The sequence below is a fragment of the Micromonospora sp. D93 genome (genome assembly GCF_018070365.1).
GTDB classification, from domain to species: Bacteria; Actinomycetota; Actinomycetes; order Mycobacteriales; family Micromonosporaceae; genus Micromonospora; species Micromonospora ureilytica.
On sequence record NZ_JAGPXW010000017.1, the window covers coordinates 57,672 to 113,477 of the forward strand.

General features: G+C 69.8%; 55 protein-coding genes and 1 pseudogene (2 of these 56 running past the window's edge). 29 read left to right on the top strand and 27 right to left on the bottom strand.

All coding sequences use genetic code 11. The annotated features are described in order from the left end of the window. A protein-coding gene (locus KBX71_RS19800) for a S8 family peptidase (RefSeq protein WP_247683778.1) crosses the window boundary here: on the top strand, window positions 1-995 show its 3' portion. The gene continues 2,347 nt to the left of window position 1, outside the view; the window shows 995 of its 3,342 coding nt (coding positions 2,348-3,342); the start codon falls outside the window, past its left edge; it ends in the stop codon at window positions 993-995. A 124-nt stretch (window positions 996-1,119) separates the two neighbouring features. Continuing rightward, entirely contained in the window at window positions 1,120-1,767 is a 648-nt protein-coding gene (locus KBX71_RS19805; protein WP_210819493.1) for a DUF998 domain-containing protein, read from the top strand. Between the two features lie 3 nt (window positions 1,768-1,770). Here the strand turns inward: KBX71_RS19805 and KBX71_RS19810 are convergent, their stop codons facing one another. From KBX71_RS19810 to KBX71_RS19820, 3 genes are all read right to left on the bottom strand, one after another. Continuing rightward, window positions 1,771-2,253 carry a DUF2231 domain-containing protein gene (locus tag KBX71_RS19810; RefSeq protein WP_210819494.1) on the bottom strand — a complete coding sequence of 161 codons (483 nt, stop codon included), beginning with the start codon at window positions 2,251-2,253 and terminating at the stop codon, window positions 1,771-1,773. A gap of 96 nt (window positions 2,254-2,349) precedes the next feature. Further along, window positions 2,350-3,390 carry an SEC-C domain-containing protein gene (locus tag KBX71_RS19815; protein ID WP_210819495.1) on the bottom strand — a complete coding sequence of 347 codons (1,041 nt, stop codon included), beginning with the start codon at window positions 3,388-3,390 and terminating at the stop codon, window positions 2,350-2,352. 92 nt (window positions 3,391-3,482) lie between these two features. Further along, a complete protein-coding gene (locus KBX71_RS19820; protein WP_210819496.1) occupies window positions 3,483-3,812 on the bottom strand; it encodes a hypothetical protein in 330 nt (109 codons plus the stop codon). Here KBX71_RS19820 and KBX71_RS19825 point away from each other — a divergent pair. After that, the gene (locus KBX71_RS19825) at window positions 3,799-4,146 is read left to right on the top strand and encodes a helix-turn-helix transcriptional regulator (protein ID WP_247683779.1); all 348 of its coding nucleotides are present in this window, start codon (window positions 3,799-3,801) and stop codon (window positions 4,144-4,146) included. The two genes, KBX71_RS19820 and KBX71_RS19825, sit on opposite strands and share 14 nt — an antisense overlap. Window positions 4,147-4,149: 3 nt before the next feature. Here KBX71_RS19825 and KBX71_RS19830 read toward each other — a convergent pair whose 3' ends face one another. Then, window positions 4,150-5,142: a YafY family protein gene (locus KBX71_RS19830; protein WP_210819497.1), complete on the bottom strand. Its 993-nt coding sequence runs from the start codon at window positions 5,140-5,142 to the stop codon at window positions 4,150-4,152. A gap of 104 nt (window positions 5,143-5,246) precedes the next feature. On the opposite strand from KBX71_RS19830, the gene KBX71_RS19835 reads away from it, so the two are divergent. Further along, window positions 5,247-5,720: a VOC family protein gene (locus KBX71_RS19835; RefSeq protein WP_210819498.1), complete on the top strand. Its 474-nt coding sequence runs from the start codon at window positions 5,247-5,249 to the stop codon at window positions 5,718-5,720. A 20-nt stretch (window positions 5,721-5,740) separates the two neighbouring features. On the opposite strand, the gene KBX71_RS19840 is transcribed toward KBX71_RS19835, so the two are convergent. The 6 genes from KBX71_RS19840 to KBX71_RS19865 form a co-directional block, all read right to left on the bottom strand. Beyond that, window positions 5,741-6,577 carry an aldo/keto reductase gene (locus KBX71_RS19840; RefSeq protein WP_210819499.1) on the bottom strand — a complete coding sequence of 279 codons (837 nt, stop codon included), beginning with the start codon at window positions 6,575-6,577 and terminating at the stop codon, window positions 5,741-5,743. A 73-nt stretch (window positions 6,578-6,650) separates the two neighbouring features. Further along, window positions 6,651-8,543: a DUF2075 domain-containing protein gene (locus KBX71_RS19845; RefSeq protein WP_247683780.1), complete on the bottom strand. Its 1,893-nt coding sequence runs from the start codon at window positions 8,541-8,543 to the stop codon at window positions 6,651-6,653. A gap of 154 nt (window positions 8,544-8,697) precedes the next feature. Further along, window positions 8,698-9,033, bottom strand: a complete 336-nt coding sequence (locus KBX71_RS19850) for a nucleotide pyrophosphohydrolase (RefSeq protein ID WP_210819501.1) — start codon at window positions 9,031-9,033, stop codon at window positions 8,698-8,700. A gap of 192 nt (window positions 9,034-9,225) precedes the next feature. After that, a complete protein-coding gene (locus KBX71_RS19855; RefSeq protein ID WP_210819502.1) occupies window positions 9,226-9,729 on the bottom strand; it encodes a hypothetical protein in 504 nt (167 codons plus the stop codon). A gap of 273 nt (window positions 9,730-10,002) precedes the next feature. Then, window positions 10,003-10,206: a DUF397 domain-containing protein gene (locus KBX71_RS19860; RefSeq protein ID WP_210819503.1), complete on the bottom strand. Its 204-nt coding sequence runs from the start codon at window positions 10,204-10,206 to the stop codon at window positions 10,003-10,005. Next, the gene (locus KBX71_RS19865) at window positions 10,199-11,086 is read right to left on the bottom strand and encodes a helix-turn-helix transcriptional regulator (protein ID WP_210819504.1); all 888 of its coding nucleotides are present in this window, start codon (window positions 11,084-11,086) and stop codon (window positions 10,199-10,201) included. The genes KBX71_RS19860 and KBX71_RS19865 overlap by 8 nt, the downstream gene beginning before the upstream one ends. Window positions 11,087-11,317: 231 nt before the next feature. On the opposite strand from KBX71_RS19865, the gene KBX71_RS19870 reads away from it, so the two are divergent. Both KBX71_RS19870 and KBX71_RS19875 read left to right on the top strand, forming a co-directional pair. Further along, window positions 11,318-11,620, top strand: coding sequence for a DivIVA domain-containing protein (locus KBX71_RS19870; protein WP_210819505.1), 303 nt, complete (start codon window positions 11,318-11,320; stop codon window positions 11,618-11,620). Next, complete coding sequence (locus KBX71_RS19875) at window positions 11,617-11,868, top strand: hypothetical protein (protein WP_210819506.1); 252 nt, start codon at window positions 11,617-11,619, stop codon at window positions 11,866-11,868. The genes KBX71_RS19870 and KBX71_RS19875 overlap by 4 nt, the downstream gene beginning before the upstream one ends. A gap of 53 nt (window positions 11,869-11,921) precedes the next feature. On the opposite strand, the gene KBX71_RS19880 is transcribed toward KBX71_RS19875, so the two are convergent. The 4 genes from KBX71_RS19880 to KBX71_RS19895 are packed head-to-tail and all read right to left on the bottom strand — an operon-like array spanning window position 11,922 to window position 14,222. Next, window positions 11,922-12,146: a hypothetical protein gene (locus KBX71_RS19880; RefSeq protein WP_247683781.1), complete on the bottom strand. Its 225-nt coding sequence runs from the start codon at window positions 12,144-12,146 to the stop codon at window positions 11,922-11,924. 9 nt (window positions 12,147-12,155) lie between these two features. Next, window positions 12,156-13,439, bottom strand: a complete 1,284-nt coding sequence (locus KBX71_RS19885; protein ID WP_210819508.1) for a WXG100 family type VII secretion target — start codon at window positions 13,437-13,439, stop codon at window positions 12,156-12,158. After that, the gene (locus KBX71_RS19890) at window positions 13,436-13,756 is read right to left on the bottom strand and encodes a type VII secretion target (protein WP_210819509.1); all 321 of its coding nucleotides are present in this window, start codon (window positions 13,754-13,756) and stop codon (window positions 13,436-13,438) included. Before KBX71_RS19890 ends, KBX71_RS19885 begins: the two co-directional genes overlap by 4 nt. Further along, window positions 13,743-14,222, bottom strand: a complete 480-nt coding sequence (locus tag KBX71_RS19895; protein ID WP_247683782.1) for a YbaB/EbfC family DNA-binding protein — start codon at window positions 14,220-14,222, stop codon at window positions 13,743-13,745. Before KBX71_RS19895 ends, KBX71_RS19890 begins: the two co-directional genes overlap by 14 nt. 513 nt (window positions 14,223-14,735) lie before the next feature. On the opposite strand from KBX71_RS19895, the gene KBX71_RS19900 reads away from it, so the two are divergent. The 10 genes from KBX71_RS19900 (at window position 14,736) to KBX71_RS19945 (ending at window position 30,747) form a co-directional block, all read left to right on the top strand. Next, window positions 14,736-15,353, top strand: coding sequence for a tripartite tricarboxylate transporter permease (locus tag KBX71_RS19900; RefSeq protein ID WP_307847194.1), 618 nt, complete (start codon window positions 14,736-14,738; stop codon window positions 15,351-15,353). A 43-nt stretch (window positions 15,354-15,396) separates the two neighbouring features. Then, on the top strand, window positions 15,397-17,331 hold the full coding sequence (locus KBX71_RS19905; protein WP_210819510.1) for a Na+/H+ antiporter NhaA: 1,935 nt from the start codon (window positions 15,397-15,399) through the stop codon (window positions 17,329-17,331). A 623-nt stretch (window positions 17,332-17,954) separates the two neighbouring features. Beyond that, window positions 17,955-22,001: a discoidin domain-containing protein gene (locus KBX71_RS19910; protein ID WP_210819511.1), complete on the top strand. Its 4,047-nt coding sequence runs from the start codon at window positions 17,955-17,957 to the stop codon at window positions 21,999-22,001. Between the two features lie 113 nt (window positions 22,002-22,114). Next, window positions 22,115-23,302: an MFS transporter gene (locus tag KBX71_RS19915; RefSeq protein WP_210819512.1), complete on the top strand. Its 1,188-nt coding sequence runs from the start codon at window positions 22,115-22,117 to the stop codon at window positions 23,300-23,302. A 117-nt stretch (window positions 23,303-23,419) separates the two neighbouring features. Further along, window positions 23,420-25,093 carry an ABC transporter substrate-binding protein gene (locus KBX71_RS19920; protein ID WP_210819513.1) on the top strand — a complete coding sequence of 558 codons (1,674 nt, stop codon included), beginning with the start codon at window positions 23,420-23,422 and terminating at the stop codon, window positions 25,091-25,093. A 6-nt stretch (window positions 25,094-25,099) separates the two neighbouring features. Continuing rightward, window positions 25,100-26,056, top strand: a complete 957-nt coding sequence (locus KBX71_RS19925) for an ABC transporter permease (RefSeq protein ID WP_210819514.1) — start codon at window positions 25,100-25,102, stop codon at window positions 26,054-26,056. Further along, the gene (locus KBX71_RS19930) at window positions 26,053-26,940 is read left to right on the top strand and encodes an ABC transporter permease (protein WP_247683785.1); all 888 of its coding nucleotides are present in this window, start codon (window positions 26,053-26,055) and stop codon (window positions 26,938-26,940) included. Before KBX71_RS19925 ends, KBX71_RS19930 begins: the two co-directional genes overlap by 4 nt. Further along, window positions 26,937-27,962, top strand: a complete 1,026-nt coding sequence (locus tag KBX71_RS19935; protein ID WP_210819515.1) for an ABC transporter ATP-binding protein — start codon at window positions 26,937-26,939, stop codon at window positions 27,960-27,962. Before KBX71_RS19930 ends, KBX71_RS19935 begins: the two co-directional genes overlap by 4 nt. Then, entirely contained in the window at window positions 27,959-28,960 is a 1,002-nt protein-coding gene (locus tag KBX71_RS19940) for an ABC transporter ATP-binding protein (RefSeq protein ID WP_112678145.1), read from the top strand. The genes KBX71_RS19935 and KBX71_RS19940 overlap by 4 nt, the downstream gene beginning before the upstream one ends. Then, window positions 28,957-30,747, top strand: coding sequence for a gamma-glutamyltransferase family protein (locus tag KBX71_RS19945; RefSeq protein WP_210819516.1), 1,791 nt, complete (start codon window positions 28,957-28,959; stop codon window positions 30,745-30,747). Before KBX71_RS19940 ends, KBX71_RS19945 begins: the two co-directional genes overlap by 4 nt. A gap of 23 nt (window positions 30,748-30,770) precedes the next feature. On the opposite strand, the gene KBX71_RS34610 is transcribed toward KBX71_RS19945, so the two are convergent. Further along, the gene (locus tag KBX71_RS34610; RefSeq protein ID WP_210819517.1) at window positions 30,771-31,451 is read right to left on the bottom strand and encodes a GntR family transcriptional regulator; all 681 of its coding nucleotides are present in this window, start codon (window positions 31,449-31,451) and stop codon (window positions 30,771-30,773) included. A 70-nt stretch (window positions 31,452-31,521) separates the two neighbouring features. On the opposite strand from KBX71_RS34610, the gene KBX71_RS19955 reads away from it, so the two are divergent. Continuing rightward, window positions 31,522-32,238 carry a YoaK family protein gene (locus KBX71_RS19955; RefSeq protein ID WP_210819518.1) on the top strand — a complete coding sequence of 239 codons (717 nt, stop codon included), beginning with the start codon at window positions 31,522-31,524 and terminating at the stop codon, window positions 32,236-32,238. A gap of 3 nt (window positions 32,239-32,241) precedes the next feature. Here the strand turns inward: KBX71_RS19955 and KBX71_RS19960 are convergent, their stop codons facing one another. The 4 genes from KBX71_RS19960 to KBX71_RS19975 are packed head-to-tail and all read right to left on the bottom strand — an operon-like array spanning window position 32,242 to window position 35,484. Next, window positions 32,242-32,868, bottom strand: a complete 627-nt coding sequence (locus tag KBX71_RS19960) for a response regulator transcription factor (protein WP_210819519.1) — start codon at window positions 32,866-32,868, stop codon at window positions 32,242-32,244. Further along, window positions 32,865-34,103: a sensor histidine kinase gene (locus KBX71_RS19965; protein ID WP_210819520.1), complete on the bottom strand. Its 1,239-nt coding sequence runs from the start codon at window positions 34,101-34,103 to the stop codon at window positions 32,865-32,867. The genes KBX71_RS19960 and KBX71_RS19965 overlap by 4 nt, the downstream gene beginning before the upstream one ends. Window positions 34,104-34,108: 5 nt before the next feature. Further along, on the bottom strand, window positions 34,109-34,561 hold the full coding sequence (locus tag KBX71_RS19970; protein WP_210819521.1) for an ABA4-like family protein: 453 nt from the start codon (window positions 34,559-34,561) through the stop codon (window positions 34,109-34,111). Next, window positions 34,558-35,484 (bottom strand): hypothetical protein, encoded by a 927-nt coding sequence (locus KBX71_RS19975; protein ID WP_210819522.1) that lies wholly within the window; start codon window positions 35,482-35,484, stop codon window positions 34,558-34,560. Before KBX71_RS19975 ends, KBX71_RS19970 begins: the two co-directional genes overlap by 4 nt. A 167-nt stretch (window positions 35,485-35,651) precedes the next feature. Here KBX71_RS19975 and KBX71_RS19980 point away from each other — a divergent pair, with 167 nt between their 5' ends. After that, window positions 35,652-36,401 carry a glyoxalase gene (locus KBX71_RS19980; RefSeq protein WP_210819523.1) on the top strand — a complete coding sequence of 250 codons (750 nt, stop codon included), beginning with the start codon at window positions 35,652-35,654 and terminating at the stop codon, window positions 36,399-36,401. A gap of 174 nt (window positions 36,402-36,575) precedes the next feature. Next, window positions 36,576-37,748, top strand: a complete 1,173-nt coding sequence (locus tag KBX71_RS19985) for a beta-propeller fold lactonase family protein (RefSeq protein WP_210819524.1) — start codon at window positions 36,576-36,578, stop codon at window positions 37,746-37,748. A gap of 69 nt (window positions 37,749-37,817) precedes the next feature. Here KBX71_RS19985 and KBX71_RS19990 read toward each other — a convergent pair whose 3' ends face one another. Further along, window positions 37,818-38,684, bottom strand: coding sequence for an aldo/keto reductase (locus KBX71_RS19990; RefSeq protein ID WP_247683787.1), 867 nt, complete (start codon window positions 38,682-38,684; stop codon window positions 37,818-37,820). Between the two features lie 211 nt (window positions 38,685-38,895). After that, window positions 38,896-39,198, bottom strand: a complete 303-nt coding sequence (locus tag KBX71_RS19995; protein WP_124820462.1) for a helix-turn-helix domain-containing protein — start codon at window positions 39,196-39,198, stop codon at window positions 38,896-38,898. A gap of 65 nt (window positions 39,199-39,263) precedes the next feature. On the opposite strand from KBX71_RS19995, the gene map reads away from it, so the two are divergent. From map to KBX71_RS20015, 3 genes and pseudogenes are all read left to right on the top strand, one after another. Next, window positions 39,264-40,037: a type I methionyl aminopeptidase gene (map, locus tag KBX71_RS20000; protein ID WP_210819525.1), complete on the top strand. Its 774-nt coding sequence runs from the start codon at window positions 39,264-39,266 to the stop codon at window positions 40,035-40,037. 146 nt (window positions 40,038-40,183) lie between these two features. Then, window positions 40,184-42,846: pseudogene (locus KBX71_RS34845) on the top strand (CDP-alcohol phosphatidyltransferase family protein). Window positions 42,847-42,882: 36 nt separating this feature from the next. Continuing rightward, complete coding sequence (locus KBX71_RS20015; RefSeq protein ID WP_210819528.1) at window positions 42,883-43,683, top strand: FkbM family methyltransferase; 801 nt, start codon at window positions 42,883-42,885, stop codon at window positions 43,681-43,683. A 12-nt stretch (window positions 43,684-43,695) separates the two neighbouring features. Here the strand turns inward: KBX71_RS20015 and KBX71_RS20020 are convergent, their stop codons facing one another. After that, window positions 43,696-44,124 (bottom strand): NUDIX domain-containing protein, encoded by a 429-nt coding sequence (locus tag KBX71_RS20020; protein WP_305798235.1) that lies wholly within the window; start codon window positions 44,122-44,124, stop codon window positions 43,696-43,698. A 47-nt stretch (window positions 44,125-44,171) separates the two neighbouring features. Here KBX71_RS20020 and KBX71_RS20025 point away from each other — a divergent pair, with 47 nt between their 5' ends. Beyond that, the gene (locus KBX71_RS20025; RefSeq protein WP_210819529.1) at window positions 44,172-44,591 is read left to right on the top strand and encodes an ASCH domain-containing protein; all 420 of its coding nucleotides are present in this window, start codon (window positions 44,172-44,174) and stop codon (window positions 44,589-44,591) included. Between the two features lie 92 nt (window positions 44,592-44,683). Here KBX71_RS20025 and KBX71_RS20030 read toward each other — a convergent pair whose 3' ends face one another. Continuing rightward, window positions 44,684-45,118, bottom strand: a complete 435-nt coding sequence (locus KBX71_RS20030; protein WP_210819530.1) for a hypothetical protein — start codon at window positions 45,116-45,118, stop codon at window positions 44,684-44,686. Window positions 45,119-45,173: 55 nt separating this feature from the next. Here KBX71_RS20030 and KBX71_RS20035 point away from each other — a divergent pair, with 55 nt between their 5' ends. Then, window positions 45,174-45,764, top strand: coding sequence for a hypothetical protein (locus tag KBX71_RS20035; RefSeq protein ID WP_210819531.1), 591 nt, complete (start codon window positions 45,174-45,176; stop codon window positions 45,762-45,764). A gap of 43 nt (window positions 45,765-45,807) precedes the next feature. Here KBX71_RS20035 and KBX71_RS20040 read toward each other — a convergent pair whose 3' ends face one another. After that, window positions 45,808-46,041, bottom strand: a complete 234-nt coding sequence (locus KBX71_RS20040; RefSeq protein ID WP_210819532.1) for a GntR family transcriptional regulator — start codon at window positions 46,039-46,041, stop codon at window positions 45,808-45,810. A 243-nt stretch (window positions 46,042-46,284) separates the two neighbouring features. Between KBX71_RS20040 and KBX71_RS20045 the strand changes: the two genes are divergently transcribed. Further along, entirely contained in the window at window positions 46,285-46,488 is a 204-nt protein-coding gene (locus KBX71_RS20045) for a hypothetical protein (protein WP_124817065.1), read from the top strand. A 67-nt stretch (window positions 46,489-46,555) separates the two neighbouring features. Here KBX71_RS20045 and KBX71_RS20050 read toward each other — a convergent pair whose 3' ends face one another. Next, window positions 46,556-47,260, bottom strand: coding sequence for a permease-like cell division protein FtsX (locus tag KBX71_RS20050; protein WP_210819533.1), 705 nt, complete (start codon window positions 47,258-47,260; stop codon window positions 46,556-46,558). Window positions 47,261-47,391: 131 nt separating this feature from the next. Between KBX71_RS20050 and KBX71_RS20055 the strand changes: the two genes are divergently transcribed. From KBX71_RS20055 to nrfD, 4 genes are all read left to right on the top strand, one after another. Beyond that, entirely contained in the window at window positions 47,392-48,189 is a 798-nt protein-coding gene (locus KBX71_RS20055) for a PrsW family intramembrane metalloprotease (protein WP_210819534.1), read from the top strand. Between the two features lie 144 nt (window positions 48,190-48,333). Beyond that, on the top strand, window positions 48,334-51,609 hold the full coding sequence (fdh, locus tag KBX71_RS20065) for a formate dehydrogenase (RefSeq protein ID WP_256442092.1): 3,276 nt from the start codon (window positions 48,334-48,336) through the stop codon (window positions 51,607-51,609). 3 nt (window positions 51,610-51,612) lie between these two features. Further along, window positions 51,613-52,656, top strand: a complete 1,044-nt coding sequence (locus tag KBX71_RS20070; RefSeq protein ID WP_210819537.1) for a 4Fe-4S dicluster domain-containing protein — start codon at window positions 51,613-51,615, stop codon at window positions 52,654-52,656. Further along, window positions 52,653-53,618: an NrfD/PsrC family molybdoenzyme membrane anchor subunit gene (nrfD, locus tag KBX71_RS20075; protein ID WP_210819538.1), complete on the top strand. Its 966-nt coding sequence runs from the start codon at window positions 52,653-52,655 to the stop codon at window positions 53,616-53,618. The genes KBX71_RS20070 and nrfD overlap by 4 nt, the downstream gene beginning before the upstream one ends. 75 nt (window positions 53,619-53,693) lie before the next feature. On the opposite strand, the gene KBX71_RS20080 is transcribed toward nrfD, so the two are convergent. Then, entirely contained in the window at window positions 53,694-55,253 is a 1,560-nt protein-coding gene (locus KBX71_RS20080; RefSeq protein WP_210819572.1) for an OFA family MFS transporter, read from the bottom strand. A 239-nt stretch (window positions 55,254-55,492) separates the two neighbouring features. Further along, window positions 55,493-55,806: the 3' portion of a VOC family protein gene (locus KBX71_RS20085; protein WP_210819539.1), read on the bottom strand. It continues 193 nt past the right edge of the window; only the last 314 of its 507 coding nucleotides appear in the window; its start codon lies beyond the right edge, outside the window; its stop codon occupies window positions 55,493-55,495.

A 55,806-nucleotide genomic window follows, 5' to 3' on the forward strand; every position in this document is an offset into this window, starting at 1 on the left:
TGCACGAGTACGCGGGTGGCGTACCGGCCGACCCCGCCTTCCGGGTGAACAAGACCGAGCAGGCGAAGCTGGCCCGGATCGACGAGCGGTTCCACCAGACGGACTCGCCGGAGATGTTCACCCAGCTGATCCGTACCGGCATGACCCGCGACGGGGTGTGGGTGACCCAGACCCACGAGGGGAACCTGCCGCCGTACCGGACCGACTACCTCTCGCCCGACATCCTCTGGGCCGACCAGGGCGGCTACGGCGGGCTGGCCGCGGACGAGGCACCCCGCAGCTACCGGCCGGGTAGCCGGCAGACCAAGATCTGGGCGCGTCAGCCCCTGCACTCCGACTGGTACGACGACCCGGCCGGTGCCGACTGGAGCTGCGCCACCGCGCCGGCACGGACCCGGGGCAACCTGCACCTCGACCTGGTGTCGCTGACCGACCAGCACCAGCGGGCCGACTGCCTGCAGGGCGAGGCGATCGGCGTGAAGCGCAAGCTGTCGCTGTACCGCAACGGCAAGCTGGTCGACGAGCGGTCCGGCCCGTTCGGCGACTTCACCGTCCCGCAGTCGATGGCCGACTACCGGGTGACCCTCGACGTCGACACGAGCCTGATCCTGCCGATCTCCACCACTGTCAACACCTCGTGGACGTTCCGGTCCGCTGGCCCCGACGGGACCGGGAGCGTGCCGTTGCCGCTGCTCGCGGTCGACTACGCCCTGCCGATGGACCACCACAACCACCCGGTCGACGGCACCGCCGAGCTGGCCGTCCGGCAGGCGCACGGTGTGAAGACGCAGAAGGTGACGTCGTTCCAGGTCTGGACCTCGACGGACGACGGTGCCACCTGGACGTCGGCCCGGGTCACCGGCAACGGAGACAGCTACCGGGTCGCGCTGCCGAAGGCCGCCTCCGGGCAGGCCGTCTCGCTGCGGGTGAAGGCCGCCGCCAGCGGCGGTAGCGGAATCGACCAGACCATCATCCGGGCGTACCACGCCGGCTGACCGTCGACACTGTGGTGCGGCCCGGCTCCGGCCGGGTCGCACCACCTTTTTGTCGCGGTGTCGATCCGGGCCCGTCTCGTTCGTCGTGACGGTGAACCTGACGCCGACACCGAGAGGCACGTCCATGACGTCCGTCGTCGAGACTCCGCTGCGCCGAACCCGTTTCCTGCTGGGCTGCGGCACGGTCGCCGGCCTTCTCTTCCCCGTCCTGTCGTTCGGGCAGGCGTTCACCCGACCCGGATTCGAGTTGCGCCGGCACGCGCTCAGCTCACTCACCCTCGGTGACCTCGGCTGGTTGCAGGTGATCGCGTTCGCGGGCACCGGCGTGCTGGCCGTCGCCTTCGCGGTGGGCCTGTGGCAGGCGCTGCGACCGGGACGGGCCGGCACTGTGGTGCCGGTGCTGGTCGGCGTGTACGGGGTGGCGATGGTCGGCGGCGGAATCTTCGTGCCCGACCCGGCGCTCGGCTGGCCACCCGGCGCCCCGGCGGGGCTTCCCGAGCAGGCCAGCACCGGCAGCGTCCTGCACACGGTGTGCGGCGCCGCGGCGTTCCTGTCACTGATCGCGGCCGGCCTGCTGCTCGCTCGACGGTTCGCCGGCCAGGGGGACCGCAACTGGGCGCTCTACAGCGCCGCCAGCGGTGCCGTCGCGTTCGTGCTCACCGCCCTGCCGTGGAGCGAGGGGAGTGCGAGCATCCGCTTCGCCGTCGGAGCGGTGCTCATCTCGGGGTGGCTCGTCGCGCTCTCCTGGCGGGCGCGCGACGAGGTGGCCTGACCGTCACTGGCCCTCCCAGACCGCCTTCGCCCCGGAGTCGCCGGTGCGGTACACGTAATACACGGTGACGGCGGCGGCCACCAGCGACAACACCTGCAACGCCGGGGTCAGCAGTCGGGGGCGCGCACCCTCGGCCGGTCGCGGCGGGACGAGCCGGACCAGTGCCAGGGCCACAGCCCCCAACCCGATGCTGGCCCAGAACGTGATGTCGCCGAACTCCTGGTGCGCCTCCAGCGTCGGGAGGAACTCGGGGGTGACCCGATTGGCGGCGCGCATCCGCTCGAGGAAGGCGTCGCCGGAGAGCTTCGTCAGCAGGGCGGCGACCGGCGTGCCCACGGCGAGCAACCCCAGCACCCACCGGGTGTGCGGCCGGATCAGCGGGACGAAGGCGTAACCGACAGTCAGCAGGGCCAGTAACGGCACGAACACGACCGCGGCGTGCAGCAGCAGAGGGTGGGCCGGGATGCCCATGAACTCCTCGAACATCGGCGTCTCCTCCGGTGACATCGCCCTGGACGTTGATCGTCCGCAGAGCGACGTTATCGGTACCGCGCCGGCATGTCATCCCCGTCGATCGCCCGACTACCGGGAGCGCGGCAGGCAGTCCTTCTTGTACTTGAGGCCCGAACCGCACCAGCAGGCGTCGTTGCGCTCCGGCGGCCAGGCGATCCGTGCGCTGGGCCGCGCCGACACCTCGGCCGCGTAGCCCGCCCGCACCGACGCGTCGGCCGGATCGCCGCCACGTCGACCGGCGAACGCGGTCAACCCGGCGACTGTCGCGCCGAACACGCCCAACCCGGCCTGACCGGCCTCCCTGAGCCGAACCAACTCCGTCTCCAACCGGCCCCGGTGCGCGTCCCAGTCCGGCCCGTACACCTCGCCGAGGGCGGGATGCTCGGCGAGCAGGCGATCGAACTCGGCCCGCGGCCAGAAGAGCAGATCCGACTCGGAGTCCCTACGCTCCCCGGCCCGACGCACGAGCTGGGTTTCGAGCCGGTCCGCCAGGTCGTCCTGCCGGTCATGCGGCAGGTTCAGATTCCGGCGTACCCGATGCCGCTGTTGCAACAGGAAGAAGGCGACACCTGGAGCGTCCGGCGGACCGAGGTCGACCACCGGGTCGATCGCGGTGCTGGCCGGTCCGGACGCCGCGGTCGCGCGGTCGCCGAGCACTGTGTCGACCGCCTCGCTCAGCCACGTCTCGGCGATCGCCGAACGCCCACCGGCGTCCAGCGCCGCACTGACGTAGGCGGGGGCGTCGGGCTGCACGAGCAGCAACTGGCGCAACGCGGTCAACTCCGCCATCGCCTCGTCGTCGCGACCGCCGGCCCGGAACAGGGCGCGGGCCCGCAGCGCGCGGGCGAACCCGGCCCGAGGGTCATCTCCGGACGGGTACGCCGCCAGGGCCTGCTCCGCGTACCGCAGCGCCGCCTCGGGCCTGGCCCGGATCTCCGCGATCTCGGCGGCCAGTGTGAGCGCGTCGCCAGCGTCGTCCGGGTCCTCCAGCCGGCCCTGCTCGGCGGCCCCCGCGAGATCGGCGGCGACGCCGAGCGGATCGGCCATCCCGAGCGCCGAGCGGCGAAGTTCGGCGAGGTCAGCCTTGGTGAGTGTCTCTCTCGTCGGCACGATCTCACGGTACGTCGGGGTACTCGCGGTATGCGGGCAGATCACCTGTTACGCCGCTCTCATACCGGCTCTCATGCCGCCCGCCGTGCCGACTACGACCAGGCGCCGGCCGCCGCAGCCTGGGCGGCGTAGGTGTCGAAGTCGAGCGGGTCCCGTCCGAGAACCCGCCGTACCCCGTCGGCCGGTTCGGCGAGATGGCCCGCCCGCATCCCGGCGAACAGGGCGTTCAACGCCGTGGCCGTCTCCGCCGGATAACCCTCGGCGAGCAGTTCGGCGTGGTACTGCTCCGGGGTGAGCTCCACGTAGCGGATCGAACGGCCGCTCACCCGGGCGATCGTCGCCACCGCCGCGGCGAAGGTGAGCGCACGAGGACCGGACAGGTCGTACACCTGTTCGTGGTACCGCGCGTTGAGCGACGACACTGTTGGTCCGGTGCTGCGCGCCATGCACGACGCGCCCGGCCGGCAGTGGACCCTGGCCAGCCTCGCCGCGCGGGCCGGGGTCTCCCGGTCCACACTGGCCAAACGGTTCACCGCGTTGGTGGGCGAACCCCCGCTCACCTACCTGACCGACTGGCGCATGACAGTGGCCGCCGACATGCTTGCCGAGTCGACAGCGACGGTCGCCGCCGTGGCGCGTCAACTGGGGTACGCGGACGCGTTCGGCTTCAGCGCGGCCTTCAAACGCGTGCACGGCATGAGCCCGAGCGGACATCGACGACTCACCCGTGCCGTTTTTCGGCCCGGCGTGGGTTGACGCTCACGGCATCCGCCCGCGCGGACCTCCCGTTCCCGGCGCAGCCACGGCGCGGGTGATGCGGTCGCCGAGCCGACGCAGATGGTCGACCAACTCCACTGGCTCGTGGACGGTGAAGTCGCACCCGAGCAGTGTGAGCCGGAAGGCGAGCCAGTCGACTGTGTCTTCCGGGCTGTGCCATCGGCACGACACGTCGTCGAGCGGCTCGAACTCGCCGGCGTGGTCGCCCAGCCGGGCAGCCGCCTGCTCGGCCGGCACCGCGAGCGTCGCCACCGCCCGGAACACCGGTGCCAGGCTGTAGAGCTGGTCGGTCACGAACGCGGACGCGTCGTCGGTCGGTAGCTCGCGGGGCGCCACCCGTACCCCGGTTGTGGTCGCCTGTTCGACGCGGTCGACGCGGAAAGTGCGCCAGTCCTCGCGCTCGTTGTCATAGCAGACGACGTACCAACGACGGCCCACCACGACGAGCCGGTGCGGTTCGACGAGCCGCTCGCTGATGCCGCCGTCGCCGTCGCGATAACCGAAGCGGACCCGCTCGTGTGCCGAGGCTGCTGCCGCGAGGACGATGAGCTGCGTCGGATCGACAAGCGACACCGCCGCCGCGGTAGACGACACGGTGGCCGCGGTGAGGGCGCTGACGTGGCGGCGTAGCCGCGGCGGCAGCACCTGCTGGAGTTTGGCGAGGGCCCGCACCGACGCCTCGGCGATGCCGGCGACCGGCTGCCGGGCCGCGGTGTGCAGGCCGACAGCGATCACCACCGCCTCCTCGTCATCGAGCAGCAGCGGAGGCATCGCCTTACCCGCGACCAGCCGGTAGCCGCCCAGTGCGCCCAGGCTGGCCTGGACCGGGTAGCCGAGCTCACGCAGTCGGTCGATGTCGCGGCGCACGGTCCGCGGGGTCACCGCGAGACGCTCGGCGAGTTCGCTGCCGGGCCATTCGCGGGGCGTCTGCAGAAGGGAGAGCAGTCGTAACAGGCGGGCCGGTGTGTCGCGCATGCTCCCATGATGGGTCCAGATCTAGGACAGTTACCAGCCTAGATCGCGTCTAACGTCGCCCATCTGAGTGCGCGGACGCCGCACCGGAATGAGGAGACGAACCGATGAAGGTTGTTCCCGACGGCTACCACACCGTGACCCCCTGGATCATCTCGCCGGGGAGGACAGGCGCACTCATCGACTTCATCGTCGGCGTCTTCGACGCCACCGAACTGGCCCGCATGGAGGTGGACGGCGTGATCGGCCACGCCGAGGTTCGTATCGGGGACTCGGTCGTGATGATGTTCGACAAGCCCCAGTGGCCGGCCACGCCCGCCTTCCTGCGTCTCTACGTCGCCGACGACGCCGAGGTGCTCCGCCGGGCCGTCGAACGCGGGGCGAGCGTCGTCACCGAGCCGACCGAGCTCTTCTGGGGCGACCGGGTCAGCCGTTTCCGCGACCCGCTCGGCAACCTGTGGTGGATCCACCAACGCGTGGCCGAGCCCACCGAGGAGGAGATGGGTCGACGGCTCAACGACCCCGAATTCACCAAGGCAATGGAGTACGTCCAGGGTGCCGACTTCTCTCCCCACAGCTGACCGTCAGCGGGGTGGGTTCGTCAGAACTCCTCGTACACCGCCGGGTCCTGGTCGGAGAGCCGCCCGTCCGGGCGGCCCAGCGCGGTGATGGCCTCGACCTGCGCGTCGGTGAGCTTGATACCGAAGACGTCCAGGTTCTCGACCTGCCGCTGCGGGGAGGCGGCCTTGGGCAGCGGAATCACCTGACGGGCCACGTGCCAGGCGAGGATCGTCTGCGCCGGGCTGACGCCGTGCGCGGTCGCGATTTCCACGACGACGGGATGCTGCTGCAGGTCGTTGCCGTGCCCGAGCGGGCTCCACCCCTGCACCAGGATGCCGTTCTCCCGGTGGTAGTCGAGCGCCTCCTGCTGCGGAAAGTACGGGTGCACCTCGATCTGGTTGACCACCGGGGCGACCCCGGTCTCGGCCACCAGCCGCTCGATGTGCTCGGGCAGGAAATTGGAGAGCCCGATGTGCCGGACGAGCCCACGCTCACGCGCCTCGATCAGCGCCCGCCACGCCTGCACGTACAGATCGACCTTCGGGTTCGGCCAATGGATGAGGTACAGGTCGACCCGGTCGAGGCCGGTGCGGAAGACACTCTCCTCGATGGTGGTCAGCGCCTCGTCGTAGCTGTGGTGCCGCCCCGGCAGCTTCGAGGTGACGACCAGCTCGTCCCGCACGTCACCGGCCGAACGGGCGGCCCGGCCGACAGCGCCCTCGTTCTCGTAGTTCACCGCGGAGTCGATCAACCGGTAGCCCGCCCGGATCGCCTGACCGATCGCGTCGACACCCGCCGAGCCGTTCAGCCGGTACGTGCCGAGCCCGATCGCCGGCAGGGTGGTGCCGTCGGCTGCCGTGAGATGGGGAATCGTCATGGTTGATCTGCCTTTCGTCGACCGTGACTGGACCCTACCCGCACGGATTGGGCTGCTGAGACCAACCGGTCGATCAGCTCAGGTCGGCGTCCGTTGGCGCCTCGTAGACCGTCTCGACCGACCGGATCACCTTGACCATCGAGGCGAGGTACTCCCGTGTCTCGGCATCCGTGGAATAGACGATCGTGCCCTTCAGCCCGCGGGTCAGCAGGACCTTGTAGGTGTTGCGGATCAGTAGATCCGATTCGGCGTCGCTGACCGCCTTGCGGCTGCGGAACGCCGGGTCCTTCGACTTCTCGCGCCGCGTCACCAGCCGGCCGTCCCGAGCGACCAGGTCCGGCCCGACGATGACGCCCGACCAGTCGTACTCGAAGCCCTGCGCCGTGTAGACGCAGCCCACCTGACCGAAACCGTTCGGGTCGGTGGCCCAGAACGCGCTGCCTGGCGCCTCGCCGACGCTGCGGTCACTCTTGACGTTCCAGGGTCGCGACCACAGGTCGACCTGCACGTCCGGCACCAAACTGTCATCCGGACGTGGATCGCTCCACGGCCAGCAGTACCCAGCGGACATTCTGGCGGTCACACCGGGCGCCTGCTTGCTGGCGAGGAAGGCTTCCATCTCCTCTGGCGACTCGGCGAGACGTAGGTCGACCTTCCCGTCGCCGGTCCAGACCGAGGGCTCGCCGCCATCGAGACCGAGCAGGTCAACGACCCACCCCTCGTACGTCTCGCTGCCACCGCACCGGAACTGGCCGTGCAATGACACGACCTCGACGTCGAGCTTGAGCTTCTTCGCGTACGACGAGATGACCTCGACGTTGCCCAACTCGCCCGGCTTCACCACCTGATGCTCGTCGAGCAGGAAGACAGGCACCCGGGCCGCGGCGATGAGTTCGTCAATCTGCGAACGAGCCTCCTCCCGCCGAGCTTTCGGCGTGAAGCGGTTGACGGACGTCTCCCGGATGCGGTGCGCCTCGTCGCAGATCAGGACGTCCAGACCGTTGCGTTCAGCTGACATGAAGCTGTTGAAGTAGCCAAACAGATTCTTCAGCCGCGTCGAGCCCTTTCCGGCGTACCGGCGCAAGGTCTGGGTAAACGACCGCGAGCCCGTGGCGTGCATGACGGAACGGTTCTGGCGCGCCAACTCGCCGAGCACCGACAGGGCGATCACGCTCTTGCCGCTGCCCGGTCCGCCCGAGACGACCACGACCGACTTACGGTCCGCCGACCGCGCCTTCTCCACGGCATGCAACACCAACTCGTACGCCACACGCTGCTCATCCAGCAGCGTGAAGCGCGACCGATCCTTCAGTTCCTGGGCGGCGTACCGCAGCAGGTGCCGGCTCGGCCGAACCGAACTGGTGAGGAAACGGTCAGCCGCGCCAGCGCCGGAGGCCGGGGCGAGGTGGGTACGGAGATAATCGAGGAACTGGCCCCGCCGTTGCTTGGTGAAGATCCGGCTCTGCTCGGTCGCCTGCCGATCGAACAGATCACGGATGTCGCGGTCGGTCGCGTTGTGCAGGTACGCGGCCCCACGGACCGGGTTCCGTTGCTCGGCGAGGATGCCGAGAAAATCCGTCAGGTACTCGCAGTAAAGTTCGACCTGGAAGCCGGGGTGGAGCCGTGGGCCATGCGCATGCTCCACTGCCACGAGGGTCTCAGAACCCTCGTGGGACTCGGCGTAGGACCACTGCTTCAATTCGACGACGACGTAGGAGTCGTCGGACGTCCGGGGGTCCACACCGGCAAGCACCACGTCAACCCGCTTGCTGGTCAGCGGCAACTGATACTCGACCAGCATCTCCACCTGGCCGAGGCCCGCGTCGGCGAGATCCTGCCCCAGCACCGCGAGGCTGTGCGACCAGGAACGACGTTCTGCCGGACTCACGTTGCGACCGATCTGCTCCACGATCCGGTCTGGGAGCATGCCCGTGGCACTTAGGCGCAGCAGACCATCGGCAGACATGCGGAACGCTGACAACACTTGCCCCCGGGCAGCACGAAGTGATCGTGCGCATGGGGGGCGTGTCCGGCAGCCGCCGAAAGCCCGTCGTGACGCGCTTCTACGTGATGGACTGTAGCGAAGAGATCAACTGAGCGCCATGTTGCCCTGCCCGTGGCTACCGTTTCGCCGCCGACCCGCGAGCCTGCTCGACGGGGTAGCGGCGAGCCGAATCCACAAGCTTGGTCCGAGCCGCCTCTACCAGGTCGATGCCGAGTACGTCGGCGAGCCGAGTCAGATAGATCATGACGTCGCCGATCTCGGCCCTCACCCGGCTACCCGCGTCCGGGTCAGCCATGACCGCCGCGGACTGCTCCGGCGTGAGCCACTGGAACTCGGCAATCAGCTCACCGACTTCGCCAGCGAGCGCCATGGCCAGATTCTTGGGCGTGTGGAACTGCTGCCAGTCCCGTTCTTCAGCGAATCCTCGTACGCGGGCCGTCAGGTCGTCCATGGCATGGAGCATCGCAGACCCGCGTACCAGCATCCACGACCCGGGTGCTGACGCATCGCACGAGATCGGCACTCGGATTGCTCGATGAATCTTAGAGTGTCGACTTCGCGCGAATGCGTCAGCTGGACGTGAGGTAGGCCGAGATGATGAGAAAACCGTCGTATCGAAGGAATTGCTAGGTGCGGCCCCTGATCACAGCGAGACGATGACCGGTTGGATCTGGACGTTCTTGGTCAGCTGCTGTGGCGAGGGGATGGGTGTGCTGATATTGACAGAAGTGTTGTAGCCGTAGATGACGACCCCGTCGAGGTGGTTCGCGCCCGGCCAGTTCGACTCCAGGCGGACCGCCATCTGAGTAGGGAAGTTGGTCACCTCTTCGGCGCACGACCGGATCAGGACGACGCTCGGGGTGGCGGTCAGGTGAGTGGCCAGCATTCTGGCCAGCTTCTTGTAGGTCCAGCCCCAGTCCTTGGCGCCGGCCTCGGCGTCACCGATCTCCTCGTCGTTGCCGTGCGCACGGATGCACAGCGGCTCGTCCGCCTGGACCCCGGCCAGGTAGGTTGCCAACTGTCGATCCGCCTCGGCCTGCGTGAGCCCGGCGTCGATGGGCAGGAGGGCACCCCAGGCAGCCGCTCCCGAATCGGGCCCTGCAGATTGGCCTCGGGTATTCGGATCCTGCGTCGCCACGATGAACATGACATTCTCCTTCGGGGTAGCCGCGTGTTTCAGAAGAACCGCCGAACGCAGATTAGCGCGATCGTCGAAGAATGGCCCTGTCAGCTATCCGGCTCAAATGGATTCTGTCGTTGGTCAGACAACTGTTGACCGCTGCCAATAAGGCGGGCTTGGTTGACGTCAGTCATCGACGTGCAACTCCCGGACGCGCAATTGGCATGCGGTCGATGCCGGCTGACGCCGCGCCGACCGCATGGGTCGGGCCGCCGTACTCGTGCCGAGGCGAAGCCGACCTCAGCTGACCCGTCCTCCACGTTTGGCAGCCGCGACGAAGTCGGTCCAGGCCTGGGTGGTGAAGGTGAGAAGCGGTCCCGTGGAATCCTTCGAGTCGCGGACGGCGACGACCTCGGCGAGGTTCGTGGCGACCTCGACGCAGTTGCCGCCGTTGTCGCCGCTGCGGGTGCCCTTGCGCCAAGCGGCGCCGGTCAGATCAGTCATGCCGCATCTCCCCGGTGATCCTCTTGATCATGTCTCTTGATTCTGCCGCGCCAAGCGCGAGGGCCGCCAGTCCTCTCCAGGTGTCCTCGTAGGCCATCAGCTCATCCGGCTTGTCCAGGTAGAGCGCCCCGGTCAGCGACTCGCTGTAAACCACCGAGGGCTCCGGCGCGGTCCGGCCCCCGTTGGTTGTCGGGAAGTCGAGGATCACAAACGAGCCGGCGACCGCTCCAGGATGCGGCCCGGCAGCGAGCGGCACCACCTGCACTGAAACGTTTGGCTGCTCGGAGACTTCGAGCAGATGTTTGAGCTGGTCGGACATTACGCCGTGGCTGCCGACCACTCGGCGGAGTGCCGCCTCCGAGAGCACTGCGTCCAAGCGCGGGGGCTTTGGCAGGCGACGTCTAAGCAATGTCTGCCGTTGTAGCCGCACCTCGACTGCTTGCTCACGCTCCTCGGGGCTCAGCCGACTCCCAGGCTGAAAGAGTCCACGGGCGTAGGAGCGCGTCTGTAGCAACCCGGGAATCAGCGTCTCGCCGTACTCCCGCAGTCGAGCCGCGGCGGATTCCAGGCCCACGTACAGCTCGAACCAGCTCGGGACCGCATCCCCGTACGCGTGCCACCAGCCTTTGGACTTCGTCTCCACGGCCAGCCCGCGCATCGCCTCGGTCATCTCGGGTGACACCCCGTACAGCTCGCACATCGCCTTGACGTCGAGCACCCGTACCGAGCCTTGGCCGCACTCGAGGCGCCAGATCTTCTGCCGGCTGTATTCGAGTGCTTCGGCGGCGGCGTCGAGCGTCACGCCGGCCTCGTTGCGGAACTGCCGCAGCAGCCGGCCGAGTTGCCGGCGCGGCACTGTCGATCCGATGTCTTCGGGCATTCGTGCACTCCCTGGTTCCAGCACGCAACACTGCGTGACCTGCTCCTGCAACTCCTACGGGTTTCAGCAAAGAAAGTCAATGCACAACAGCGAAATCGCGGTTTAGAACGTTGCGTTTCCACTGCGGACTGTCGCAGTCTGGTCACAGCACGGCGGCCGGCCGGTCCCCCCGAACGGCCGCCGTGTTTCCCGAACACTCCTCGCCCCTCCGCATAAGGAAGGCAGGCGGACATGAACGCCAAAAGCCAGCGACCAGGGACGGCGAGCGGTGGCGCTACCTACCGCTCTGCCGCGTACACCAGTTTGTTGCCGTGGCAGGTGCGTGAGCGCCGCTTCGTGCCGGTCGGGCTCGGGCGTCGCGGTCTGAACCCCGACGACGTGTACGCCTTCCTCGACCGGGTCGCCGTCGACATGGCCGCCGTCTACGCCGCTCTCGCCGAGAGCCGCCGCGAGACCGCCCGGATCAAGGCCGGGCTGCGTCGCTCGCAGACCGATCAGGCCCGCGCCCGCAACGAGCGGGACCAGGCCCGATGAGCCAGCGGTACGTCATCCACCTGCCCGTGGTCGCCACCGACCTGCCCGCCGCGCAACGCCTGGCCCGGGTCATCGGCCGGTGGATGCTGGTGCTGCCGATGACCGATCCTGGGGAGACCACCGTCTCCGAAGAGGACCATCAACTCGTCCGGCACCGGGCCTTCTGCGACCCGCGGATGCCTGGCGGCCGGCGTTGCCTGCTCCGAGACGGCCACGACGGCGCCTGCTCACGCCGCTTGCGTCGCTGACGTTCCGTAGGGTCTATTGCGGTTGCGCGGCCCCTGGAGGCGGCGTCAACCGCTCAGCTTGCGAACAGCATTCTTGTAGGGAACTCACCGCTGGATCGCCGGGCCTTGACGATCTTTGCCGCGATCGCACCCGCAGCTGCGTTGAAATCACCATCGTCGACGCGGGCATCGAGGGTGTGCGGATCGATTGTGAGGATTCGATCAAACCGGTCCTCCAACCCGAACTCGTACCGAACCTCGTCTGCGGCCGCCTCGACACGTCGCGCGGTCACCATCATTCCCACGTCCTAGCCTCCAATGCCCGAGTAGTCTTCGTATGTCGGCCCGGGTATAAACGCCTCCCAATTGGACACCTGGTTGGCGGCAAGATGTGCTTCCCGGTATGCCGCCTGCGGGTGCACCCGGTAGTACTGCAGTTCTGCCAACTCGTGCTCCAATAATGCGTAATCCTCGGGCAGTGGGCTACCTCGCCGTAAACGCAGCCATGCCTCAGCCATGGGCGGGCTCGGATCGTATCGTTGATGGATGACTCCGCCTGCATAGTCATCTATCGGGTGGGCATCGAAGAAGACGTGCCGGCGGATCTGCTCGATTTCCTCCCGAGAGAACCCTCGGGAACCGTCCAGGCGGGGCGCGTCCCCAACGTGGCGAGCTATGACGTCGGTGTCGGCCTGCTGGCGGATCGCCTCGTACGCCTCCTCCGCCCAACGGTCCTGCCCTCCGTAGTCCGCAAGATTACGAGGTCGAGTGGTGTGGCCTCCATGAACGCCGCGCGCCCCATCTGCTGTGCTCCCTGAATGCCCGCGCGGGGTGTCGCGAAGTCGGCCCAACGCCTGCTTGAGTTTGTCGATGAGGTCGCCGAGCCTGCGGATCTCCGGCATCAGCCGCCGCAGGCTGGCCAGCAACCCCCGCAGCAGCCGCGCGATTCGCGCCCCCCATGACGCCACTAAGGTCGTCACCTGCTCCACGACCAGCGGCGCGGCCAGTCCGCCGGTGATGAGGAGTTCGCCCGCGTACACGATGATGCGGGACACGCAGGTGGCGATGGCGTCGCGGACCAGGAGTCGGACGGCGGCCACCAGGCCGGCGGCGCCTTCGGTGATCGCGGCCATGGTGTCGGCACCCTGGGCGAGGCCGGTGATGGCCTGTTGCTGTTCGGCAGCCCAGGCCCGGTAGGCGGGGCCGGCACTGCCGCCCCAGCCGGCGACGTCGGTGCGGACGGCGCGGGCCAGTTCGGCGGCGTCGTCGCGGAGCGATCCGGCGACGTTGCGCCAGGTCTGGGCGTGTGCGGTGATCTGCGCCGGGTCGCCGGCGAGCCAGTCCAGCGCCTCACTGAGCGGCTTGACGTGTTCGATGAGCCAGGCGATTCCGTACTGGAGCAGGGCGCCGACCGGGTCGGAGACGAAGGCGAGAGCGTCCAGGCTCGCGCTCACGACGCCGAGGCTGCCGTCGATCCAGCTGCCGGTGCGGACGCCCTGGGCGATGAGTTCGATGTCCTCACAGATCCACACGCCTGCCCAGGCGCCGGGCGGGGTGTCCGCGGCGGCGGCGACGAGCGGGTTGGACGTCACCTGTGCCGCCGCACCCCGTCGAGCAGCTGCTTGGCGTGGGCGTCGGAGCTTCGGTAGCGGTCGGCTCCGACCTGCAGCTTGCCGGCGGTGTCCCGTACCGATGCGGCGGCGGCGCCGATGCCGTCGACCAGGGTTCGTTGCAGGCCGTCGAGCAGCACCGGCATCATCGCGCAGAGCTGCCCGTAGGCGTCGGCGTCCAACCGGGCGTGTTGGCCTGCCTGCTGCGCGGTGTCGAGGCTGCCGGCGCAGCGCTCGAGGCGTGCGGCGTGGGCGGTCAGGTCGTCCGGGTCGACCTGGATGCCGTCACCGGCGGGCATCGTTTGAACCCTGGTCGGGGAGAAGCCGGCTGCGGTACGAGTCGACGATGGCCTGGGCGCTCGCGTCGTCGCCCAATGACTGCGTGGTTGCGTCGCTGACCTGTCGGAGCAGGTCGGCGCGCGCGGCAGTGGTGGTCTCCAGGATCTGCCGAGCAGTGTGCGCCGCGGGTTGTTGCCGGATGCGCTCGTCGAGCCGTAGGTCGATCAGCAGGCCGCCCGAGTCGACTGTGACCTCGACAGTCCGATCGGGATTGCGGGCGGTGCCGGTCAGATCCCGCATCGTCGCCGACAGAGTTTTTGCTCGTGCCGCCCGTTCGGCGAGCGACTTCTCCCACTCGTCGAGTCGGCGCTCCGCCGCGTCGAGCGCAGCGTCGTCCGCCCACACGTCGACCCTCCCCAGGGGACCGCTGCCGGCGGCAACCGCCGACATCACCGGCACGCTACCAACCGGTGGCGCTGCGTGCATGCCCGCAGTGTGGATGCCAAGAACGTTGCGCGAGGCGCAGCGGGCGGTTCGTCAACCCGTGCCGCCTCGCCGATCAAGGAGTTGTGGTGGGCAACAAATCGCCCGTTACGCCGCCAAACCTGGCACCACAACTCCATGATCGACCGAGTCGGGCCGCGATCTTGCACTTTCTGCGATGGCAAAAGGCGCATAGAGCCGCATATCGACGACCGAAATTGCAAGATCGACGCGGTGGGAGGGAGGCCGCCGTCCGTATCATTCCGGCATGACGCGGTTCAGTCGGCGCGCGGTGTTGCTGGCTGGCAGCGGGCTGCTCGTTGGTTGCTCGCGGCAGCCCGAGGCGGACCCGGTTCACCTGCGGCTGGCTAGCGGGCCGGCGGGGGCGGTCTATCGGCGGATCGGCGGGGCGCTGGCCGAGCACATCTCCGAGCAGGTGCCGGCTGTCACGGTGACCACAGTGCCGAGCGGGGCGTCCGCATCTCGAAGCGACCGCAGGAGTTCGGGCGGGGTGCGATCGAGGGTGTCGCCGGCCCCGAGTCGGCGAACAACGCCGCCGCGCAGACGTCGTTCATCCCGCTGCTCACCCTGGGCCTGCCCGCCCACCCGGTGATGGCGCTGATGATCGGCGCGTTCATCGTCCACGGCATCACCCCGGGCCCGAACGTCATCAACGACGAGCCGGCGTTGTTCTGGGGCCTGATCGCGTCGATGTGGATCGGCAACGTGCTCCTGCTGCTGCTGAACCTGCCGCTGATCGGCCTCTGGGTGCGCATGCTGCGCATCCCGTACCAGGTGCTATTCCCGATGATCATTCTGTTCGCCGCGATAGGCACCCACTTACTGAACTCCAACGCGTACGACGTCTACGCCATCGCGTTCTTCGGGATCCTGGGCTACATCCTGATCAAGTGTGGGTGCGAGCCGGCGCCTCTGCTGCTCGGCTTCGTCCTCGGCCCGCTGCTGGAGGAGAACCTGCGCCGGGCGCTCATCATCTCCCGTGGCGACCCGTCGGTCTTCCTGACCCGACCGATCTCCGCGGCGCTTCTGGCCCTGGCCCTCGCCGCGCTCGTCGTCGCCGTCCTCCCGGCGATTCGCCGGCGCCGCGCTGCCGTGTTCGCCGAAGAGGAGTAGCAATCCGAACCACGTGACGGTCAGGTCGACGAAGATTGTCCCCGTGACGAGCGACAACACGCCCCGGGGCTGGACCAGCCGGACCATCTGGGACAGGCGGTTCAACGCCCCGCTTCGCTCGTTCCTGCGTACCGAGACCGGCGGCGCCCGGGTCGTGCTGATCGCCGCCGTGCTGGCTCTCGTCTGGGCGAACCTCAGCGAATCGTCGTACGAGTCGGTCTGGAACACCTCCTTCTCGATCCAGCTCGGCGACTGGCAGGTGTCACATGACCTGCGCTTCTGGGTCAACAGCGGGCTCATGACGTTCTTCTTCCTGGTCGCGGGGCTGGAGCTGCGCCGCGAGTTCGACATCGGCGAGTTGCGGGAGCGGCGTCGCCTGGCATTGCCGATGCTGGCCGGGGTCGGCGGCATGCTCGTGCCGGTCGCGATCTATCTCGCCATCAACGCCGGGCACACCACCGCGGCGGGTTGGGGTGCGGTGATGGCCACCGACACGGCGCTCGCGCTTGGCGCGCTGGCCGTCTTCGGGCCGCGCTTCTCGGAACGACTGCGGGGTTTCCTGCTGACCGTCGCCGTCGTCGACGATGTGGTGGCGATCGCGGTGCTGGCCATCGCGTACCCGCATCACCCGTCGCTGACGGCGCTTGTCGTCGCGGCGGCGATCTTCGGCGTTGTGCTGCTCGTCCGGGGTTGCGGGGTGCGGTTCGGGCCCGTCTACGCGCTGCTCGGGGTGGCGGCCTGGCTCGCCGTCTCGATGTCCGGTGTCGACCCGGTCGCGGTGGGCCTGGTGATGGGGTTGCTGACCTACGCCTACGCACCGGGCCGCAGCGACCTGCAGCGGGCCAGCGACCAGTTCCGCCTCTTCCGGGAACAGCCCACCCCGCAACTGGCCCGGATGGCCCGCGCCGGCCTCACCTCCGCGCTGTCGCCGAACGAGCGGTTGCAGACGCTCTACCACCCGTTGGCGAGCTACGTGGTGGTACCACTCTTCGCGCTGGTCAACGCCGGCATCGTGATCGACGGCGACCTGCTGGCCAGGGCCGTGACCTCCCCGGTCACGGTCGGTGTCGTGGTCGCGTACGTCGTCGGCAAGCCGGCCGGGATCGTGGCCACCGCGTGGCTGGTGACCCGGCTGAGCGGCAACCGGTTCCGGCCACCCGTCGGTTGGGTTGCCGTCGCAGGGGTCGGCACGGTCTCCGGCATCGGGTTCACCGTCGCGCTCCTGATCGCCACCCATGCCCTGAGCGGCCCGGCCCTGGACGAGGCGAAGTTCGGCATCCTCGTGGCGACGCTCGGCGCGTCAGTCGTCACCTGGCTGGTGTTCCGCTCCGTCGGACGGCTCTCGCCGGCGCGGCGGACCCGTGCGCTGCTGGGCGTCACCGAGGGGATCGTCGACCTGATGCTGCCGGTCGATCCGGATCGCGACCACATGCGCGGGTCACTTGAGGCACCGGTGACGGTGGTGGAGTACGGCGACTTCGAGTGCCCCTACTGCGGGCAGGCCGAGCCGGTGGTCCGGGAGCTGTTGGCCGACTTCGCCAATGTCCGGTACGTCTGGCGGCACCTGCCACTCACCGACGTCCACCCGCGTGCCCAACTCGCGGCCGAGGCCGCCGAGGCGGCGGGGGAGCAGGGCGCGTTCTGGGAGATGCACGACATGCTGCTCGCCCACCAGGACGGTCTCAACCCCGCCGACGTGCTCGGCTACGCCGAACAGCTCGGCCTGGACCTGGACGGGTTCCGGGAGCACATGGCGAAGCGGATGGGCGTGGACCGGATCGCCGAGGACGTCGACTCCGCCGACCTCAGCGGCGTCACCGGCACCCCGACCTTCTTCATCAACGGCCGGCGACACCACGGCGCCTACGACATCGCCGCGCTCTCGGCGGCGGTGAAGGCGGCGTTCGCGAGCGCCAAGCTCCGACCCGAGTACCACCCTCGGGACCCCGGGCGCCGCGAGGCCGGGCCGGCGAGCTGACCGCGCGGGCACGTGGTCGTCGCCGTGCGACCTCCGGTCCGATCCGCCTCCGCGGCGCGGGGTGGGGAGGTGTTGGTCGGCGCCTTTGGAGCTGAATCGTTTGCGACATCACCGACCCCGAGCAGGTCGCGCTTTGGGGCTTCGCCGAAGGGCTTCGGGCTTTGCCCAGGGGCTTCGGGCCTTGCGCAGGCTTCGGACATGGCCGACAGGCGTTTCGGGGTTTGAATCGTTTGCGACATCAGCTACAAAGGCACCGCGCCAACCAATGCGGCCCCGGCCCCCGCAACCCCGGGCCCCGCAGCCCTCGTGGTCCTGGGCGCCGCGAGCGACGGTCGAATGGTGGGGGGAGCGGCGAGCCGGCCGGTGGGGCGGCCCGCCAAGGCCACGACGACGGCCTGGGTCATCAGGATGATCGCGATGCCCAGCCCGATTCCGATCACCAGAACGGGCGCTGCTGGAATGTCGCCATTCCGCGCCGATGTCCGAAGTGGAACAGCTGCGGAACGTGTTCGGGGAATCACGATGGACTCGGGCCCTTGACTCTCGGGAAACATCGGGCCACCATCTGACAACGTTGTCACAGACCCTCGCCATCTGACAACGTTGTCATGTCTGGAGGCAAGATGTCCGAGCCATCGCCGATCTCACGGCGTACCTTCCTCTCCGCCGGAGCGACGCTGCTGGCGTCGGTCGGGGTGACCGCGGTCCTCCCGGACGTCGTCGCGTCCGCCGCCGTGCCGGCGCCGACCGTCAACCCGACCGCCAACCCGACCGCCACCGACCTTGCCCGGTACCGACCGGTGGCGGTCTCCTCGACCGACTACGCGCCGACGCCCGCCACCTTCGCCGTGGACGGTCTGCCGCAGGTCGGCGTCCGGGGGAGTGGGTGGCGCGCCGCCAACGGCGATCCGCAATGGATTTCGGTGGACCTCCAGGCGCTGTGCCGGATCGAGGCCGTCTCCCTGGTCTTCGAGGCCACGCTCACCGACGGGCCGTTCGACGGCAACTACACCGACACCGATGGTGACGAGATCCTCTCCAGCGCCGCGACGGCGTACCGGATCGAGGTCTCCACCGACGGCCGCGCCTGGCGGTCGGTGTACGAGACCAGCGAGGGCCAGGGCGGCGCGCAGACCATCAAGCTGCCCGAGCCGGTCACCGGCCGGTGGATCCGGATGACCGCCACGAAGCGCTCGAACAGCAACCCGGTGGGCCTCAACGGCTTCCAGGTCTACGGAGTGCCGCTGGCCGGCCGGCCGAAGGCCGAGGGCTGGACCAGTTGGGAGGGCGGCAACACCGGCCCGGCCCCCGAGCTGCGGGTCGCCGCCGACGGTACGGTGCCGCTGGAGTCGGGCTGGTCGTTGACGATGGACGACTTCGCCGGCACCGCCGACGGCGCCGAGCTCTCCCGCGCCGGTGTCGACGTCCGGTCCTGGCTGCCGGCGACGGTGCCCGGCACCGTGTTGGGCACCCTGGTCGAGCAGGGCCACCTGCCCGACCCGGTGGCCGGCTTCAACAACATGCGCATCCCGGAGGCGCTGTCCCGGCACACCTGGTGGTACCGGCGCGCGTTGCGGCTGCCGCGCGACCTGGACACCTCGGCCGGCCGACGGATCTGGCTGGAGTTCGACGGGATCAACCACGAGGCGACCGCCTGGGTCAACGGTGTGCAGGTCGGCAGCGTCAAGCATCCGTTCGCGCGCGCGGCGTTCGACATCACCGACGCGCTGGCCGGGCACCGTGGCGAGCACGTCCTCGCCGTCCGGGTGACCCCGATGCCGCACCCCGGCACCCCCGGTGACAAGGGCGCCGACGGTCGTACCTTCCTCCAGTCGGCCCACCACTACCTTGACGCGCCGACCTACCTGGCGGTGTCCGGGTGGGACTGGATGCCCGCCGTCCGCGACCGGGTCACCGGCCTCTGGGACCACGTCCGCCTGCGTAGCACCGGCGCCGTGGTCCTCGGCGACCCGCACGTGCAGACCACGCTGCCCGATCTTCCCGGCACCGACACCGCCGAGGTCACCATCCGGGTGCCGGTCCGCAACGCGGCGGCCAGCGCCACCACTGTCACCGTCCGCGCCGAGTTCGACAAGGTACGCGTCGAGTCGACAGTGACCGTCCCCGCTGGCGGGAGCACCACAGTCACCTTCACACCGGAGCGCTTCCGCGCGCTGCGTCTGCGCAACCCCCGGCTGTGGTGGCCCAACGGCTACGGCGACCCCCACCTGTACGACCTGACGCTCACCGCCACCGTCAAGCGCTCGGTCAGCGACAGGCGTGCGCTCCGCTTCGGTGTCCGCGAGTTCGCCTACGACTGGCACCAGCCGATCGTCATCTCGCCGCCCGGCAAGCCGGCGCTGGAGTTCGTCGACGGCGCGGCGGCCCAGACGGTCACGTTCGCCAGGCAGCACGCCCGGCACGTGCGCATCCAGGCCGGCCAGCGCGCCACCGGCTGGGGCATCTCGATGTTCTCGCTGTCGGTGGCCGACGGCACCGGCGCGGATCTCGCCCTGCGACGCGACGCCACAGCGTCGTCCTCGGAGAACGACGGCAACGGTCCCGGTAGGGCCGTCGACGGTGACGCGGCGACCCGCTGGGCCTCGCAGGCCGAGGACAACCAGTGGATCCAGGTGGACCTCGGCGCGGCCGTCGACTTCGACCGGGTCACCATCGTGTGGGAGCAGGCGTACGCGCTGGACTACCGCGTCCAGGTCTCCGTCGACGGGGACACCTGGAGCGACGTGACGTCGGTCAGCAACGACACTCCGCTGGGCAGCCGCGCCACCCAGGTCGAGACGTTCGCCAGCCAGACCGCCCAGCATCTGCGCATCCAGACCGGGGCGCGGGTGACCTCATGGGGGGTGTCCATGTGGGCGCTCTCGGTGCAGCGGCAGGCCGAGCCGGACGTCGACCTGGCCCTACGCCGGACCGCGACCGCGTCGTCGTACGACAGTGACTCGAACGGGCCGGACCGGGCCGTCGACGGCAACCCCCGGACCCGGTGGTCGTCGAAGTTCGAGGACAACCAGTGGATCCAGGTCGACCTCGGCGCTCCGGTCAGCTTCGACCAGGTCACCATCGTCTGGGAGCAGGCGTACGCGCGCGACTTCGTCATCCAGGTCTCCGACGACGGGCAGCGGTGGACCGACGTGAAGTCGGTCAGCAACGCCGTCACCCAACTGAAGATCAGCGTGAACGGTGTGCCGGTGTTCGCCCGGGGCGGCAACTGGGGCTGGGACGAGCTGCTGCGTCGGGTGCTGCCCGACCGGCTGGCCGACACGGTCGAGATGCACCGCGACATGAACTTCACGATGATCCGCAACTGGCTCGGCAGCAGCAACCGCGAGGAGCTGTACCAGGCCTGCGACGAGCAGGGCATCCTGGTGTGGAACGACTTCTGGCAGGCGGGCGCATTCCTGCCCAACCCGCCCGGCTACGTCGACATCGCCGCCGACACGATCCGGCGGTTCCGCCATCACCCGAGCATCGTGGTGTGGTGCGGCGCGAACGAGGGTGACCCGCCGCCGATCGTTGACGCCGGGCTCAAGCAGGCCGCGGCCACCGAGCACCCGGAGATCCTCTACATCCCCAACTCGGCCGGCGGCATCGTCAGCGGTCACGGCCCGTACCACTGGGTGGAGTCGGCGACGTACAACAACAAGAACACGTACGACACTGGCGCGTTCGGTTTCCACACCGAGATCGGCATGCCTGTGGTGTCGGTGGTCGAGAGCATGCGCAACCTCGTCGGTGACGCCCCGGAGTGGCCGATCGGCGAGGTGTGGAACTACCACGACTGGTCGACAATCGGTAACCAGCGCGTCGGCACGTACCAGGCGGCGATCGACGCGCGGCTCGGTGAGTCCGACTCGCTCGACGAGTTCGCCACCCGGGCGCAGTTCGTCAACTACGAGAGCCACCGCGCCATGTTCGAGGCGTGGAACGCCAACCTGTGGCAGGACGCCACAGGTCTGCTGCTGTGGATGTCGCACCCGGCGTGGCACAGCACGGTCTGGCAGACCTACGACTACGACCTCGACGTGAACGGCGCCTACTACGGCGCCCGCAAGGGGTGCGAGCCGGTGCACGTCCAGGCCGACCCGGGCACCTGGCAGGTCCGGGTGGTCAACCACACCGCCGCGCCGCTGAGCGGGGTCACGGTGAGCGCCCGACGGTACGACCTGAGCGGCCGGTCGCTGGGTTCGGCCCAGCGTCAGCGGGTGGACGTGGCCCGCTCGGCGACGACGGCGGTCTTCCCGCTCGCCGCGCCGGACGGCGGCGGGCTGCACCTGGTGCGGCTGGAGCTGCGGGACAGCCGCGACCGGGTGCTCGCGGAGAACACCTACTGGCGCTACGACAAGGCCGAGCAGTTGCGGGCGCTCAACGACGTGCCGAGCACCCGACTGTCGACGTCGTCGAGCACCGTGCGCGTCGTGGACGGGCGCAACACGGTCACCACGACGGTCCGCAACCAGGGTCGTACGGTCGCCGCGTTGGTGCGGCTCGCCGTGCGCGACAAGCGCGGTAAGCGGGTCCTGCCGGCCCGCTACGACGACAACTACTTCTGGCTCCTGCCGGGGGAGACCCGCGAGGTGCGGATCTCCTGGCCCGCGCGGTCGGACCTCGCGCGGCAGGTAACGGTGACCGCGCAGGCGTACAACTCCTAGGAGTACGCGGTGGGAAGCGGTCCTGCGCGGGCCGCTTCCCACCGTGCCACCTGATGCGGGCGATTAGGTCAGTTACCGCACCTCGACTCGAGACCGGGATCCATGCTGTACGGGTGACACGGTCCGCATCCACGTCCGGCGCGGTGCGTGTCGCGTTCGCGTTCTGGATCACGCTCGTCGGCACCACAGTGCCGACCCCGCTCTATCCGCTGTACGAGATGGAGTTCGGGTTCTCGTCGTTGACCGTGACAGTGGTCTACGCGTTGTACGCGCTGGGAGTCGTCGTCGGGCTGCTGGTCTTCGGTCGGCTCTCCGACCAGATCGGCCGACGCCCGGTCATCCTCATCGCGCTGCTGCTGTCGGTCGCCGCCGACGCCGTGTTCCTGGCCGCCGTGGACCTGGCGATGATCATCGTGGGTCGGATCGTCGCCGGGCTGTCCGCCGCGCTGATCATCGGCGCGGCGACCGCGGCGCTGGCAGAGTTGATCGACCCCCGGCACCCGAAGCGTGCCGCCACCGTGTCGATCTTCGCGAACCTGGGCGGCCTCGCCACCGGCACCCTGCTGTCCGGGATCGTTTCGGACGTGGCGCCCGAACCGCTCCGGCTGCCCTGGGTGATCGTGCTGATCCTGGCGGTGATCGCGATCATCGCGCTGCGCGGGGTGCCGGAGACGGTCCGGGAGCGCTCGCCGGTGACCCTGCGGGTGCAGCGGTTGCGCGTGCCAGCGGCCATCCGCGGTGCCTTCGTCCGTTCGGCGATCACCGCTGGCGCGGGCTTCGCCGCTCTCGGGGTGCTCACGTCGGTGAGCGGGCTGTTCCTCGGCATGGTCCTGCACGAGACCTCACACACCGTGGCCGCGGTGGTGGTCTTCGTGGCGTTCATCGGCGCGGCGTTCGGTCAGCTGCTGACCCGCGTGCTGTCCTCGCGCGCCGCGCTTGCCGGCGCGTGCGTCGGCCTGGTCGTGGGGGCGGGTCTGCTCGCGTTCAGCATGTGGATGGCGTTGCTGGCGACGCTGCTCGTCAGCGCGGCGATCATCGGGGTCGCGTCCGGGGTGGCGGTCGGCGACGGCATCGCGACCATCGCGATGAAGACCGAGCCGCAGCGCCGGGCCGAGGTGGTGTCGACGTTCTTCGCCATCCTGTTCGCCATGCTCGGCGTGCCCGCGGTCGGGGTCGGTCTGCTGATCCAGTCGATCGGGCTGCGCCCCGCCGGCGAGATCTTCAGCGCGGTGGTGGCGGTGCTCGCCCTGGTCGTCCTTCTCAGCCTGGTACGGGGCGGCCGGACGCGGCCCGCGAGCTGATCACCGGGCGGGCTTGTTCAGGGCAACCGGAGTGCCCGTCGGGCCATTCATCGAGGTCTTGCGGCGGTCATCGTATACAACATACGCTCCCCGAATCGCCCACTTGAGGAGCTCTCCATGACGAACCTCTCCGTCCGCGACACGAACCTGCCCCGCCGCCGGGTGCTCAGCGCCGCCGTGGCGGCCGCCGTCGTCTGCACTGTCGTCGCCTGCTCACCGGTGTCGAACAGCGAAGGCGGCGGCCAACCCGGCGGCGACCAGTCGGCAGGCCAGGATTCCTTCGGTACGCCCGCAGACCCCGCCGCCGTGAAGCAGGGCGGCAAGCTGGTCATCGCCCTCTCCGCCGAGCCCGACGCGTTGGACCCGACGCTGTCGAGAAGCCTCTACTCCCGCTACGTCTTCCAGGCCATGTGCCAGAAGCTCTACGACGTCAACGAGCAGGCGCAGGTCGTACCGCAGCTCGCGACGGCCCTGCCCACCACGAGCGGCGACGGCCGGACGGTGACCATTCCGCTGCGGCCCGGCGTGCGCTTCGCGGACGGCACGGCGTTCGACTCGGCAGCGGTGAAGGCCACCCTGCAACGCCACCTCACCAACGCCCGGTCGGCGCGCAAGAGCGAACTCGGCCCCATCGACGGCGTCGACACCCCGGACGCGCAGACCGTCGTCCTGCGGCTGAAGCAGCCGTTCGCGCCGCTGCTCGGGGCCCTCGCCGACCGGGCCGGCATGATCATGAGCGCGCAGGCGCTGCGGACCCGGGGTGACGACTTCGCCTCGGCGCCGGTCTGCGTCGGCCCCTTCAAGTTCGCGAAGCGGGTGCCGCAGAACTCCATCGAGGTCGTGCGGGACCCGAACTACTACGACGCGAGCAAGGTGCACCTGGATTCCATCTCGTGGCGGATCCTCACCGACGCCAGCATCCGCGCGGCCAACCTGCGCTCGGGCGACGCGCAGGTGGCCGACTCGATCTCCACCCAGGACGTCGCCTCGCTCCGGCAGGACGCGGCGGTGTCCGTCCTCCAGTCGCAGTCCCTCGGCTACCAGGGCCTGACCATCAACGTCGGCAACGTCGACGGCGTCGGCACCGCAGCCAAGCCCATCAACCGCCCCCTCGCACAGAACGCCAAGGTGCGGCAGGCCTTCGAGCACGCCATCGACCGCAAGGCCCTTGTCGACGCGGTCTTCAACGGTCTGCACGCCGCCGCCTGCTCCCCGATCTCGCCCGCGAGCACGTTCTCGTCCGCCGAGGCCCAGACCTGCCCGGCGCACGACCCCGCCAAGGCCAAGCAACTGCTGGCCGAGGCCGGCGTGCAGACGCCGTACGCGGTGACGATGCTCGCCTCGAACACCCCCGACACGCTGCGCCTCGCCCAGGCGTTGCAGTCCATGGTCAAGGACGGCGGATTCGACCTGAAGATCAACCCGGTGGAGTACTCGTCGCTCCTCGACGAGCAGGACCGCGGCAACTTCGAGCTGCTGCAACTGGGGTGGAGCGGACGGATCGACCCGGACGCCAACATCACGAACTTCGTCGGCACCGGCGCCAGCCAGAACGTCGCCGGCTACAGCAACCCGCAGCTCGACACCCTGCTGACCCAGGCCCGCCAGGCCGGCGACGTCGAGGAGCGCAGGAAGCTGTACGGGCAGGCGGTCACAGTGCTGCAGCAGGACGACGCCCTGATCTACCTCTACCGGCAGCGCAACCTGACGGCCGTCAGCAAGCAGATCCAGGGCCTGCAGGTCTTCCCGGACGGTGTGATCCGGGCGGCCTTCGCCGGCTTCGGCAAGTAGGCAGTCGTGGCCCGATATCTGCTCACCCGCGCCTGGCAGTCGGCGCTGACCCTGCTGTTGTCGACGATCGTGGTCTTCGTCGGCGTACGGGCGCTCCCCGGCGACCCGGCCCTGGCGCTGGCCGGGGAGGACCGGTCGCCGGAGGCCCTGGAGGCCATCCGTCGGCACTACGGGCTGGACCAGCCGCTGCCGGTGCAGTTCGCCCAGTACGTGGAGCGCATGGCGCAGGGCGACTTCGGGGTGTCGATCCGCACCGGTACGCCGGTCTCGTCGATGCTCACGACCGCCCTACCGGTGACCGTCGAGTTGTCCGTGCTGGCGATCGTCATCGCGGCGGCGCTCGGGGTCGGCGCCGGGGTGATCGCGGCGGTCCGTCGTGGACGTCCGGCGGAGTGGCTCGCCAACGGCCTGGCCCTGATCGGCCTGTCGGTGCCGCACTTCTGGCTCGGGCTGCTCGCGATCCTCTATCTGTCCGTGGCGACCGGGCTCTTCCCCGCCTCCGGCTTCGTGCCGATCCTGGAGGACCCCGTGGACAACCTGCACCACATCATCCTGCCGGCCGTGATCCTCGGCACCGGCCTCGCCGCCATCATCATGCGGCAGACCCGGTCGGCGATGCTGGACTCGCTCTCCTCGGACTACGTGCGGACGGCGAAGGCGAAGGGCCTGCGACCGCGCGCCGTCATCACCCGGCACGCCCTGCGGAACAGTCTCATCGTGGTGGTGACAGTCGTGGGTCTCCAACTCGGCGGGCTGATCTCGGGCGCTGTCGTCACCGAACAGATCTTCGGGCTGCCGGGCTTCGGCAAGATGACCATCGACGCGGTGTTCCAACGGGACTACCCGGTGATCCAGGCCGTCGTCCTACTGACCGCGGCGGCCTACATCGTGATCAACTTCTTCGTGGACCTGCTCTACTCGGTCATCGATCCACGCATCCGGGTGACGGGAGATCCGGCATGACCGTCCTCACCGTACCGATGGCGGAGACCGGCACCGCCGATGTCACCCGGCGTACCCGTGTGTTGCGGCGGCTGCGTCGCAACCCGCTCGCCGTGGTGAGCTTCGTCGTGCTCGCGCTGGCGGGTGTCGTCGCGCTGCTCTCGCCCTGGCTCGCGCCCTACTCGGTCGACCAGACCGACTTCGCCCGTACGTTCGCACCGCCCGGCACCGCCGGGCACCTGCTGGGCACCGACGACCTCGGCCGGGACGTCCTGTCCCGGATCATGCTCGGTGCGCGGGCGTCGTTGCAGGTGGGGCTCCTGGCGGTGGCCACGTCGCTGGTCATCGGGGTGCCGCTCGGGCTGGCGGCCGGCTATTTCAGAGCCTGGGACGCGGTGATCTCGCGCTTCACCGACCTGCTGCTCGCCTTCCCGTTCCTGATCATGGCGGTGGGGTTGGCGGCCATCCGAGGCGCCAGCCTCGGCAACGCCGCGGTGGCCATCGGCATCGCCCAGATCCCCGGGGTGATCCGGGTGGTCCGCTCGGACACGCTGCGCCTCAAGTCGCTGGACTTCGTCGCGGCGGCAGTGGTCGACGGGGCGAGTGATCTGTGGGTGCTGGCCCGGCACATCCTGCCGAACGCGACCTCGGTGATCCTGGTGCAGGCCACTGTCGCCATCCCGGCGGCGATCCTCGGCGAGGCGGTGCTGTCCTTCCTCGGCCTCGGCATCCAACCCCCGGCGCCCAGTCTCGGCACCATGCTGGCCACCGCCCAGCAGTTCGCCGCCCGCGCGCCGTGGGCTGCCGTCTTCCCCGGTGTCGTGATCATGGGTCTGGCGCTGGCGTTCAACGTCTTCGGCGATGCCCTGCGCGACGCCCTCGACCCGAAGGGAGACCGGCGATGACCACGGCCTCCGCGCCCGTGCTGGAGATTCGCGACCTGTCAGTGTCGTTCCCGACCGAGACCGGCACCGTCTCGGCGGTCGACGGTGTCAGCCTGGACCTCGCACCCGGGGAGATCGTCGGGATGGTGGGCGAGTCGGGGTGCGGAAAGAGCGTCACCGCGATGAGCATCGCCGGGCTGCTCCCGGGCAGCGCCCGGGTCACCGGTTCGGTGCGCCTGGACGGCGCGCAACTGGTCGGGGCCCGTGAATCGGCCCTGCGTCGGGTCCGTGGCCGGGAGATCGCGTACATCTTCCAGGAGCCGATGACGTCGTTGAACCCGGTGCTCACCGTCGGACGGCAGATCGGCGAGGTGCTCCAGGTCCACGAGCGGATGTCCCGACGGGCGGCGCGGGCACGCGCCGTCGAGCTGTTGACACTCGTCGGGATCCCGTCCGCCGCCCAGCGGGTCGACAGCTATCCGCACCAGCTATCCGGCGGCATGCGCCAGCGCGTGATGATCGCGATGGCGGTGGCCTGCGGCCCGAAGGTGCTGGTGGCCGACGAGCCGACCACCGCGCTGGACGTCACCGTCCAGGCCGGCATCCTCCAGGTGCTGCGGGACCTGCGCGACCGGCTCGGCACCAGTGTCCTCATCATCACCCACGACCTCGGCGTGATCGCCGACATCGCGGACCGCGTCGTCGTCATGTACGCCGGCCGGGTGGTGGAACGGGCGCAGGTGGACGACCTGTTCGCCGACCCACGGCACCGGTACACGGCCGGGCTCCTGTCGGCGTCACCGCAGCCGGGCCGGCACGCCGGCACGGACCGGCTGACCGAGATCCCCGGGCTGGTGCCCGTCCTGGCGAGCCAACCCGACGCCTGCACCTTCGCGGACCGATGCCCGGCCGCCGACCAGCAGTGCCGGGCGGCCGCCCCACCCCTGGAGAACATCGGCGGCACCGACCACGTCGCGGCCTGTTGGCACCCCTGCACAACGGCATCGACGGCACCGACGGCAGCTCAGGAGGCGAACCGATGACGCCGCAGCCGAACGCCCTGGAGATCGCGGACCTGGTGATGCACTTCGGCCCGGTGCGTGCCGTGGACGGCGTGTCCCTGACGATCCCGCGCGGCCGGGTCACGGCCCTGGTGGGGGAGAGCGGTTCCGGGAAGTCGACTGTGGGCCGATGCGTGGTGCGGCTCGTCGAACCGACAGCGGGCACTGTCCGGATCGCGGGCACCGACGTCACCCACCTGTCCCGACGGCGACTACGCCCCCATCGCGGCGCGGTGTCGATCGTCTTCCAGGACCCCGCCGCGTCCCTGGACCCACGCATGCTGGTGGGCGAGATCGTGGCCGAGCCGCTGCGGCTGGCCGGCAAACGGATCTCCCGGCGCGACCGGGACGCCCGCGTCGCTCCCCAACTCGAACGGGTGGGCCTGCGCGCCGAGGTGGCCCGTCGCTATCCCCACGAGTTGTCCGGCGGGCAACGCCAGCGGGTCAGCATCGCCCGGGCCCTGATCTCCGAGCCCATGCTGCTCATCGCTGACGAACCCACAAGCGCGCTCGACGTGTCAGTGCAGGCGTCGGTGCTCAACCTCCTCGCCGACCTGCAACGCGACATCGGGTTCGCCTGCCTCTTCATCACCCACGACCTGTCCGCTGTCGAGTACCTGGCCGACGACATCGCGGTCATGTACCTGGGTCAACTCGTCGAGACGGGCAGCCGTGAGCGGATCTTCGCCCGGCCCGCCCACCCGTACACGCAGGCTCTGCTGTCCGCCGCGCCGGTGGCCGACCCGGTGCGTCAGCGCCACCGTCAGCCGGTGCTGCTCGGCGACGACCTGCCGTCCGCGCTCGACCCGCCGTCCGGCTGCCGGTTCCGGACCCGGTGCCCGCTCGCCTTCGACAGGTGCGCGACGGAAGTGCCGGCGCAGACCGCCATCGGCGACGGCATGGCCGCCTGCCACCTGGTCCGGCCGGACGGCACCGGTCCCGACGTTCGCACCGCAGATCCCAGTGAGGTGTTGTCATGACGTTCACCACCCGACCCACGCTGCAGGGCACCTTCGGCATGGTGTCCTCGACGCACTGGCTCGCCAGCCAGGCGGCGATGGGCATCCTGGAACGCGGCGGCAACGCCTTCGACGCCGCGGTCACCGCCGGGTTCGTCCTGCACGTCGTCGAGCCGCACCTGAACGGGCCGGGCGGTGAGGTGCCGGCCATCGTGGCCACCGCACAGGACCCTCGACCGAAGGTGCTGTGCGGGCAGGGGCCGGCGCCGGCCGGTGCGACCATCGCGCACTTCCGGTCCCTCGGAATGGACCTCATCCCGGGCGCGGGGCCGCTCGCGGCGGCCGTACCCGGCGCCGTGGACGCCTGGCTCCTGCTGCTGCGCGAGCACGGCACGCTCACCCTCGCCGAGGTGCTGGAGCCGGCAATCGGCTACGCCGGCGCCGGACACCCGCTGGTGGGCCGGGTCGGTGACACAGTGGCGGCCGTCCGGTCCTTGTTCGAGGAACACTGGCCCACGTCCGCCGCGCTCTGGCTGCGCGGCGGCCGGCCACCGGCCGCGGGGGAGATGGTCACCAACCCGGCGTACGCGGACACGCTGCGCCGACTCGTCCAGGCGGGACAGGCGGCCGGCGTCGACCGGGAGGCCCAGATCGAAGCCGCGCGTCGGGCCTGGAGCACGGGTTTCGTCGCCGGGGCGATCGACGCGTTCAGCCGGCGACCGTTCCAGGACTCCAGCGGGCGCCCGCACGCCGGGCTGGTCACCGGCGACGACCTGGCCGCGTACTCGGCGAGCTGGGAGGCACCCGCCACCCTCGACTGGCACGGCTACTCGGTGGCGAAGACCGGTTTCTGGGGCCAGGGACCGGTGCTGCTGGAGTCACTGGCCACCCTGGACGCCCTCGACGACCCGGGCGCGTACGACCCGGCGACCGCGGTGGGCGTGCACGCCCAGGTCGAGGCCCTCAAGCTCGCGTTCGCCGACCGGGAGGCCTGGTACGGCGACGGTGTCGACGTGCCCGCCAAGGCGCTGCTCTCCCCCCAGTACGCGCGGGAGCGGGCCGCCCTCATCGGCGATCGCGCGTCGGCGGAGTTGCGGCCGGGGTGTCCGGACGGGGCGCAGCCGCGCCTGCCGGCGTACGTCCGACAGGGTGCCGCGCGGCGTACCGGGCCGACGGATGCCACGACGGGAGAGCCGACGGTGCAGTCGGACGGGGTGACCCGCGGCGACACGTGTCACGTGGACGTGGTCGACCGCTGGGGCAACATGATCTCCGCGACGCCCAGCGGTGGCTGGTTGCAGAGTTCCCCGACGATTCCGGAGCTCGGCTTCCCACTGGGCAGCAGGTTGCAGATGTTCTGGCTGGAGGAGGGGCTCGCCTCGTCGCTGGTGCCGGGCCGCCGGCCGCGTACGACGTTGAGCCCGACGATGGTGCACCGCGACGGCGAGCCGGTGTTGGCGTGCGGCACCCCCGGTGGCGACCAGCAGGACCAGTGGCAGTTGCCGTTCCTGCTGCGGCACCTCGTCGGTGGGCAGAGCCTTCAGGAGGCCATCGACGCGCCGGCGTGGCACACGGTCAGCGTGCCGGGGTCGTTCTACCCCCGGGACATGGAGCCCGGTGTCCTGGTGGTGGAGGACCGGCTCGACGAGGGCGTGCTGGCGGCGCTGCGGGCGTACGGGCACGAGGTGCGGGTCACCGACGGGTGGAGCCTCGGTCGTCTCTGCGCGGTGACCCGCGACCCGGCGACGGGCGTGCTGGCCGCCGGTGCGAACCCCCGGGGGATGCAGGGCTACGCGTGCGGCCGTTAGCGGTCGCCCCGGCGGTGCGGCCGTCAGCGGGCGCCGTAGCCGCCTTCGGCGTTCTCGTAGGCAGCGGCGGATGCCGCGTCGAGGTGGTCGAGTGCGGCCCGCTCGGCGCGGTCACCGTCGCCTGACTCGATGGCGTCGACGAGCTGGATGTGCTCGGCCCACGAGTGTGGCGCGCGTTCGGCCGCCCCGAGCCGGAAGATCCACTGGACATGGAGGTAGAGCGACTTGGCGATCGACGACAGCCAGGGGTTTCCACTGATCTGGAGGATGCGCAGGTGCAGGGTGCTGTTCAGCTCGGCGACCCGGGCCAGGTCGTGGCGCTGTGTCGCCTCGCGGCCCTGGTCGAGCAGGGCACGCAGCGACGCCACGTCCGCCGCGGTCGCCCGCTCGGCGGCCAGCCGGGCGGCCAGCGCCTCCAGGCGCTCGCGCACGGCGAACATGTCGGCGATGGTGCCGCTGCTCGGTGCGGCGACGACAGCTCCCCGGCGGGGGAGGATCACGACGAACCCCTCGGCCTCGGCGACGCGCAGCGCCTCCCGGACGGGGTTGCGGGAGACGCCGAAGTCCTCGGCGAGGCGGTCCTCGGTCAGCCGTTCCCCGGGCAGGTAGTCGCCGTCGATGATGGCGGTCCGCAGCGCGGCGAGGACCTGATCGCGGAGCGGTAGGTGTTGCGCTCCGAGCTTGTCCCGTAGGTCTTCAGCCACCTGGTCGCCTCTCCGTGAACGTGTCCGGACAAAGTGTATACGAAGAACAATTACTGGAAGGTGGCCGACAGTGTCGAGCACAGCGCCCCGCGTCACCCACCCCCACGTCGCCCCGCGCCGAGACGAGCGCCTGCTGCGACGACGTCAGGCGCTCGTCGTCGTCCTCACCTTCCTGACCGGCAGCGCCGACGCTCTCGGTTTCCTCGCCCTCGGCGGCGCCTTCGCCAGCGTGATGACGGGCAACATGGTCCTGCTCGGGCTCTCGGCGGGCCGGGGCGAGGCCGACCTGGCTCTGACGTCGGGCTGCGCCATCGTCAGCTTCATCGTCGGTGTCCTCGCGGGCGCCCGCGTCGTCGGCTCGGCGCAGCCCGACGATCCGGTCTGGCCACGGCGGGTCACCTGGGCGCTGGTCCTGGAGCTGTCGGTGTTCGTGGTGTTCGCCGTCGTCTGGGAGGTCACCCTCCACACCGCCGACGCACGCGTCCATCTGGCGCTGCTGATGCTGTCCGCTGTCGCGCTGGGCGTGCAGAGCAGTGCGATCCAACGCTTCGGCGTGTCCGGCCTGTCCTCCACGTACCTGACCGGCACGCTGACCAGCCTGATCGCCGGCGTCGCAGCGCGCAGCCCGTGGGCCAGCCTGCGCCCCAAGGCCCAGGTGCTGCTGGCCCTCATGGTCGGTGCGGCGGTCGGCGCCCTGGTCGCCCTGCACCTGCCGGTCGTCGCCCCGGCCCTGCTGGTCGTGCCGCTGGTGCTCGTCATCGCCGTGTCCGGGCGGATGCGGGCCTGAGCGTCAGACGCCGCGAGCGAACAGGGCCAGGCGTACCCGGTTGGGGCTGTCGGTCTTGGTCATCAGGCTGGTGATGTGGGTCTTGACAGTGGTGACACCGATGTGGAGCTGGTCGGCGATCTCGGTGTTGGACAGGCCCTCGGCGACCAGGTTCAGCACGTCCCGTTCCCGGGCGGTCAGGCCCGGCCGGGTCGGTGGTGACCCGGGGCGGGCGTGCACCGCGCGCTGCACGAGGCGACGCAGCACCTCCGGGCTGAACGGGCTGTCACCGACGGCGGCCCGGCGGATGCCGTCCAGCAGCTCGGTCGGCGGCGCGTCCTTGAGCAGGAACCCGCACGCTCCGGCGGTCAGCGCGGGGTAGAGGTGGTCGTCGTCGCCGAACGTGGTCAGCACCAGGACGCGGGTGGCGGGGCGTTCGGCGAGGATCCGGCTGGTCGCGGTGATCCCGTCGACACCGGGCATCCGCAGATCCATGACGACGACGTCGGGGAGGAGCCGCCCGGCAAGCGGAATCGCCTCCCGACCGTTGTCGGCCTCCCCGACGACCTCGATGTCGGGTTGGGCCTCGCAGAGCATGCGCAGCCCGGCTCGGATGAGGTGCTGGTCGTCGACCAGCAGCACCCGGATCACGCCGGCTCCGGCGCGGGCGTTCCGGCGGGAGCCTCCCGCTCGCCGGGCACCGCCCCGACCGGCGCGGGGGCCACGGCCGGAAGGACGGTACGGACCCGCCAGCCGGTGTCGGTCGGGCCCGCCTCCAGCCGACCGCCGAGGACCTCGACACGCTCGCGCATCCCGGTGATGCCGTGCCCACCACCGGCCGGCACACCCACCGGCACCCCGCCGTGGCCGTTGTCGGTGACCTCCCAGTGCACGGAACCGTCCCGAACGGCGACCACGAGGTGCGCGAGCGCGGACGTCCCCGCGTGTTTGGCCACGTTGGTCAGCGCCTCCTGGGTCAGTCGCAGCACCGCCATGCCGCGCACCGCGTCGAGTGCGCCGATCGCCGGGTCGAGTTCGGCCTCCACCGTGACACCCGCCTGCCGGGCCCGGTCGATGGACGCGCCGATCGCCGCCGGCAGCGCGGAGGGTTCGATCGCGGTCAGCGCCGCGTCACCGCGTACCCCGTCGGGGTTGCGCAGCACCGCGACCAGCCGGCGCAGCTCGGCGAGGGCCGCGGTGCCGGTGCCGTGCACGTCGTCGAAGACCTCGTCGACCCGGGGGTCCAGGTCGGTGAGCACGTGCCGGGCGACGCCGACCCGCAGGACCATCGACGCCACGTGGTGCGCGACCACGTCGTGCAGCTCGCGGGCGATGGCGCTGCGTTCGTCGGCGCGGGCCGCGCGGCTCTCCGACGCGTGCTGGCGTTGCTCGGCCAGGGCCCGCTCCACGGCCTGCCGACTCAGCTCCCGGTTGGCGCGGATGACGAGGCCGAGCAGCACCGGCACGCCGACCTCCAGTGCGAGTCCGACGACGCCGGAGGCGACCCGGCGGAGCGGGTCGCCGATCGAGTCGGTCAGGTCGACCACGGCCAGCAGCGCGGCGGCCAGCCAGATGACCTGGGCACGCCGCGCCCGCATGGTGACCTCGAGCAGCGCCCAGCTGGCACCGACTTGATTGATGGTGAAGTCGTCGATCAGGCATATCGCGATCGCCAGCAGGGCGGCCTGCGCCACCAGGTTGACCACCGGCCGACGGTGGGCCGCCAGCGCCACGGCGAACGCGAGCAGCGCGAGGATCCACTGTGTCGTCGTGGGCTTGCTGGTGGAATGTGGGACGAAGAGCAGGTAGCACAGCCCGGTGAGATCGAGCAGCACCATGCGCACGAGCGTGTCCCGCATGTCGAACAGTCGCCCCGACCAGCTCACGGCGCTCAGCCTAGGTGCTGCGGGCCGGTGGCGACGGCCGTGGACCGCCGCCACCGGGTGCGGACCGCGAGGTACGCGGCCAGGCCGAGCGGTCCGAGCAGGATGGTCAGCAGCAGCACCGGAGCCATCACCAGCGCCGGCACCCCCCGATCCCGGCTGTCCAACCACGCCCACCGTCCGACGAACAGATCGAACGCGATCATGTGCGCCCAACCCGCCGCCGCCCCGTCGGAGGTGCCGAGCAGGTCGCGCACCCCGGCCAGGGTCGGCGACGTCACGGCCGGCAGCACGTCGCCGAACGCCGGCAGCACCAGCAGCGCGTAGATCACCACGACCGGCAGCACGATCAGCGGCGAGGCGATGATCCGGGAGGTCCACGACCAGCGCGGCAGCAGGATCATCAGCGCCCAGAACGGCGCGGCCACCGCGAACGTCAGGGAGAACAGCGTCTCGGTCACGCTGCCAACGCCAGTTCCGGGCGACGTCGGCGGGCCAGCACCAGGGCGGTCGCGGTCGCCGTCGCGACCGCCAGGGCCGCGACCGCGGCGAGCGTCACGGCGTCCGGCCGCAGCAGCGGCTGTCCGCGCAGGGCCTGCCAGGTCAACAGCACGGTGAGTACGCCGTACGCGCCGCCCGCGACGACCAGCAGCCGGGCGCGGGTGCGCTCGTCCAGCCGCGTCGCGAACCGGCTCAGCAGGATCGCCAGGATCGGCAGCGCCTGGAGGGCGTGAAGGCCAACGAAGTGCCCGATCCGCAGGTCACCGCCGGTGGTGCTCCAGCCCACCACGGGCAGTCCCGGTCCGCCGTCGACGACGCCCACGCTGTGCGCCCCGGAGATCCCGTCGATCCCCGGCTCCTGCATGGGGAGCACCATCGGCACCGCCGCGAGCATGCCCAGCAGCGACAGGCCGAGCCCCCACCCGACGGCCGTAGCGGCGGCCCGATCCGGGATCCGCCGGATCAGCAGCACGATGCCGACCAGGAGGTGTGCGAGGAACAGCACCATGATCGCCGCGCCCATCACCGAGAACAGTGCGCCGTTCAACGGGGAGGTGCCGTTGAAGTGGCTGGCCTGCCCGCGTACCACCTGACTGACGATCACGATCATCTCGATCACCGCCATCGCGATGATGATCGTGACCGCCCATTCGGCCGCCCGGCTGCGTCGTGGCAGCAGGGAGAGCATCCAGGCGAGCGTCGCGCCGTACAGCACGAAGGACACCGCGAACTTGAACGGCTTGAGCCAGATCGGCGCCCCGGTGAGAACGCGCGAATCGACGAGAATGCCGACGGCGGCCACGACGGCGAGCACCGCCATCGCGGAGACGAAGACCATCAGTGGGCGATTCCAGTGCGTCGCCCGGCGCAGAACGGTAGTCATGCCTGTAGATGTTCGTGGCCGCGCCCGCCGATCGCGTCCGACCGCGAGCCCCGGTTGCGGCCGATGGTCGGAGCGCGCCTCCTCCCTGGGTAGGAGACGAAACCGGGCGAGGCCCGTCGCCGGTGCTGGCACAATGGCCGGCCTGCCGACGGGACGGAGAGCGACACGTGACGCCCAATGAGGACCAGGTTCGGCCGAACGAAACCACTGTGCCGCTGCTGCACTGCGCGGCGCCGGAGGAGACCGTGGCGTTCTGGAGGGCGCTGGGGTTCGAGGTGGCCTACGAACAGCTCAAGCCCTACGTGTATCTGGCCTTCGCGTGGAGTGGGCTTCAGTTGCACTACGGCCCCGCGCCGAAGGACCTGGACCCGGCGAAGGAGCATTCCGGCGGCTGTCTGGTGATGGTGGACGCGGTCGCGGCGTACCACGCGGCGTTCACCGAGGCGATGCGCCGCAGTTACGGCAAGGTGCTGGTCAAGGGCCTGCCCCGGGTGACCCGCTACCGGGCCGGGGCGTCGCGGTTCAGCATCGTCGACCCGTCCGGCAACACCATCGTCTTCATCCAGCGGGACGAGCCGGAGGACGTGGAGTACGGCGGGTCGAAGGACCTCGATGGGCTGGCCCGGGTGCTCGACAACGCGCGAATCCTGCGCGAGTTCAAGATGGACGACCGGGCGGCCTACCGGGCGCTCGACTCGGGGATGCGCCGTCGTGCCGAGGACGCGCCGGTGGTCGAGCAGGCGATGGCGCTGGCCGGCCTTATCGAGCTGGCGACCGCGTTGGAGAAGGCCGAGCGGGTGCCCGAGTGGGGCGCCCGCCTCCAGGCGCTGACCCTCACCTTGGAGCAGCGGGAGCAGGTGGAGCGGTACGTCGCCGACCCGACCATCCTCGAACCGTGGTGGCCCGACCCGCGCTGACCCGGGACCCCCGCTTCGCCGTAGGCCACATCTGCGCGTACGTCTGGTCGTTCCCCGGAACAACATGAAATTACCGCTTTAGGGTAAGTGCGACCAATGCGCCTAGCTGTTCCGATAGCTTTCGAAGCAGAGGAAAACTCGTATTCCTCCCTTCGGGTGCTTAAGGAGTCAGTAATGAAGCGCAGTGTCGCGTTCGCGGCAGCCCTCCTGGCAGGTCTGACCAGCATCGGATCGATCCCCGGGACCGCCTCCGCCGATGGCGGTGGCCCTGGGTACCACGACGACCGCAAGGGGGGTGATTACCAGCACGGCGACGAGGGCGCGGTCTTCGTCCAGACCAACAAGGCCGAGGGCAACACCATCAAGGTGTACGACCGCGACGAGGACGGCCGTCTCAGCAAGGCGGGTGAGTACGAGACCGGTGGGCTGGGCGGCTTCACCATCGGCGCGCCGCTCGACGCGCTGGCCTCACAGGGTTCCCTGACCTATCACAAGGGGCTGCTGTTCGCCGTGAACGCGGGCAGCAACACCGTCACGGTCTTCGGCGTCGAGGGCACCAAGCTGCACAAGCTCCAGGTCATCTGGTCCGGCGGTCTGTTGCCGGTAAGCGTCGCGGCCCGCGGTGACCTCGTCTACGTCCTCAACGCCGGTGGCGAGGGCTCGGTGCAGGGCTTCGAGCTGCACAAGGGGCGCCTGTCGCGGATCGAGGACGCCAACCGGTCGCTCGGGCTGCACAACGGCAACCCGCCCGCGTTCGGGACCGCCCCGGCCCAGGTCAAGATCGACCCGGACAGCGAGTTCGTGCTGGTGTCGACAAAGATGGCCAACGTCATGTTCAGCTACGAGATCGGTCGCGACGGCGAACTGTCGCGCAACCCCGTGATCAGCGACGCGGGGAACACCCCGTTCGGCTTCACCTTCGACAGCGAGGACTCGCTGCTGGTCACCGAGTCGGGCGCGAACGCGGTCAGCCGGTTCGAGCTGGAGGACGACGGCGCGCTCGACCAGGTCGGGCCGTCGGTGCCCAACGGGCAGCAGGCGCCCTGCTGGATCCAGCGCGTCGGCGACTACTTCTTCGTCGCCAACGCCGGCAGCTCCACCATCAGCTCGTACCGGGTCGACGACGACGGCAAGCTCCACCTCGTCAAGGAGGTCGCCGCCGACACCGGTGGCGGGGCGATCGACATGACCACCAGCGACGGCTTCCTGTACGTGCAGAACGCCACCGCCGGCAACGTGCAGGGCTACGAGGTGGGCGAGGACGGGTCCCTGAAGCTCGTCACCACCGTGGAGGGCCTGCCGAAGTTCGCCGACGGCATCGGCATGGAGGGCATCGCCGCCTCCTGAGCGCACCACCCACTGGTCCCGGTCGCTCGTCGACCGGGACCAGTTCTCGGTGCATCCTGCCGGGGGCCGCTAGTCGAGGCTGGCCAACTCGTCCGGCGACAGGACCAGCGCCCCGGCGGCCAGGTTCTCGACCAGGTGATCGGGGTTGCCGGTACCGGGGATGGCCAGCAGGTGCGGGCCACGGCTGAGGGTCCATGCGATCCGCACCTGAGCCGGCGTCGCGCCGTGCGTGCGCGCGATGGCCTCGACTGCCGTGTTGGCGGCCACGCCGCCGGCCTCACGTCCGCCGCCGGCGATCGCGAAGAACGGCACGAATGCGACGTCCTGTTCACCGCAGGTACGCACGAACTGGTCCTGCGTACGTCGGGTGTCGACACCGTACGTGTTCTGCACGCAGACCACCGGGGCGATCGCCTGCGCCTGCGCGAGGTGGTGCGGACGAATGTTGGACAGGCCGAGATGCCGGATGAGTCCGGCGTCACGTAGCTCGGCCAGCGCGCCGAAGTGCTCCGCCACCGAGTCCAGTCCGTCCTGGCGCAGGTTCACGACGTCCAGGTGGTCGCGGCCGAGTTGGCGCAGGTTCTCCTCGACCTGTCCACGCAGCTGATCGGGCCGGGCCAGCGGCAGCCACACTCCCGAGGGGTCGCGGCCCGGTCCGACCTTCGTGGTGATGACCAGGTCGTCGGCGTACGGCGACAGCGCCGTGTTGATCAACTCGTTGGCCGACCGGAGCGGCGAGAAGTAGAACGCCGCCGTGTCGATGTGGTTCACACCGAGGTCGACCGCTTGGCGTAGCACTCCGATGACCCGCGCGCGGTCGCTCGCCGCGCCACCGTTACCCGTCAGGCGCATGGCGCCGAATCCGATCCGATTGACGCTCAGGTCGCCGAGCGTCCAGGTGCCTGCGGATTCCGCACTGATCATGGTGGTGGGCATTGGGCGAACCTAGCCACCGCCACTGACCTGCGCAGTCGGGCGTCTGCCCGATACCGATCGGGAGGAATCGCTGTTAGGTTTTCTATCGTGGGAAGCGCATTGCCGGCAGCGGAAGCGCTCGCTGGCAGGGCAGTGGCAGCCCGCAGTTCACTCGGGTCCTGACCGCACCGGGCCCACCCGCGGCGGCGTCAACCGGCTCGACGCCAGTGCGCTAGGACGCCAACCGTTCGCGTGCGGTGCGCGTCGGTCGGGGGATTTCGGCGCTGCCGGCCGACGTGTTGATCTCTGACCAGACGGCGTCGAGGGAGAGGCCGAGGACGTCGGCGATCGCCGCGATGGTCGGGAAGGCGGGGGTGGCTATCCGGCCGGACTCGATCTTGCGAAGGGTCTCCGGCGAGACGCCCGCGTCCAGCGCGGTGAGGAGCATCGAACGCTCTCCACGGGCTCGGCGCAGGAGGGCGCCGAGGCGCTGGCCGCGTTCGAGCTCTGCGGGGGTGAGCGGCAACCTGACCATGCCCCGATTCTAGTACCGGGATAATATGGCCGGGATACTTATTGGTGGTCCGAGGAAGGCGCTGCATGATCGAGATCCTGAGCCCCACCGACGTGCTGCGAGCGAAGGACACCGGCGCGTTGGTCGCCGGCATCCTGCAGACGCTGAAGAGCCGCTGCGTGGTCGGCACCAACCTCCTGGAGATCGACCAGTGGGCACAAGCCATGATCACCGAGGCCGGGGCGCAGTCCTGCTACGTCGACTATGAGCCGTCCTTCGGACGCGGGCCGTTCGGCCACTACATCTGCACGTCGGTGAATGACGCGGTGCTGCACGGGTTGCCGTACGACTACCCACTCGCCGACGGCGACCTGCTCTCGCTCGACCTCGCCGTCTCCCTTGGTGGAGTTGTCGCGGACTCGGCCATCAGCTTCATCGTGGGAGACGTGCGGCCCCCGGAGAGCGTCGCGCTGATCGACGCGACCGAGCGCGCGTTGCGGGCGGGGATCGCCGCCGCCGGTCCCGGCGTCCGCATCGGTGACATCTCCCACGCGATCGGCTCGGTCCTCAACGCGGCGGGATATTCGGTCAACACCGAGTTCGGCGGCCACGGCGTCGGGTCGACCATGCACCAGGACCCGCACGTCTCCAACACGGGGCGTCCCGGCCGCGGATACCGGCTGCGCCCGGGGCTGCTGCTGGCGCTGGAGCCGTGGGTCATGGCGGACACCGCCGCGCTCGTCACCGACGCCGACGGCTGGACCCTCCGCAGCGCGACGGGCTGCCGGACGGCGCACAGCGAGCACACCATCGCCATCACCGACGACGGCGCGGACGTGCTCACCCTGCCGACGTCCTGACCCGCACCGGCCCGATCGACCCCCAGTGGTCGGCCGGCGACGAGCTGCCCAGGGTGGACGATTAACCGGCCACCGAGCGGGCACGTCCCTCTGCGGCGCCCTGCCAGGTCGCGTTCAGAATGAACCGATCGGTCATATTTTCCGTGATGACGGTCAGGGTCACCCACCAGAGTCGCGGAGGCACGATGTCAACGGTTCGAACTGGTCCGGTCATCGGACTGCTCGCGCAGATCGTCCTGCTGGCGGTGCTCGCGGAGACAGTCGGTCTGGGCGCGGCGGGCTGGGTGGCGGGGCTGGCGTACGGGGTGGCCCTGTGCGCCCTGCTCAGCCGGGGGATGTCCCGCGCCGGCGCGGGTGCGCTCAGCCCGGCCGACCGGGTGACCCTGAGCCGGGCGATCCTCGTCGGCGGCGTGACCGCCCTGGCCGCCGACTCGTTCGGCCGGTCGGCGCCGATCACCCTGATGGTCGTGCTCACCAGCGTGGCGTTGGCCCTCGACGCCGTGGACGGGTACACGGCCCGCCGCACCGGGACCACCAGCGAACTCGGCGCGCGCTTCGACATGGAGATCGACTCCTTCCTGGTCCTGGTGCTCTGCCTACACGTGGCCCCCTCGGTGGGTGGCTGGGTGCTCGCGATCGGCGCGATGCGGTACGTCTTCGTCGCCGCGAGCTGGGTGCTGGGGTGGATGCGCGGATCCCTGCCGCCGCGCTACTGGCGCAAGGTCGTCGCCGCCATCCAGGGCGTGGTGCTGGCGGTGGCGATGGGCGACGCGCTGCCCGGGCCACTGACGACCATCGTGCTGCTGGCGTCACTGGCGCTGCTGGTCGAGTCGTTCGGGCGGGACGTCGCGTGGCTCTGGACGACCCGTCACCTCCGCCACACAGTCGTCCACGGCGCTCCGGGCGTGATGGTGCACGCGAGCAGCCCGGTGAGCCACAGCGCCCCGAGCACCGCGGCGGCGCTGGGCTCGGGCCGGACGGATGGGCTGCCCTGGGCGGACCGCCAGACGGTCGCCGTCGCCCGACGCGGGATCGCCCGCGTCTGAGCCGCCCGGATCCCGCCCGCAACGAAGATCATGGAAGGATGCCCGGGTTGTCGCTCTTGACGCGCGTACGTCAGCTGCCGAACCAGGGACGGAGATCGATGAGAGGCGAAGTCTCGGACGTCACCGCCACCGCCACCGCCACCGACGGCGGCGAAGCCGAGGGCCGACCGAAACGCTCCATCGCGGCCCGGCTGACGACCGTCCTGGCCGCGCTGCTCGTCCTGCTCGCCCTCACCGTGCCGTACGACTTCGGTCGGCTCAGCCCGGCGGCGTTCGTGCGGATCCCCCTGGAGGCGCTGCTGGTCGTGGCCCTCCTGCTCGCCCTGCCGTCGCGTGGCAGCCGACTGGTCGCGACGCTCGCCGGCGTGGCGCTCGGCCTGCTCGGCCTGCTGAAGCTGCTCGACCTGGGGTTCTCCGCCTCGCTGAGCCGGGCGTTCGATCCGGTGCTCGACTGGGCGCTCGTCGACGAGGGGTTCGCCTTCCTCAGCGAGTCGTACGGTCGACCCGCCGCCATCGGCGCCGCGATCACCCTGGCGGTGGTGGTCGTGGGCCTACCCACCCTGGTCACGCTGTCGATGCGGCGACTGCGGCGGCTGGTGGTCCGGCACCGCACCGGGACCACCCGGATCGTGGCCGCGCTCGTCGTCGTCTGGGTGGCCTGCGCCGCGTTCAACGTGCGGGTGGTCGAGGGCGTGCCGGTCGCCGACACCTCCGCGACCACCCTGGCCAACGGGCACGGCTTCCAGGTGCGCCTGCGTCTCGACGACCGCGAGACGTTCGGTGCCCTGATCGAGGCGGACAGGTTCGGCGACACCCCCGGCGACCAGCTCCTGACCGCGCTGCGCGGCAAGAACGTGGTCGTCGCCTTCGTGGAGAGCTACGGCCGGGACGCCGTCCAGGACCCGGAGTTCGCGCCGCAGGTCGGTGCGGTCCTCGACCGCGGCACCAGCGAACTGGGCGCTGCGGGTTTCGCCGCGCAGAGCGGCTTCCTCACCTCGCCGACCTTCGGCGGCGGCAGTTGGCTCGCCCACGACACGCTGCTCTCCGGCCTCTGGATCGACAACGACCAACGGCACCGCACCCTGCTGGCCAGTGACCGGATGACCCTCAACGGCGCCTTCCGACGGGCGAACTGGCAGACCGTCGGCGTGATGCCCGCCGTCACCAAGGCGTGGCCGGAGGGCTCCTTCTTCGGCTACGACCGGTTCTACAACGCCAAGACGCTCGCGTACCGTGGCCCGAAGTTCAGCTTCGGCACCCCGCCCGACCAGTACACCCTGGCCAGCTGGCAGCGCCTGGAACAGGCGAAGCGCGACGGCAACGTGATGACCGAGCTGGCGCTGGTGTCGAGTCACGCGCCCTGGACGCCCGTCCCGCCGTTGCTCGATTGGGCCGACGTCGGCGACGGCGCGGTCTACCGCGCGGCCGGCAGGTCCGACGACAAGCGCCGCAACACCACCCAGATCCGGGCGGACTACCGGAAGTCCATCGAGTACACCCTCGGCGCGCTCACCTCCTACGTGCGGACCTACGGGGACGACGACCTCGTGTTCATCTTCCTCGGTGACCACCAACCCGCCGCGGTCGTCACCGGCGAGAACGCCAGCCGCGACGTCCCGATCTCGATCATCACCCGGGACCGGGCCGTCTTGGACCGGATCTCCGGGTGGGGCTGGCAGGACGGGCTGAAGCCCGGGCCGGAGGCACCGGTCTGGCGGATGGACGCCTTCCGGGACCGGTTCCTGACCGCCTTCGGACCGTAAGCCCGGCCACCTCTCTCACGGACTGGACCCAGACAGATGACGGCTACCACCGAGACCAGGATCGCCGCGCTCCGGACCGACCCGGCCCTGTCCCTGCTGCACCGGTCGCTGGACGTCTACTACGGCGATCCCGAGCGGGACGCGAGGATGGACGCCTTCTACTCCCGCTTCGTCAGCAGCGGAGACCTCGTCTTCGACATCGGTTCCCACGTGGGCGACCACATCGCCAGCTTCCGGCGCCTCGGCGCCCGGGTCGTCGCCGTGGAACCGCAGCCGCTGTGTCTGCGCGCCCTGCGGGCGATCTACGCCGACGACGACCAGGTGACAGTTGTCGATGCCGCCTGTGGCGCGCTCCCCGGGCGCACCCGCTTGCACGTCAACTCCGCCAACCCCACCGTGTCGACCGCCTCACCGGACTTCGTGCGGGCGGCGCAGGGCGCGGGTGGGTGGGAGGGCGAGGTGTGGGATGCCGACATCGAGGTCCCGGTGGTCACCGTCGACGCGCTGATCGAGACGTACGGCGTGCCGACCTTCGCCAAGATCGACGTGGAGGGTTTCGAGGACGAGGTGCTGGCCGGCCTGAGCCGCGCACTGCCCGCGCTGTCGTTCGAGTTCACCACCATCGCGCGTGCGGTCGCGTACCGATGTCTCGATCGCCTGACCGCGCTCGGCTTCGACGGCTTCGACGTCGCGTTGGGCGACGACAAGTCGATGACCTTCCAACGCTGGATGCCCGCGGCAGACCTGGCGACGCACCTGCACGAACTGCCGCACGCCGCGAACGCCGGCGACGTGTACTGCGTGACCCGCGACCGGGAGGCCATCACCGCGCCGTAGCCGTACCCGACGCTAGATCATGGGCAGGACCAGTGCGGTGGAGACCGCCAGCTCACGATCGAGCACCTGGTCCCGGGGCACGAAAACCATGGCCTGCCCTTCACCGAGGACCACGTCCTCCTGCCGAGCCGCGGTGGTGCCGCGGAACACGTGGACGGTCACGGTGTGGGGAAAGCCCGCTTCGTACGGACGAGGACCGCTGCACAGCGGGTGCAGCTTACCCACTGTCAGACCAGTCTCCTCCAGCAGTTCGCGGCGGGCCGCCGCCTCCGGCGACTCACCGGGCTCGATGTGGCCACCCGGCAAACTCCACTGGCCCGGCGAGACGGCCGCATCCTCGTCGCGGTGCTGCAGCAGCACCGCGCCCGACGGATCGACAAGCAGCACGAGGGCGACGTCATAGGTGGCCATGACCAGACCGTGCCACGTCGCCGCGAGCATGTCGACGACGGTTCCTCACGACGCACCTGATCGCGTACCCTGCGCGGATGGACCTCGATGATCTTCCGCTCGCCGAGTTCGCGTTTCCCGGACCGTTACGGGACAAGCTGGTGGGCGCGATCCTGTCCGGGGCGAAGACCTCGACGACCGGCCTGCTGGTCGGCTACGAGTGCGCGAACGAGCCGCTGCCCGAGGTGGGCGAACTGTCCGCCGTGGTGGACTCCGCGGGCCGGCGGGTCGCAGCCATCGAGCTGACCGACGTACGGGTGATCCGGCTCGCCGAGGTCGACCTGGCACACGCCCTGGCCGAGGGGGAGGGTGACGAGTCGGTGGCGCAGTGGCGTGCGGGGCACGAGACGTTCTGGCACAGCGCGGAGGTACGCGCCGAGTTGGGCGACCCCGACTTCACAGTGGACGACGACACGCTGGTGGTGACCGAGCGCTTCCGGCTGGCGCGCGTCGCCTGAGTGCTGGCGGCGATCGGTGGCAGCTCAGCAGTGCACCGCTCGGCGCGTCGAACAGCTCAGCTGCCAACGATCAAGGGATGAAGCAGCACTGCCTACAGCAGTGTTAGCTGGCCCTCGACCTCATCCGTGTGCGGCTCCCGTAACTGCCAGATCCGGACCACACCGGTGCGGGCGTCGTGTGTCATCCACTGTCCGCGTCCGCCGATGGGCCGGATGGAGTTCTGTGGCATGTCGATGCCGTAATCCATGATGGTCTGCGGGCGCAGCGTGCGGGTGGAGAGTAGGAGATGTTGTTCGGCGTCACCCTGGTCGGTCGCGAAGCCGACCATGACCCAGTCGTCGGATACGACGGCTGCGCTCTCGTGCATCCGGTAGTCGTCGGAGGGTTCCCACGCCAGCGCGACGGTCAGGTCCGAGTTCAACACGTGCAGCGATCGAGGGCTCCACGCCAGTAACCCCGCGCCGGTCAGCCACTCGACGAAGGTCGGCGGCGGCATCACCGTCTCGGCGATCAGCAACGGGCGCACAGCCGTGAGCCTACGCACGACGAGAAGCTGTCGCGGTAGTCGTTATCTTGTAGCCATGAGAATGGATGCCGCTTCGCCGTACGAGGTTCGGCGGAGCCGGCTCCGCACCGGACTGACGTTGGCGCTGTACAGCCTGTTGCCGGTGACAGCCATCGTGATCGGCTTGCAGGACCTGTCCGTCCGCTATTTGTTCTTCATCATTGGAGCGTTGTTCGAGGTCATCTTCCTCGCCACGGCACACCACCGCGTGAGCAGCGCGTTGCGGCGGGAACTGTTGTTCGCCATTGACGAGCAAGGCGTCTACCTGGGCCCGGACGACCTTGGCCGGCCGGCTATGCGCGAGCAGTGGTCCAACATCGACGCGACAGTTCACTTCCACGGTCGGGTGTGGACGACCAGTAATATGCCAGCAACGAACCGTAACGTGGGTATCGTCCAAGGCGGCCGGATCGTCGCCTCCCGGGGGACGGGGGGCTGGTGGCTGAACGTCAGGCGAGCCTCCGCGGCCGCCGCCCGGTTCGGCGGGGGAACGCCGGTGCTCAAGGCGCCGTTCTACGGTCAAATATCGCGCGAGTGGTTCCACACCATCCCGTTGCCGCCAAATTGGCTCGAGGAACATGCCACACCTCGCGGGGCAAGGCACTGATCAGACGCGATGTTACGTGCAGGCCGGCGGCGCGGGGGCACCGCTAACTCGATTGCTTGGGCTCGGCCACGTAGACACCTTTGCCCGGATGCCCCTCGACCAGCTCACGGTCCTTGAGGATCGTCATCACCCGGTTGATCGTGGAAATGTGCACTCTGTGCTGCTCGGCAAGCTCGCGCGTGGACGGTAGCTTCTCTCCCGGCGCAAGCTCGCCGGACTTGATCTTCTCGGCGATCTCGGTTGCGATGCGCCGGTAGTCCACTTTCTCGGTCGGCATGAGTCGATCTCCGTAGGTCCCCTGGTTTCGGCAACCCAATTCGATCACGCGCGAACCTGTTCCAACAAGTTCCAAGCTCTAGCTTTACCTGCTCCTACAAGTTGGAATAGGTTGAGTTGCGTAGTCGGGTTCCCTGGTTTCGGCAAACTCCCGGGTTCCCGGCGGAATACCCACCTGGGGAGTAGGACGCACGGACTCTGCCCCCAGGTGGGGCTAATCATGATCGCGGGGGGAGTGTCAACCATGGCGATCGACGAGCCGATCTCCAAGGCAACCGAGCTGTTCACCGCCAAGAGAGTTCTGGACACGCATTGGACGCGGGCGCTCGACCGCCCGTGGCGGGTGGGTGGGTGCCTGGAGTGCCGAGGTCGCGACAACTGTCCGCAGCTCGATTGGGCAATCAAGCTGATTGCGGAAGTGGCGGCGGTGATGTTCCAGAAGCGCTGACTGTGGGCACCCAAAAGCTGCGCCAGCTGCTGGCATCGCGGGAGACGAGCCGCTCTCTCCGCAGGTGTTACAGCATCGCGAGAGGGGCCAGGGGTACGCCGTCGACGCCGTCGAGCCTCATCAGCTCGCCCACTCCGGATCCTTCTCCGTTCAGGGGCATCTCGAACCGCCACGACTCGTGCGTCATCTGCGGTTGGAGCTGCGTGGACAGGTCACCCTTGCCCTGGCACCGCTCGCGCAGGCGCTCGTAGGCGGCGTCGCGGTCCTCGAATTCGATCGACTTCGCCGTGGGGAGCGCTCGGACGGCCTTCTCCACGGCGGCTCGTTGTTCGTCGGTCGCCGACGACTCAAGCCGGACGATGACGCCGATCCGCGATGGCCGAGGGTCGACGTCCCCGATCCTGAGCGCCACGTCCTCCACGCCGTCGGCCTCGGCCATCACCAGTTCGACCGCCTCGGCGATCGACGCGTCGGTGACGGTGGCGTGCAGAAGCTCCGGCATGTACTCCGGCTTGAGGGCCGCCAGCAGGTCCGGCTGGTCCTTCAGGTCCGCCTTCTGTCGCTCGTACGCCTGCTCGCGGGTTTCGAGGGACACCTCTTTGACACTGGGCATCGACCGGAGTTGCTGCTCCACGCTGCCCTTCTGCGCCGACGTCACGTCGTTGTCGAGGAAGACGGCCAACGCCACGTCCCCGGGCTCCTCGGGTTGCGAGGTGCAGGCGGGAAGGGCCAGCAGGACGACGAGTGACAGTAATGGTGCTCTGCGGCGCATGGGCGAAGATCGTAGCCATCACTCGCGCGCATCGCCGCCCCTGAACGGCGGACTTCGCCGCCGTTGGACAGCCGTCAGGATCTCAGCGCCGTGTCTGGTGTTCGTAACAGGGATCCGCCAGACTGCGCGGTATGGGTGATCGTTGGCGCCGGTGGGCGTGGGTCGGGGTGCTCGTCGTCGGGCTGATCCTTTATCTGGCGGTGCTGCGGACCCTGGTCAGCACCAAGAATCCGAACTTCGTGCCGGCGTTGATCCTGCTCGGGGCGACGTTGGTGCCGCTGACGTTCCTGACGTTCGCGCAGGCCCGGACCGGGCGGTGGCAGGTGCCGGCGTCGGTGTTGGTGACGTCCGCGTTCTTCGGCGGTGTGATCGGCACGGTGGTCGCCGGCACCCTGGAGTACGACACCCTGCGCGGGCTCGGCACCCTGCCGATGGTGTTCGTGGCACTGATCGAGGAGTCGGCGAAGCTGATCGTCCCGGTGGTGCTGCTGTTCACGGTGGTGGCCCAGCGCCGTCGCCGGGTGCCCTCCGACGGGCTGATCATCGGCATCGCCGCCGGCATGGGGTTCGCCGCGCTGGAGACGATGGGCTACGCCTTCAGCGCGTTGCTGAGTTCGCAGGGCAACATCGGCGCGGTGGAGCAGACGCTCTTCATCCGGGGTTTGACGGCGCCCGCCGGCCACACCGCGTGGACGGGGCTGACCGCCGGCGCGCTGTGGGCGTTGCTGGCGAGCCCGAGCGTCGCTCGGCTCTTCGGCTTCATCGGCACGTTCGTGGGTGTCGTCGTTCTGCACACCCTCTGGGACACGTTCTCCGGTTCGCTGGTCTTCGTCGTGTTGGCGATCATCAGCATCGGCTGGTTGTTCTGGGAGCTGCACCGCTACCGGACCTTCGGCGACCAGCACATCGGCCAGCCACTACCGCACTGACAGTCGCCGTACTCCATGCCTCTCCCGGCCCGCACCAAGGGCTGGGGGAGGCATGACTGTTTGTGATCCCGCTGCGACCGGGCCGGCACCTCATCTAACGTCAGAGTGTTCATATGTGGCGGGGTTGGTCGGGAAGGTGCGGCGATGGGGGTGCGCAGCTGGTTCGAGGGTTGGCCGGTCTACCGCCAGCTCACCGGCACTGACCCGTTGGGCCGGGGTGCCGCGGCGAAGTCCGACGGGTCCCGCGCGCTCACCGCTCGCACCGACACGGCTGATTCGGTGGCCCGGTCCGTGTGCCCGTACTGCGCTGTGGGTTGTGGTCAGCGGGTGTTCGTGAAGGACGGGCAGGTCAGTCAGATCGAGGGCGATCCGGACAGCCCGATCTCGCGGGGTCGGCTCTGCCCGAAGGGCTCGGCGAGCAAGAGCCTGGTGACCAGCCCGCTGCGGCAGACCAAGATCCGCTACCGCCGGCCGTACTCGACGCAGTGGGAGGACCTCGACCTCGACACGGCGATGAACATGATCGCCGATCGGGTCCTGGCCGCCCGGGACGAGACCTGGGAGGACGCCGACGCCGAGGGTCGACCGCTGAACCGGACGCTGGGTATCTCCAGCCTTGGTGGGGCGACGCTGGACAACGAGGAGAACTACCTCATCAAGAAGTTGTTCACCGCGATGGGGGCGCTCCAGATCGAGAACCAGGCCCGTATTTGACACTCCTCCACCGTCCCCGGTCTGGGGACCAGCTTCGGTCGTGGCGGCGCCACCCAGTACCAGCAGGACCTGTCGAACTCCGACGTCATCGTCATCCAGGGTTCGAACATGGCCGAGGCACACCCGGTGGGTTTCCAGTGGGTGATGGAGGCCAAACGCAAGGGAGCGAAGGTCTTCCACGTCGACCCGCGGTTCACCCGCACCAGCGCGCTGGCTGACACGTACCTGCCGATTCGGGCTGGCACCGACATCGCGCTGCTCGGCGGGGTGGTGCGTTACATCCTCGACAACGAGCTGGACTTCCGGGAGTACGTCGTCGCGTACACCAACGCCGCGACCATCGTGACCGAGGAGTACGCCGACACCGAGGACATGCACGGCCTCTTCTCCGGCTTCAACGACGACAACGCCACCTACGACCAGGCCAGTTGGCGGTACGAGGGCCACTCGCAGAACCAGACGACCCGCGACAGCGAGACGCAGCGGGAGACGGCGGCCGGGCTGGAGAACGAGTCGCACGGCGCGCCCGTCGGCGGCGAGACGGAACGGGACGAGACGTTGCAGCACCCGCGCTGCGTCTACCAGATCCTCAAGCGACACTTCTCCCGCTACACCCCGGAGATGGTGGAACGGGTCTGCGGCATCCCACAGGAGAGGTTCTTCGAGCTGGCCCGGGCGTGGACGGAGAACTCCGGCCGGGACCGGACCGGCATGCTCGTCTACTCGGTGGGTTGGACGCAGCACAGCGTCGGCGTGCAGTACATCCGCACCGGCGCGATCATCCAGCTCCTGCTCGGCAACGTGGGCCGCCCGGGTGGTGGGGTGATGGCCCTGCGCGGGCACGCCAGCATCCAGGGGTCCACCGACATTCCGACGCTGTTCAACCTGCTTCCGGGCTACCTGCCGATGCCGCACCACGCCAATCACCCGACACTGGACGAGTGGGTGGACAGCATCGCCCACCCCGGGCAGAAGGGCTTCTGGGGCAACGCGCGCACCTACGGTGTCAACCTGCTCAAGGCGTACTGGGGCGACGCGGCCACCGCCGACAACGACTACTGCTACGGGTACATGCCGCGGATGACCGGCGACCACGGCACCTACCAGCAGGTGCTCGACATGATCGACGGCAAGATCAAGGGCTATTTCCTGCTCGGGCAGAACCCGGCGGTCGGCTCCGCGCACGGCCGGGCGCAGCGTCTCGGCATGGCCAACCTCGACTGGCTCGTGGTCCGCGACCTGTTCGAGATCGAGAGCGCCACGTTCTGGAAGAACGCGCCGGAGATCGAGACCGGCGAGATCGCGCCCGAGCGGTGCCGCACCGAGGTGTTCTTCCTGCCCGCCGCCTCGCACGTGGAGAAGGAGGGCACCTTCACCCAGACGCAGCGGCTGTTGCAGTGGCGGGAGAAGGCCGTCGAGCCGCCAGGCGACGCCCGCTCCGAACTCTGGTTCTTCTACCACCTCGGTCGCATCATCCGGGAACGGCTGGCGACGTCGACGAAGCCGCGCGACCGTGCGCTGCTCGACCTCGCCTGGGACTACCCCACGCACGGTCCGTACGCGGAGCCGAGCGCCGAGGCGGTGCTGCGCGAGATCAACGGGTACGACGTGGCCACCGGCCGGCCGCTGGCGTCGTTCACCGAGATGAAGGACGACGGCTCCACCGTCGGCGGTTGCTGGATCTACACCGGGGTGTACGCCGACGGCGTCAACCAGGCGGCCCGCCGCAAACCCGGCTCGGAGCAGTCCCTGGTGGCGCCCGAGTGGGGTTGGGCGTGGCCGGCGAACCGGCGCATCCTCTACAACCGTGCCTCCGCCGACCCGGACGGCAACCCGTGGAGTGAGCGCAAACGTTACGTCTGGTGGGACGCGGACAAGAGCGAGTGGACCGGCTACGACGTGCCGGACTTCGAAAAGACCAAACCGCCGTCCTACCGACCCGAGCGCGACGCGTCGGGTGTGGCGGGCATCGCCGGCGACGATCCGTTCATCCTTCAGGGCGACGGCAAGGGCTGGCTGTACGCGCCCACGGGCGTGCTCGACGGACCGATGCCCACCCACTACGAGCCGGTCGAGTCGCCGGTGCGCAACCCGCTCTACCGACAGCAGGCCAACCCGACCCGCAAGGTCTACACGCACCCGATCAACACGCTCAACCCGAGCCCTCCGCAGGAGCACAGCCAGGTGTTCCCGTACGTGTTCACGGTCAGCCGGCTCACCGAGCACCACACCGCCGGCGGGATGAGCCGGACCGTGTCACCGCTGGCCGAGCTGCAACCCGAGATGTTCGTCGAGGTGTCGCCGGAGTTGGCGGCCCTGCGAGGGTTGACTCACCTGGGCTGGGCCCATCTGGTCACCAGCCGGGCGGCGGTCGAGGCGAAGGTGCTGGTGACCGACCGCGTGACGCCGCTGCGAGTGGATGGCCGGATCATCCACCAGGTCTGGCTGCCGTACCACTTCGGCTACGAGGGCCTGGTGACCGGCGACTCGGCCAACGACCTGTTCGGCATCACCCTCGACCCCAACGTCCTGATTCAGGAGAGCAAGGTCGGCACGTGCGACGTCCGACCCGGACGACGCCCCAGAGGACAGGACCTGCTGGACCTCGTCGTCGACTACCGGCGGCGGTCGGGGAACCTCGTCCACCGCTACCCGCCGATGGTCACGACCGACGTCGCCGACAGCAGCAGCGACCAGGAGGCCTGACCGATGCCCCACGCCAATGCCCTGTACGGGCCGCTGGACCCCGCGCCGGACGCCGGCTACGAGAACCCGCCACCGCGGATGGGGTTCTTCACCGACACCAGCGTCTGCATCGGCTGCAAAGCGTGCGAGGTGGCCTGCAAGGAGTGGAACGGCGTCCCCGAGAGTGGGCTCGACCTGCTGGGCATGTCGTACGACAACACGGGCGCGCTGACCGCGAACTCGTGGCGGCACGTCGCGTTCGTGGAGCAACCCCGCTCGGCCGGCTGGGCGACTCCGGCGTTCGCGGGGGAACCGGACGGGCCGGCGATCAGCCCGGTGACGGCGGCGGTCGGCGCGCGTACCAGCACCGACACCGGAACGGACCCCGGCCTGCCCACCGGCTCGCCTGACGCGGCGGCCCGTATGTCGGGCGGGCCGGAGTTCCTGGGGATGCCGGGTGCGCAGCCGCCGGGGAGGGGTTCGGGCGCCGAGGAGCGGACGGATTTTCGCTGGTTGATGATGTCGGATGTGTGCAAGCACTGCACCCACGCGGCCTGCCTGGATGTCTGTCCGACAGGTTCCCTGTTCCGGACGGAGTTCGGCACCGTGGTGGTGCAGGAGGACATCTGCAACGGCTGCGGATACTGCATCTCCGCCTGCCCGTACGGCGTCATCGATCAACGCAAGGACGACGGTCGGGCGTGGAAGTGCACGCTGTGCTACGACCGGCTCGGGGTCGGGATGACGCCGGCGTGTGCGCAGGCGTGTCCGACGGAGTCGATCCAGTACGGGGAACTGGACGAGTTGCGGGAGCGGGCCGCCGCGCGGGTGGCGAAGCTGCACGAGCGGGGCGTGCCGGAGGCTCGGTTGTACGGGCACGACCCCAACGACGGCGTCGGTGGTGACGGTGCGTTCTTCCTGCTGCTCGACGAGCCGGAGGTGTACGGGCTGCCACCGGACCCGATCGTGACCACCCGCGACCTGCCGGCCATGTGGAAACGCGCCGGCCTGGCGGCGATGACGATGGCGGTCGCCACGGCTGTCGCGTTCCTGGGCAGGCGGCGATGACCCGCGGCGGCGAGCAGCTCACGGTGCCACCGGCCGACTTCGCCTCGTACTACGGCCGGCCGGTCCTGAAGCCGCCGGTGTGGAAGTACGACATCGCCGGCTACCTGTTCACCGGGGGCCTCGCCGCCGGAAGTGCGCTGATCGGCGCGGGTGCTCAACTGACCGGCCGACCCGGGCTGCGCACTGTGGGCCGTTGGACCGCCCTCGGCGGCGTCGCCGCCAGCACGTACCTGCTGGTCCACGACCTCGGCCGGCCGGACCGGTTCCATCACATGCTCCGGGTGGCCAAGGTGACCTCGCCGATGTCGGTCGGCACCTGGATTCTCGCCGCGTTCGGTCCGCTGGCCGGTGTGGCTGCGGTCGCCGAGCTCGCGCCGCTACTTCCGCAACATGGTGTGCTCGGCCTCGCCCGTCGGATCGCACCGCCCATCGGCAACGTCGCCGGCCTGGCTGCCGCAGCCACCGCGCCGGCGCTGGCGACGTACACCGGGGTGCTGCTCGCCGACACGGCCGTGCCGTCCTGGCACGACGCCTATCCGTCGCTGCCGTTCGTCTTCGCCGGCAGCGCGCTCGCCGCCGCGTCCGGGGTGGGCCTGATCGCGGCGCCGGCCGCGGAGACCGCCCCCCTGCGACGACTCGCACTGGCCGCCGCGGCCATCGAGTTGGGCGGGGGGCACCGGCTGGAGCGGCAGGGCCTCACCGGCGAGCCCTACACGCACGGACGCAGCGGCCGGCTGGTCAAGGCGGGACGCGCCCTGCTCGCCGTCGGCACCGCCACCGCGCTGATCAGCCGACGCAGCCGGGTCCTGTCGGCGATCGCCGGCGCCGCCCTCGTGGCATCGTCGGTCGCCACCCGGTTCGGCGTCTTCGAGGCGGGAAGGGTGTCGGCACGCGATCCGAAGTACACGGTCGTGCCGCAACGGGAGCGGCTCGCCGAGAGGCGTTCGACGACCCGGCTCTGAGCGGATCGGCGAAGCGGAAGGCGCCCCTTCAAGGGGCGCCTTCCGTTCCGATCCAAGAGGTCTGGCCGCCGCACGTCAGCCGGTGAACAGCTTCGCGGCGGTGATGGCGGTCTGGACGATGCCGTAGCCGAGGAGCACCGCGATCAGCAGCCACGACAACCAGAGCCGCCCGGTCTGGCTACCGACGCGCGGTGGCGCTGGCGGCTGACTGTCCCGCCCGAGAGCGACCGGCTCGGTGACGGTGGCCTTCGCCACGGGCGAGGCCGGTCCTCGGTTCGGTTCGTGGAACCGCTCGGGCACGGAACGGACCAGCAGGTTCGCGATGAACCCGATGGCGAGGATGCCGACCATGGTGAACAGCGCCGGCCGGTACGCCGCCGCGGTGAGCGTGCCGGGCTTGCCCTGCGTGTCGAGGATCCCGTTGACGATCAGCGGGCCGGCGACACCCGCGGCCGACCAGGCGGTGAGGATCCGGCCGTGGATGGCCCCGACCTGAAAGGTGCCGAACAGGTCACGCAGGTAGGCGGGCATGGTGGCGAAGCCACCGCCGTAGAAGGAGATGATCGCGGCGGCGATCAGCACGAAGACCGCTGTCGCGGAGTGACCGGCCACGGCGAGCAGCAGGTACAGCACCATGCCGACGCCGAGGTAGACCATGTAGATGGGCTTTCGGCCGATCAGGTCGGACGTTGTCGACCAGACGAACCGCCCGGCCATGTTGAACAGCGACAGCACCCCCACGAAACCGGCCGCCGCCGTCACCGAGACCGTGGTGGCGGTCCCGTTGTCCCGGAAGAAGTCCTGGATCATCGGGCTTGCCTGCTCCAGGATGCCGATGCCCGCGGTGACGTTGCAGAACAGCACGATCCACAGCAACCAGAACGACCGGGTACGCACGGCGTTCGACGCGGACACGCTAGCCGTCGTCACCAGAGGTCGGGCGGCGACGCTCGCGGGGTCGAACCCGGCGGGCCGCCAGTCCGGCGCCGGAACCCGAACGTTGAACGGGCCGAACATCATGATCACGAAATAGCCGATGCCGAACGTGACGAAGAGCGCCACGAGGGCATGTCCCGACGCGACGGCGGCCGGGTTGTCGGGGTTGTAGCCGGAGTCGTAGAGGGAGAGCAGTTGGCGCGCGAGCGGGCCGGCGACCAGGGCGCCGCCGCCGAACCCCATGATGGCCAGCCCGGTGGCGAGGCCGGGGCGGTCCGGGAACCACTTGATCAGTGTGGAGACGGGCGAGATGTAGCCGATGCCGAGCCCGATGCCGCCGATGACGCCGTATCCGAGGTAGAGGAGCCAGAGTTGTTGGGTCGCGATGCCGAGCGCGCCGACCAGGAACCCGACGGCCCAGAAACACGCCGAGACGAACATCGCCCGGCGCGGCCCGTTCCGCTCCACCCAACGGCCACCCACCGCCGCCGACGAACCCAGCATGACGATGGCGATGCTGAAGATCGCCCCGATCGCCGTCTGGCTGACGTCGAAGTGCGCGATGAGGGAGTTCTTGTAGACACTCGTCGCGTAGACCTGGCCGATGCAGACGTGCACGGCCAGTGCCGCGGTCGGGATGAGCCAGCGGCTGTATCCCGGGGGAGCGACAGTGTGCCGGGGATCAAAGACCGACAGCATGGGCATCGTCCACACCTCCTGCGGCTGAGTTAGGCCGCGACGTTGCCGAGCTGTCCGACCCGGCAGTTGGCCGAGCGGCGCCGCCGCAGTGGCGGCCCGGCGCACGTCTGGCGTCAGCCGATTACCGGCTCTACCTCACGTTATGTGGCTGCCGGTTCACACCATGCTGTTACCAAAAAACGCGAGCAGCGGCGTGGGGCGGGCCGACACCGGCCGCGCCCCACGCCGCACGTGTGGGCTCACTCGCTGCGGGCGAAGCCACCCTTGGGCGCGATGATCTCCAGGTTCGTGCCGTCCGGGTCGTTGAAGTACGCGACAGCGGTGCCGACCGCCGCCTCCGGGTTCACCTCGCCGGACGCGAACGTGTACGGCTGCCCGAGGAACTCGAACCCGGCCTCGCTCATCCGGTCGTAGACCGCGCGTACGTCCTCCACGTGGAAGCACAGGTGCATCGAGCCAGGCCGGTTGGCGGCCACCTGGGCGGCGTCGCCGACCGGCTCCTGGAACTGGATCAGGTCGATCCCGAGGTTGTCGAGGTTGAACGTGGCGTACC

What these genes read in the sequence shown, in the direction of transcription:
- KBX71_RS20045 (WP_124817065.1), top strand. Translation starts at nt 46,285, where the DNA reads ATGGCGATCGACGAGCCGATCTCCAAGGCAACCGAGCTGTTCACCGCC.
- KBX71_RS19845 (WP_247683780.1), bottom strand. Translation starts at nt 8,543, where the DNA reads ATGTCTGCCGATGGTCTGCTGCGCCTAAGTGCCACGGGCATGCTCCCA.
- KBX71_RS19830 (WP_210819497.1), bottom strand. Translation starts at nt 5,142, where the DNA reads ATGCGCGACACACCGGCCCGCCTGTTACGACTGCTCTCCCTTCTGCAG.
- KBX71_RS19855 (WP_210819502.1), bottom strand. Translation starts at nt 9,729, where the DNA reads ATGTTCATCGTGGCGACGCAGGATCCGAATACCCGAGGCCAATCTGCA.
- KBX71_RS20070 (WP_210819537.1), top strand. Translation starts at nt 51,613, where the DNA reads ATGCCCCACGCCAATGCCCTGTACGGGCCGCTGGACCCCGCGCCGGAC.
- KBX71_RS20050 (WP_210819533.1), bottom strand. Translation starts at nt 47,260, where the DNA reads ATGCGCCGCAGAGCACCATTACTGTCACTCGTCGTCCTGCTGGCCCTT.
- KBX71_RS19990 (WP_247683787.1), bottom strand. Translation starts at nt 38,684, where the DNA reads ATGCCCACCACCATGATCAGTGCGGAATCCGCAGGCACCTGGACGCTC.
- KBX71_RS19975 (WP_210819522.1), bottom strand. Translation starts at nt 35,484, where the DNA reads ATGACTACCGTTCTGCGCCGGGCGACGCACTGGAATCGCCCACTGATG.
- KBX71_RS19810 (WP_210819494.1), bottom strand. Translation starts at nt 2,253, where the DNA reads ATGTTCGAGGAGTTCATGGGCATCCCGGCCCACCCTCTGCTGCTGCAC.
- KBX71_RS19870 (WP_210819505.1), top strand. Translation starts at nt 11,318, where the DNA reads ATGAACGCCAAAAGCCAGCGACCAGGGACGGCGAGCGGTGGCGCTACC.
- KBX71_RS19875 (WP_210819506.1), top strand. Translation starts at nt 11,617, where the DNA reads ATGAGCCAGCGGTACGTCATCCACCTGCCCGTGGTCGCCACCGACCTG.
- KBX71_RS19835 (WP_210819498.1), top strand. Translation starts at nt 5,247, where the DNA reads ATGAAGGTTGTTCCCGACGGCTACCACACCGTGACCCCCTGGATCATC.
- KBX71_RS19890 (WP_210819509.1), bottom strand. Translation starts at nt 13,756, where the DNA reads ATGCCCGCCGGTGACGGCATCCAGGTCGACCCGGACGACCTGACCGCC.
- KBX71_RS19880 (WP_247683781.1), bottom strand. Translation starts at nt 12,146, where the DNA reads ATGATGGTGACCGCGCGACGTGTCGAGGCGGCCGCAGACGAGGTTCGG.
- KBX71_RS19860 (WP_210819503.1), bottom strand. Translation starts at nt 10,206, where the DNA reads ATGACTGATCTGACCGGCGCCGCTTGGCGCAAGGGCACCCGCAGCGGC.
- KBX71_RS19995 (WP_124820462.1), bottom strand. Translation starts at nt 39,198, where the DNA reads ATGGTCAGGTTGCCGCTCACCCCCGCAGAGCTCGAACGCGGCCAGCGC.
- KBX71_RS20020 (WP_305798235.1), bottom strand. Translation starts at nt 44,124, where the DNA reads ATGCTCGCGGCGACGTGGCACGGTCTGGTCATGGCCACCTATGACGTC.
- KBX71_RS20015 (WP_210819528.1), top strand. Translation starts at nt 42,883, where the DNA reads ATGACGGCTACCACCGAGACCAGGATCGCCGCGCTCCGGACCGACCCG.
- KBX71_RS19865 (WP_210819504.1), bottom strand. Translation starts at nt 11,086, where the DNA reads ATGCCCGAAGACATCGGATCGACAGTGCCGCGCCGGCAACTCGGCCGG.
- KBX71_RS19895 (WP_247683782.1), bottom strand. Translation starts at nt 14,222, where the DNA reads ATGCACGCAGCGCCACCGGTTGGTAGCGTGCCGGTGATGTCGGCGGTT.
- KBX71_RS20055 (WP_210819534.1), top strand. Translation starts at nt 47,392, where the DNA reads ATGGGTGATCGTTGGCGCCGGTGGGCGTGGGTCGGGGTGCTCGTCGTC.
- KBX71_RS19910 (WP_210819511.1), top strand. Translation starts at nt 17,955, where the DNA reads ATGTCCGAGCCATCGCCGATCTCACGGCGTACCTTCCTCTCCGCCGGA.
- KBX71_RS20035 (WP_210819531.1), top strand. Translation starts at nt 45,174, where the DNA reads ATGAGAATGGATGCCGCTTCGCCGTACGAGGTTCGGCGGAGCCGGCTC.
- nrfD (WP_210819538.1), top strand. Translation starts at nt 52,653, where the DNA reads ATGACCCGCGGCGGCGAGCAGCTCACGGTGCCACCGGCCGACTTCGCC.
- KBX71_RS19840 (WP_210819499.1), bottom strand. Translation starts at nt 6,577, where the DNA reads ATGACGATTCCCCATCTCACGGCAGCCGACGGCACCACCCTGCCGGCG.
- map (WP_210819525.1), top strand. Translation starts at nt 39,264, where the DNA reads ATGATCGAGATCCTGAGCCCCACCGACGTGCTGCGAGCGAAGGACACC.
- KBX71_RS19985 (WP_210819524.1), top strand. Translation starts at nt 36,576, where the DNA reads ATGAAGCGCAGTGTCGCGTTCGCGGCAGCCCTCCTGGCAGGTCTGACC.
- KBX71_RS19805 (WP_210819493.1), top strand. Translation starts at nt 1,120, where the DNA reads ATGACGTCCGTCGTCGAGACTCCGCTGCGCCGAACCCGTTTCCTGCTG.
- KBX71_RS19920 (WP_210819513.1), top strand. Translation starts at nt 23,420, where the DNA reads ATGACGAACCTCTCCGTCCGCGACACGAACCTGCCCCGCCGCCGGGTG.
- KBX71_RS20025 (WP_210819529.1), top strand. Translation starts at nt 44,172, where the DNA reads ATGGACCTCGATGATCTTCCGCTCGCCGAGTTCGCGTTTCCCGGACCG.
- KBX71_RS19935 (WP_210819515.1), top strand. Translation starts at nt 26,937, where the DNA reads ATGACCACGGCCTCCGCGCCCGTGCTGGAGATTCGCGACCTGTCAGTG.
- KBX71_RS19940 (WP_112678145.1), top strand. Translation starts at nt 27,959, where the DNA reads ATGACGCCGCAGCCGAACGCCCTGGAGATCGCGGACCTGGTGATGCAC.
- KBX71_RS19930 (WP_247683785.1), top strand. Translation starts at nt 26,053, where the DNA reads ATGACCGTCCTCACCGTACCGATGGCGGAGACCGGCACCGCCGATGTC.
- KBX71_RS20080 (WP_210819572.1), bottom strand. Translation starts at nt 55,253, where the DNA reads ATGCTGTCGGTCTTTGATCCCCGGCACACTGTCGCTCCCCCGGGATAC.
- KBX71_RS20040 (WP_210819532.1), bottom strand. Translation starts at nt 46,041, where the DNA reads ATGCCGACCGAGAAAGTGGACTACCGGCGCATCGCAACCGAGATCGCC.
- KBX71_RS19945 (WP_210819516.1), top strand. Translation starts at nt 28,957, where the DNA reads ATGACGTTCACCACCCGACCCACGCTGCAGGGCACCTTCGGCATGGTG.
- KBX71_RS19850 (WP_210819501.1), bottom strand. Translation starts at nt 9,033, where the DNA reads ATGGACGACCTGACGGCCCGCGTACGAGGATTCGCTGAAGAACGGGAC.